General features: G+C 58.7%; 43 protein-coding genes and 2 tRNA genes (1 of these 45 only partly in view). 30 read left to right on the top strand and 15 right to left on the bottom strand.

Features of this window, described 5'->3' with window-relative positions:
* Positions 1 to 3377, top strand: the 3' portion of a protein-coding gene (locus TU74_RS13340) for an RHS repeat domain-containing protein (RefSeq protein ID WP_048376809.1). The gene continues 1306 nt to the left of window position 1, outside the view; 3377 of the gene's 4683 nt are visible here — the last part of the coding sequence; the start codon falls outside the window, past its left edge; the stop codon is at positions 3375 to 3377.
* A 10-nt stretch (positions 3378 to 3387) separates the two neighbouring features.
* Here TU74_RS13340 and queG read toward each other — a convergent pair whose 3' ends face one another.
* A complete protein-coding gene (gene queG / locus TU74_RS13335) occupies positions 3388 to 4452 on the bottom strand; it encodes a tRNA epoxyqueuosine(34) reductase QueG (protein WP_048376808.1) in 1065 nt (354 codons plus the stop codon).
* Positions 4453 to 4514: 62 nt separating this feature from the next.
* On the opposite strand from queG, the gene TU74_RS13330 reads away from it, so the two are divergent.
* The 12 genes from TU74_RS13330 (at position 4515) to TU74_RS13275 (ending at position 18908) form a co-directional block, all read left to right on the top strand.
* Complete coding sequence (locus TU74_RS13330) at positions 4515 to 5375, top strand: NAD(P)H-hydrate dehydratase (RefSeq protein ID WP_048376807.1); 861 nt, start codon at positions 4515 to 4517, stop codon at positions 5373 to 5375.
* Positions 5363 to 5842, top strand: a complete 480-nt coding sequence (tsaE, locus tag TU74_RS13325; RefSeq protein WP_048376806.1) for a tRNA (adenosine(37)-N6)-threonylcarbamoyltransferase complex ATPase subunit type 1 TsaE — start codon at positions 5363 to 5365, stop codon at positions 5840 to 5842. The genes TU74_RS13330 and tsaE overlap by 13 nt, the downstream gene beginning before the upstream one ends.
* Complete coding sequence (locus tag TU74_RS13320; RefSeq protein WP_206540652.1) at positions 5842 to 7266, top strand: N-acetylmuramoyl-L-alanine amidase; 1425 nt, start codon at positions 5842 to 5844, stop codon at positions 7264 to 7266. Before tsaE ends, TU74_RS13320 begins: the two co-directional genes overlap by 1 nt.
* Positions 7263 to 9176 carry a DNA mismatch repair endonuclease MutL gene (mutL, locus tag TU74_RS13315; RefSeq protein WP_048376805.1) on the top strand — a complete coding sequence of 638 codons (1914 nt, stop codon included), beginning with the start codon at positions 7263 to 7265 and terminating at the stop codon, positions 9174 to 9176. The genes TU74_RS13320 and mutL overlap by 4 nt, the downstream gene beginning before the upstream one ends.
* A complete protein-coding gene (miaA, locus tag TU74_RS13310) occupies positions 9176 to 10156 on the top strand; it encodes a tRNA (adenosine(37)-N6)-dimethylallyltransferase MiaA (protein ID WP_048376804.1) in 981 nt (326 codons plus the stop codon). Before mutL ends, miaA begins: the two co-directional genes overlap by 1 nt.
* Positions 10157 to 10245: 89 nt before the next feature.
* Positions 10246 to 10506 (top strand): RNA chaperone Hfq, encoded by a 261-nt coding sequence (hfq, locus tag TU74_RS13305; RefSeq protein ID WP_047273123.1) that lies wholly within the window; start codon positions 10246 to 10248, stop codon positions 10504 to 10506.
* A 12-nt stretch (positions 10507 to 10518) separates the two neighbouring features.
* Positions 10519 to 11820: a ribosome rescue GTPase HflX gene (hflX, locus tag TU74_RS13300; protein WP_047291654.1), complete on the top strand. Its 1302-nt coding sequence runs from the start codon at positions 10519 to 10521 to the stop codon at positions 11818 to 11820.
* A gap of 96 nt (positions 11821 to 11916) precedes the next feature.
* Positions 11917 to 13101 (top strand): FtsH protease activity modulator HflK, encoded by a 1185-nt coding sequence (gene hflK, locus TU74_RS13295; protein ID WP_047275094.1) that lies wholly within the window; start codon positions 11917 to 11919, stop codon positions 13099 to 13101.
* Complete coding sequence (gene hflC / locus TU74_RS13290; protein WP_047273126.1) at positions 13101 to 13979, top strand: protease modulator HflC; 879 nt, start codon at positions 13101 to 13103, stop codon at positions 13977 to 13979. The genes hflK and hflC overlap by 1 nt, the downstream gene beginning before the upstream one ends.
* A gap of 323 nt (positions 13980 to 14302) precedes the next feature.
* Positions 14303 to 15490 carry an ATP phosphoribosyltransferase regulatory subunit gene (locus TU74_RS13285; protein WP_047273127.1) on the top strand — a complete coding sequence of 396 codons (1188 nt, stop codon included), beginning with the start codon at positions 14303 to 14305 and terminating at the stop codon, positions 15488 to 15490.
* Between the two features lie 54 nt (positions 15491 to 15544).
* A complete protein-coding gene (locus tag TU74_RS13280) occupies positions 15545 to 16834 on the top strand; it encodes an adenylosuccinate synthase (RefSeq protein WP_047273128.1) in 1290 nt (429 codons plus the stop codon).
* Positions 16835 to 16973: 139 nt separating this feature from the next.
* A complete protein-coding gene (locus TU74_RS13275) occupies positions 16974 to 18908 on the top strand; it encodes a methyl-accepting chemotaxis protein (protein WP_048376803.1) in 1935 nt (644 codons plus the stop codon).
* Positions 18909 to 18967: 59 nt separating this feature from the next.
* Here TU74_RS13275 and TU74_RS13270 read toward each other — a convergent pair whose 3' ends face one another.
* The 8 genes from TU74_RS13270 to TU74_RS13235 form a co-directional block, all read right to left on the bottom strand.
* Positions 18968 to 20521: an ABC transporter permease gene (locus tag TU74_RS13270; RefSeq protein ID WP_047275100.1), complete on the bottom strand. Its 1554-nt coding sequence runs from the start codon at positions 20519 to 20521 to the stop codon at positions 18968 to 18970.
* Positions 20521 to 21546, bottom strand: coding sequence for an iron ABC transporter substrate-binding protein (locus tag TU74_RS13265; protein WP_047273131.1), 1026 nt, complete (start codon positions 21544 to 21546; stop codon positions 20521 to 20523). Before TU74_RS13265 ends, TU74_RS13270 begins: the two co-directional genes overlap by 1 nt.
* A 122-nt stretch (positions 21547 to 21668) precedes the next feature.
* On the bottom strand, positions 21669 to 22781 hold the full coding sequence (locus TU74_RS13260; RefSeq protein WP_226942022.1) for a cytochrome-c peroxidase: 1113 nt from the start codon (positions 22779 to 22781) through the stop codon (positions 21669 to 21671).
* Complete coding sequence (locus TU74_RS13255) at positions 22778 to 25555, bottom strand: TonB-dependent receptor plug domain-containing protein (protein WP_420912163.1); 2778 nt, start codon at positions 25553 to 25555, stop codon at positions 22778 to 22780. Before TU74_RS13255 ends, TU74_RS13260 begins: the two co-directional genes overlap by 4 nt.
* 183 nt (positions 25556 to 25738) lie before the next feature.
* Positions 25739 to 26716 (bottom strand): FecR family protein, encoded by a 978-nt coding sequence (locus tag TU74_RS13250; RefSeq protein ID WP_048376802.1) that lies wholly within the window; start codon positions 26714 to 26716, stop codon positions 25739 to 25741.
* A gap of 62 nt (positions 26717 to 26778) precedes the next feature.
* A complete protein-coding gene (locus TU74_RS13245; protein WP_047275104.1) occupies positions 26779 to 27285 on the bottom strand; it encodes a sigma-70 family RNA polymerase sigma factor in 507 nt (168 codons plus the stop codon).
* A gap of 195 nt (positions 27286 to 27480) precedes the next feature.
* A tRNA-Leu gene (locus TU74_RS13240) sits at positions 27481 to 27567 on the bottom strand.
* Positions 27568 to 27732: 165 nt separating this feature from the next.
* A tRNA-Leu gene (locus TU74_RS13235) sits at positions 27733 to 27819 on the bottom strand.
* A 224-nt stretch (positions 27820 to 28043) separates the two neighbouring features.
* Here TU74_RS13235 and rnr point away from each other — a divergent pair.
* The 7 genes from rnr (at position 28044) to dnaB (ending at position 35308) form a co-directional block, all read left to right on the top strand.
* A complete protein-coding gene (rnr, locus tag TU74_RS13230; RefSeq protein ID WP_048376801.1) occupies positions 28044 to 30710 on the top strand; it encodes a ribonuclease R in 2667 nt (888 codons plus the stop codon).
* Positions 30707 to 31474: a 23S rRNA (guanosine(2251)-2'-O)-methyltransferase RlmB gene (gene rlmB, locus TU74_RS13225; RefSeq protein WP_047273136.1), complete on the top strand. Its 768-nt coding sequence runs from the start codon at positions 30707 to 30709 to the stop codon at positions 31472 to 31474. Before rnr ends, rlmB begins: the two co-directional genes overlap by 4 nt.
* Before the next feature lie 235 nt (positions 31475 to 31709).
* Positions 31710 to 32135: a 30S ribosomal protein S6 gene (gene rpsF / locus TU74_RS13220; RefSeq protein ID WP_003439045.1), complete on the top strand. Its 426-nt coding sequence runs from the start codon at positions 31710 to 31712 to the stop codon at positions 32133 to 32135.
* A 28-nt stretch (positions 32136 to 32163) separates the two neighbouring features.
* Positions 32164 to 32394 carry a 30S ribosomal protein S18 gene (rpsR, locus tag TU74_RS13215; protein WP_003171373.1) on the top strand — a complete coding sequence of 77 codons (231 nt, stop codon included), beginning with the start codon at positions 32164 to 32166 and terminating at the stop codon, positions 32392 to 32394.
* Between the two features lie 35 nt (positions 32395 to 32429).
* Positions 32430 to 33326, top strand: coding sequence for a YybS family protein (locus TU74_RS13210; protein ID WP_047273137.1), 897 nt, complete (start codon positions 32430 to 32432; stop codon positions 33324 to 33326).
* 19 nt (positions 33327 to 33345) lie between these two features.
* A complete protein-coding gene (rplI, locus tag TU74_RS13205; RefSeq protein ID WP_010563337.1) occupies positions 33346 to 33792 on the top strand; it encodes a 50S ribosomal protein L9 in 447 nt (148 codons plus the stop codon).
* Positions 33793 to 33913: 121 nt separating this feature from the next.
* Positions 33914 to 35308, top strand: coding sequence for a replicative DNA helicase (gene dnaB, locus TU74_RS13200; RefSeq protein ID WP_047273273.1), 1395 nt, complete (start codon positions 33914 to 33916; stop codon positions 35306 to 35308).
* A gap of 16 nt (positions 35309 to 35324) precedes the next feature.
* On the opposite strand, the gene TU74_RS13195 is transcribed toward dnaB, so the two are convergent.
* Positions 35325 to 39275 (bottom strand): dermonecrotic toxin domain-containing protein, encoded by a 3951-nt coding sequence (locus tag TU74_RS13195; RefSeq protein ID WP_157315162.1) that lies wholly within the window; start codon positions 39273 to 39275, stop codon positions 35325 to 35327.
* Positions 39276 to 39683: 408 nt separating this feature from the next.
* On the opposite strand from TU74_RS13195, the gene TU74_RS13190 reads away from it, so the two are divergent.
* Entirely contained in the window at positions 39684 to 41990 is a 2307-nt protein-coding gene (locus TU74_RS13190; RefSeq protein WP_047279951.1) for a YgiQ family radical SAM protein, read from the top strand.
* Positions 41991 to 42347: 357 nt separating this feature from the next.
* Here TU74_RS13190 and TU74_RS13185 read toward each other — a convergent pair whose 3' ends face one another.
* On the bottom strand, positions 42348 to 42551 hold the full coding sequence (locus TU74_RS13185) for a hypothetical protein (protein WP_047273140.1): 204 nt from the start codon (positions 42549 to 42551) through the stop codon (positions 42348 to 42350).
* A gap of 327 nt (positions 42552 to 42878) precedes the next feature.
* Between TU74_RS13185 and azu the strand changes: the two genes are divergently transcribed.
* Positions 42879 to 43325: an azurin gene (azu, locus tag TU74_RS13180; RefSeq protein WP_047273141.1), complete on the top strand. Its 447-nt coding sequence runs from the start codon at positions 42879 to 42881 to the stop codon at positions 43323 to 43325.
* A 64-nt stretch (positions 43326 to 43389) separates the two neighbouring features.
* Here the strand turns inward: azu and TU74_RS13175 are convergent, their stop codons facing one another.
* The 4 genes from TU74_RS13175 to TU74_RS13160 form a co-directional block, all read right to left on the bottom strand.
* On the bottom strand, positions 43390 to 44412 hold the full coding sequence (locus TU74_RS13175; RefSeq protein WP_047282004.1) for a DUF1338 domain-containing protein: 1023 nt from the start codon (positions 44410 to 44412) through the stop codon (positions 43390 to 43392).
* Between the two features lie 180 nt (positions 44413 to 44592).
* Positions 44593 to 45420 (bottom strand): ammonia-dependent NAD(+) synthetase, encoded by an 828-nt coding sequence (gene nadE, locus TU74_RS13170; protein ID WP_047273143.1) that lies wholly within the window; start codon positions 45418 to 45420, stop codon positions 44593 to 44595.
* 3 nt (positions 45421 to 45423) lie between these two features.
* The gene (pncB, locus tag TU74_RS13165; protein WP_048376799.1) at positions 45424 to 46638 is read right to left on the bottom strand and encodes a nicotinate phosphoribosyltransferase; all 1215 of its coding nucleotides are present in this window, start codon (positions 46636 to 46638) and stop codon (positions 45424 to 45426) included.
* 118 nt (positions 46639 to 46756) lie between these two features.
* Entirely contained in the window at positions 46757 to 47662 is a 906-nt protein-coding gene (locus TU74_RS13160) for a LysR family transcriptional regulator (protein ID WP_048376798.1), read from the bottom strand.
* Between the two features lie 164 nt (positions 47663 to 47826).
* On the opposite strand from TU74_RS13160, the gene amaB reads away from it, so the two are divergent.
* The 8 genes from amaB (at position 47827) to TU74_RS13120 (ending at position 57629) form a co-directional block, all read left to right on the top strand.
* Positions 47827 to 49317 carry an L-piperidine-6-carboxylate dehydrogenase gene (gene amaB / locus TU74_RS13155; RefSeq protein WP_048376797.1) on the top strand — a complete coding sequence of 497 codons (1491 nt, stop codon included), beginning with the start codon at positions 47827 to 47829 and terminating at the stop codon, positions 49315 to 49317.
* A 91-nt stretch (positions 49318 to 49408) separates the two neighbouring features.
* Positions 49409 to 50692, top strand: a complete 1284-nt coding sequence (gene amaA / locus TU74_RS13150; protein WP_047275121.1) for an L-pipecolate oxidase — start codon at positions 49409 to 49411, stop codon at positions 50690 to 50692.
* A gap of 343 nt (positions 50693 to 51035) precedes the next feature.
* The gene (locus TU74_RS13145; RefSeq protein WP_047273148.1) at positions 51036 to 52172 is read left to right on the top strand and encodes a branched-chain amino acid ABC transporter substrate-binding protein; all 1137 of its coding nucleotides are present in this window, start codon (positions 51036 to 51038) and stop codon (positions 52170 to 52172) included.
* Positions 52173 to 52338: 166 nt separating this feature from the next.
* Complete coding sequence (locus TU74_RS13140) at positions 52339 to 53253, top strand: ABC transporter permease subunit (RefSeq protein ID WP_047273149.1); 915 nt, start codon at positions 52339 to 52341, stop codon at positions 53251 to 53253.
* Positions 53254 to 53255: 2 nt separating this feature from the next.
* Entirely contained in the window at positions 53256 to 54539 is a 1284-nt protein-coding gene (gene livM, locus TU74_RS13135; protein WP_048376796.1) for a high-affinity branched-chain amino acid ABC transporter permease LivM, read from the top strand.
* 11 nt (positions 54540 to 54550) lie between these two features.
* On the top strand, positions 54551 to 55426 hold the full coding sequence (locus tag TU74_RS13130; RefSeq protein WP_047273274.1) for an ABC transporter ATP-binding protein: 876 nt from the start codon (positions 54551 to 54553) through the stop codon (positions 55424 to 55426).
* The gene (locus TU74_RS13125; RefSeq protein WP_047273151.1) at positions 55423 to 56139 is read left to right on the top strand and encodes an ABC transporter ATP-binding protein; all 717 of its coding nucleotides are present in this window, start codon (positions 55423 to 55425) and stop codon (positions 56137 to 56139) included. Before TU74_RS13130 ends, TU74_RS13125 begins: the two co-directional genes overlap by 4 nt.
* 722 nt (positions 56140 to 56861) lie before the next feature.
* Positions 56862 to 57629, top strand: a complete 768-nt coding sequence (locus TU74_RS13120) for an SDR family oxidoreductase (protein ID WP_047273152.1) — start codon at positions 56862 to 56864, stop codon at positions 57627 to 57629.
* Positions 57630 to 57671 lie beyond the last annotated feature (42 nt).

The raw sequence follows: 57671 nt of genomic DNA, 5'->3' as shown, positions 1-57671 counted from the left end.
GCCCGGCGGACCCCTTGACGTTTGTACGGCTCCCTCGTCAAAAAACGGTTTTCTCTGCCACCCACGCCCAGGACCCTCATCACATCACACGATTTCGGTATACCGCCTTACCGTTGCTGGAGGGCACCACAGTTGCTGCGGTTGTTCCCGTGCGCGAGCAGTTTTTTGTACGTGTGGGTGAAACCGAGGTTTTGCATGAACAAACCGATTATGAATACGCCGTAACACCTCTGGATCCCACTCTGCATGGTCGCCAAGTCGCCAAAACGTCGACCCTCAACGGCTTGGCTACCAAAGAAACGAGTAACTACTCCATCAGCCATCAAGCAGTGACGGTAGAAACTGTACTGACGGGCCATGACGAAAGCCGCGCAACGGACCGCGTTGTTTACTGCGCAGTAACGGGGGCATGTTTATCGCGTAGCGAAGAGGACAAGGCGCCTGTCGAATATGAATATGACGCGTTGGGGCGGGTGATACGCGAAACCGTTTCCAAGGCTTCATCCTACGAAGCCTCAAAAACACGGACTTACCAGCTTCCCCAATCAGAGTCGCAGTACCCCACGCTCCTCACTACTGATGTCAATGGTATGCAGCAGCGAGTCACATACGACGGTATTGGCCGTGTCTGCACGATCGAGGAACAAGACGTAGAAAGTACTTCGACCGAACAGCCACTGCGGCTTATCAAGCGCAACCAGTACAACAGCCTGGGTCAGCTTCAGAGCGAAACAGTGACAGACTGGCTGGGAGGCACGCCGTTGGTGCTTCAGACACGCTATGTTTATGACGATTGGGGGCAGGTCAAAACAACGCTGCACCCTGATGGTGTGCAGGCACATGTCGAGCGATCCCCTGAAAATTTATCGGAGATCTGCTGGAGGCAGGGGCAAGGTAAAACGGTCACGTTCTTTAATACCCAAGGCAAGCCTGTCAGTGTGGAGACCTTCGACTTGCAGGGCGTTAGCCAGTCCAAAACCACCCATGTCTACGATGGCTTTGGCCGATGCACCCGGCAAACAGACCCCGAAGGCAATGAGACAGCATTTGAGTACGACGCCTTTGGGCGCCTCTGTCGAAGCACTTTGCCCGACGCGACGGTTGTAGAAACCCGGTATGCCTTGTTCAGTAGCGAGGAACTGCCGGTGCAAATTCAAGCGGCTAACAAAGTGATCGGCACCCAGACATTCGATGGCTTGGGTCGTTTGGTCGCAAGCAACACCGGGGGGCGGAAAACGACCTATGAATATGCGCCGGGTAGCTCACTGCCACGTGCAGTCAGTCGACCCGATGGTCAGCGCAGCACCCGCGACTATGAGGCGCAGCTTGATGGCGCAGTGGTTGGACGTACGAGCGCGAGTCAAACCGCCGTTTATGGTTATGACCCCCGTTCCGGATTGCTCACTCGCGCCAGCGAACAAGAACGAACCAGCACCTATGAATATTCCCGTGCAGGAAGGCTAAAGCGCGAGCAATGGGCCTTGGCGGGGCAGTTGTACGAGGCTTTCTACACCTACTCTCTGGGGGGGCGCGTGCTGAGCCAGGTTGGTGTAGACGGTTCGCGAAGCGAACACGGCTATGACGTATACGGCCGGCTGAAAACCATGAGTAACGGTGCCTTAAAGGCTGAATGCGAGTACAACGCCCAGGGGCAGATGCACATCATCAAAGCCAGTGATGCAGCGCGCCAACAGCTCATAACGACCTTGAATCATGACGAGCTGGGACGGGAAGTGCAGCGCGTGGTGCAGGCCAATGGCATCGAAAAATTCACCCTGAAAACCCGTTACACCCGTGCCAGTAAAGTTGCTCAGCGCAGCCTGTTGAATAACGGGGTCGTCCTGCGCGATGAGCATTTCGACTATGACCGTCGGGGACGACTTATCCATTACCGGTGTAATGGCTCCCAGCGCCCCTGCAACCCGTTCGGGAAAGAAATTGTGGCCCAGCGCTTCGAATTTGATGCCTGGGACAACATTGTGTTGCTGCAGACAGACTTTGAGGGCGGTCAAAACACTACGACCTACACCATGAGCGAGAGTGATCCGACGCAGTTGATCAAGGTTGAGCACTCTCACGCGGACTATCCACCGGCGGTTACATTGCGCTATGACGCCAATGGGCATCTGATTCTGGATGCTGCCGGTCGGACGTTGAGTTATGACGGCTTGGGTCGTCTCACACAGGTATCGCTGGCGGTTAATGCTGCCGTTCGCAAGTACGGCTACGACGCGGGGGATCGGTTGGTTGAGGTGATCGATAGCGACACGGCGCCCAGGCATTTTTTTTACCGCGATGACTGTTTGGTCAATGAAGTGAAAGGGTCGGATACCAAGACGTTTTTCCGTATGGGAAATACGCTGCTGGGGCAGGAGGAGCAAGGGGCAGCGGTACGAACAGTCTTATTGGCGGGTGATTCACAGAAAACCGTACTGGGTGCCTCTGTGACTGATCATTTTTCTTCGGTTGCATATGACCCTTATGGCAACCGGTCGATGCAGGGTGAGGTGCTGACCGGGCTCGGTTTCAATGGCGAGCGGCTTGACTCGGTGACTGAGTGCTACCTGCTGGGGAATGGCTATCGGGCTTACGATCCCTTACTGATGCGTTTTCAAAGTCCGGACAACCAGAGTCCGTTTGGAGCCGGAGGGTTGAATCCCTATGCCTATTGTTTGGGTGATCCGATCAATCGAAGCGATCCTACAGGGCATTCCGTTTGGGAAGCTCTGCTAGGCGCCGGTATGGCCGCGCTGGGTATCCTGGCAAGCATTGCAACTTTTGGTGTGGCTACACCGCTGGCGATCGCGGGACTGGTGGCGGGCGTGACCAGTGGCATCGCAGGGATTGCCAGTGCTGTATTCCAAGGGGCTTGCCCGGAGTCAGGTGCAGGCGAAATATTGGGTTATGTAAGTCTGGGGCTTGGGCTTCTATCAGTGGGTATAGGCCTTGCTGCCATGGGCAAAGCTCTCAGCCATATTGGTAATCGTTTGCACGATGCTTTTAAGAGTGGGCTCGATGGAAAAGGGGCACTAAAGGCGGGAAAGGCAATGGCAAGAGGTGCCCAGGGGAAAGCGACGGCACCCGCAGTCAAATGGAAAGTTATTGCGCCCAAGCCGAAAAATATACGTTCGGATTTGAGTGAGAGTGCCATGAATGACTATCAGCGTTTTGTTAAAAGTATTGAAGAGCAAAATTTACACCCGGGTATAGCTGCGCAAAAACTGGGTGACGCCAAGTACACAAAAATGAGTGGCACGGCTAAAAACATACATCAATATGAGATTCGAATAGGTGGAAAGGACCGCGTAACGTTTTTATTGCACAAGGACTCAGTAGAAATACTCCAGGTGGGCGGGCACGCCCTGATGAAAAAGTAAGCCAAAACCCCTAACGCGCCGCGTGCTGATCAAGCGCCCACTGCACATGCTCCTGCACCAGCGCTGACGGGTAATCGCGGCGTGCCTTCAATGCTTCCAGCACAGGAATGGTCGACGGCGCATTGCCCAGCCCCACGGCCAGATTGCGCAGAAAACGCTCATAACCGGCGCGGCGAAGCGGCGAGCCTTCTGTGCTGCTGAGGAACGTGGCTTCATCCCACATGAACAGTTGCGCCAGTTCGGCGTTGTCCAGATTGTGCCGTGGCTTGAAGTCACCTTCGGCCGTGGTACGGGCGAAGCGGTTCCACGGGCACACGATCTGGCAGTCATCGCAACCAAACACCCGATTGCCGATCATGGCCCGCAGTTCGACCGGGATGGCGCTCTTGAGCTCAATCGTCAGGTATGAAATACACCGCCGCGCATCCAGCACATACGGCCCGACAAAGGCATTGGTCGGGCAAATGTCCAGACAGGCTGTGCAGCGCCCGCAATGCTCGGTTTTGTGGGGTTCATCTTCGGGCAGCGCAAGGTCGACGAACAGTTCGCTCAAAAAGAAGTAACTGCCTGCCTTGCGATTGAGAACTAAGGTGTTCTTGCCGATCCAGCCTAAACCGGCCTTTTGTGCGATGGCTTTTTCCAGCACCGGGGCGCTGTCGACGAAAGCGCGAAAGCCGAACGGCCCGATCTGGGCTTGAATACGGTCTGCCAGTTGTTGCACGCGCTTGCGGATCAGCTTGTGGTAGTCACGCCCCAGTGCGTAACGCGACACGTAGGCTTTTTCAGGCTGGGCCAGTAAGTGCGCCATGTGCGTGTCGCCGGGCAGGTAGTCCATGCGCAGCGAGACCACGCGCAAGGTGCCGGGTACCAGCTCTTCGGGGTGCGAGCGTTTGCTGCCGTGGGCGCCCATGTAGTCCATTTCGCCGTGGTAGCCCGCCGCGAGCCAGCGTTCGAGGTGTTGCTCGTGCTCCCCCAAGTCGAGGCCGGCAATGGCGACTTGTTGAAAGCCCAGCTCGCGGCCCCATTCCTTAATGGATTGAGCGAGAGCGGGCAGGTCGACAGTATTAGCAGGCATGAGGCAAGAGAAACCGGGGCTGAGATGCGTATAATTCTGCCAGACATCGGAGCCCGACACGTATGCCGCAGACCAAACACCTGTTATCTGAACCCGACCTCCTGCGTGCAGCCACGCTGCCACGCCTGCCTGCACGCGCGCCAGATGCCCATAAAGGCCAGTTCGGGCACGTGCTGCTTATCGGTGGCGACCGAGGTTTTGGCGGCTCGATTACCTTGAGCGCTGAGGCGGCTTTGCGCTGCGGCGCCGGGCTGGTGTCGCTGGCCACACGCCCTGAGCATGTGCCCGCGGCGTTGACCCGCTTGCCTGAAGTGATGACTTCAGGCGTGTCGTCGGCCAATCAGGTGATGGGCCTTTTGGCGCAAGCCTCGGTGTTGGTGGTCGGCCCCGGTTTGGGGCAGGCGGCATGGGGCCGTAGCGTGTTGTCCGCAGCGGCGCAGGCAAAAATCCCGCAGGTGTGGGATGCCGATGCGTTGAATCTGTTGTCCAACGCTGACCTTGCCTTGGCTCCGGGCACGGTGATGACGCCGCACCCTGGTGAGGCGGCGCGGTTGCTGGGCATCAGCACTGAACAGGTGCAGGCCGATCGTCCGGCGGCGGCGCGGGCGTTGGTTAAAAAATACTCAGCTGTGTGCGTGCTGAAAGGCGCAGGCAGCCTGATTGCCGGGCTGGAGGGTCAGTTGGCGCGCTGCGATCTCGGTCACCCTGCCATGGCCACCGCCGGGTTGGGTGATGTGCTGGCAGGGGTGATTGGCGCCTTCATGGCACAAGGCATGGCAGCGTTTGATGCTGCGTGTCTGGCGGTGTGGCTGCATGCCAGCGCCGGAGAGCAACAAGGAACTTTGGGCCGAGGGCTGGCGGCCACTGATTTGATTCCAGCCATTCGTCAGTTGTTGGAGGAACACGCACCGTGCACGAATTAACACTGCAACAACTACTATACGATGAAGCGGCCATGACCGCGTTTGGCGCAAAGCTGGCGGGCATCACGCAAGGCCATGGTCTGATCTTCCTTGAAGGCGACCTTGGAATGGGCAAGACCACCCTGTCACGCGGCCTGATCCGCGGGCTCGGGCATGTGGGCGCGGTTAAAAGTCCGACCTTTACGTTGGTTGAGCCCTACGAGATTGGCGACATCCGCGCCTTCCATTTCGACCTTTACCGTTTGGTTGACCCTGAAGAGCTGGAATTTCTGGGCATTCGCGACTATTTCGAAGATGACGCACTGTGTTTGATCGAGTGGCCCGAAAAGGGTGCAGGCTTTTTGCCAAAGCCCGACCTGACCATTACCATTACCCCGCATAACACCGGGCGTTTGCTGAAGCTGACGCCCCAAGGTTCGCGTGGCGAGTCTTGGTGTGCCGCCTTGGCACCGGAAAACAATCAATGATGGGGTTTGGTATGCGCTTTCGCGCGTTAGTGAGTGTCGTTGGAGTGTTGCTCAGTGTCATGGCCGTCAATGCCTTGGCCGCGACTCAGGTAAAAAGCGTGCGGCTGTGGCGTGCCCCGGACAACACCCGTTTGGTGTTTGACCTGACAGGCCCGGTGCAACACAGCGTATTTACCCTCACATCGCCTGACCGTCTGGTGATCGACATCAACGGCGCCACTCTGGCCGGTGCATTGAATGTGCCGACGGCCAACACGCCGATTACCAGTTTGCGTTCGGCACAGCGCACACCCACCGACCTGCGCGTGGTGATTGACCTGAAAAAGGCCGTCACCCCGAAGAGTTTCGTGCTGGCGCCTAATGCCCAGTACGGCAACCGTCTGGTGGTTGACCTGTATGACCAGGGCGTGGACTTGGCGCCAAGTCTGCCTGCCACCAACGTGGCGAAGGTGCCTGTGGTGCCGGTGACCCCTGCGCAGCCTGATGTCACATTGCCCCCGATCCCGAGTGGCAAGCGCAGTGTTGTGGTGGTGATTGACGCTGGCCACGGCGGTGAAGACCCGGGCGCTTCCGGCTCCCGCGGTCAACGCGAGAAAGACGTGGTGCTGGCCATTGCCAAAGAATTGCAGCGTCAGGTCAACGGCATTAAAGGCTTCCGCGCCGAATTGACCCGCACGGGGGATTACTTCATCCCTCTGCGCGGCCGTACTGAAATTGCCCGTAAAAAGGGCGCCGATCTGTTTGTCTCGATTCACGCTGACGCCGCGCCTTCCAAGGCTGCGTTTGGTGCTTCGGTGTTTGCGTTGTCTGAACGCGGCGCCACCTCTGAAACCGCACGCTGGCTGGCCGACAGTGAAAACCGTTCTGACTTGATCGGCGGTGCCGGTAACGTCAGTCTGGACGACAAAGACCGCATGCTGGCCGGTGTGCTGCTCGACCTGTCGATGACGGCGTCCTTGACCTCCAGCTTGAACGTGGGCCAGAAAGTCCTGACCAACATTGGCCGCGTGACCCCGTTGCACAAGCAACGCGTGGAACAGGCCGGGTTTATGGTGCTCAAATCCCCGGACATCCCGTCGATCCTCGTGGAAACCGGCTTCATCTCCAATGCCAACGAAGCCTCGAAGCTGGCGTCGGCGAATCACCAGCAAGCACTGGCGCGCTCGATCAGCAGCGGTGTTCGCCAGTTCTTCCAGCAAAACCCGCCGCCGGGCACGTACATCGCCTGGTTGCGAGACACGGGCAAAATCGCCCAAAGCGCCCGCGAGCACCGTGTGTTGCCGGGTGAAACGCTGGCCATGATCGCCGTGCGCTATCAGGTTGGCGTGGCCACGTTGCGCTCCAGCAACAGCCTGAAAAGCGATGAACTCAAAGTGGGCCAGACCCTGAGCATTCCGGCTGCTGAACTGGTGTCCAAGCAATGAGTGACGTTGAACTCACGAGCAGTGCGCGGATTGAACTGCTCAGCCCGCGCCTGGCCAACCAGATTGCTGCGGGCGAGGTGGTTGAGCGTCCCGCGTCGGTGATCAAAGAGCTGCTGGAAAACAGCCTGGACTCCGGCGCTAAGCGCATTGATGTGGACGTTGAGCAAGCCGGTATCAAGTTGTTGCGTGTGCGCGACGACGGCAGCGGAATCTCAAGCGACGATTTGCCCTTGGCGCTGGCGCGACACGCCACCAGTAAAATTCGTGACCTTGAAGACCTTGAGCGGGTGATGAGCCTCGGTTTTCGCGGTGAGGCGCTGGCGTCCATCAGTTCCGTCGCGCGGTTGACCCTGACCTCGCGCACCCGTGGTGCCGATCAGGCGTGGCAAGTCGAAACCGAGGGCCGCGACATGGCGCCCCGGGTTCAGCCAGCGGCCCATCCCGTGGGCACGTCGGTTGAAGTGCGCGACCTGTTCTTCAACACCCCTGCGCGCCGCAAGTTTCTCAAGACTGAAAAAACCGAATTCGATCACCTGCAAGAAGTCATCAAGCGTCTGGCGTTGGCGCGCTTCGACGTGGCCTTCAATTTGCGCCACAACGGCAAGTCGATCCTCAACCTGCACGAGGCGCGTGACGACGTAGCGCGTGCCCGGCGCGTGGCCGCGGTGTGCGGTTCGGCGTTCCTGGAGCAGGCGCTGCCGATTGAAGTCGAGCGCAACGGCTTGCATTTATGGGGCTGGGTGGGCTTGCCGACATTCTCGCGCAGCCAGGCCGACTTGCAGTACTTCTACGTGAATGGTCGGGCCGTGCGCGACAAGCTGGTCGCGCATGCGGTGCGTCAGGCGTACCGCGACGTCCTGTTTAACGGGCGTCACCCGACGTTTGTGCTGTTTTTCGAGGTCGATCCTTCGGTGGTCGACGTGAACGTTCACCCGACCAAACACGAAGTGCGTTTTCGCGACGGGCGCATGGTGCATGACTTTTTGTACGGCACCTTGCACCGCGCGCTGGGTGATGTGCGCCCCGAGGACCAACTGGCAGCTCCGGCACCCGTGCCAGGGGCTGAGCGCCCGACCGGTCTGGACGCGGGGGAGTTTGGTCCGCAAGGTGAAATGCGCTTGGCCGCCCATGTGCTCGAACAGCCGCAGTCCGCGCCCACCCCGCACGTTGCCGGATCAGGCGCCGGAGCGGGGTATCAGTACCAGTACCGCCCACAGCCTTCCGCGCCCTCGGTGCCCGCCGAAGAAGCACGCAATGCCTACCGCGAATTTTTCGCGCCGCTGCCCGAAGCCAATGCCTCGCCACTGCCTGAAGGGCAGGGCGACATCCCGCCGCTGGGCTTTGCGCTGGCGCAGCTCAAGGGCATTTATATCCTTGCCGAAAACGCGCTGGGCCTGGTGTTGGTGGACATGCACGCCGCGCATGAGCGGATCATGTACGAGCGGCTGAAAATCGCCATGGCCAGCGAAGGTTTGAGCGGGCAGCCGTTGCTGGTGCCCGAGTCGATCGCCGTCAGTCAGCGCGAAGCCGATTGCGCTGAAGAACACGCCGAATGGTTCCAGCGCCTGGGCTTTGAATTGCAGCGTCTGGGCCCGGAAACATTGGCCATCCGCCAGATTCCGGCTTTGCTCAAACAAGCAGAAGCTCAGCGTCTGGTGCATGACGTGCTGGCCGACTTGATGGAATACGGCACCAGTGACCGGATTCAGGCGCACCTCAACGAACTGCTTGGCACCATGGCGTGCCACGGTGCGATCCGGGCCAATCGCCGCTTGGCGATCCCGGAAATGAACGGCTTGTTGCGTGACATGGAAAACACCGAGCGCAGTGGTCAGTGCAATCATGGTCGTCCCACCTGGACCCAAATGGGTCTGGACGACTTGGACAAACTCTTTTTGCGCGGTCGCTGATGACAGGTTCCAACGCATTACCCCCCGCCATTTTTCTGATGGGGCCGACGGCTGCCGGCAAGACCGACCTCGCCATTGAGCTGAGCAAAGTGCTGCCCTGCGAGCTGATCAGTGTTGACTCGGCGCTGGTGTATCGCGGCATGGACATTGGCACTGCCAAGCCTTCGCACGACATATTGGCCAAACATCCGCACCAATTGATCGACATTCTCGATCCCGCCCAGAGCTATTCAGCGGCCGACTTTCGTGCGGATGCGTTAAAGGCCATGGCCGAGATCACCGCGCGCGGCAATATTCCGCTGCTGGTGGGCGGCACCATGCTGTATTACAAGGCATTGATTGATGGGCTGGCAGACATGCCGGCTGCCGATCCCGAGGTGCGTGCGCAGCTCGAAGAAGAGGCGCAGCGCCTGGGCTGGCAGGCTTTGCACGATCAGTTGGCGGCGATCGATCCCGAGTCCGCGGCGCGCATTCATCCCAACGATCCCCAGCGTTTGACGCGCGCGCTTGAGGTCTATCGCGTCAGCGGTCTGAGTATGACTGCGCATCGCCAGAAACAATCTGAGCAATCTACTAAAGCAGCGGCTTCAGGCGCTAGCCAATTGCCCTATACTGTCGCGCATCTGGCCATCGCTCCGGCGCAACGTCAGGTACTGCATGAACGAATTGCACAAAGATTCGGGCAAATGCTGGAACAGGGGTTCATAGATGAGGTCCTAGCCCTGCGTAATAGAAGTGACCTGCATGCGGGGTTGCCGTCTATACGTGCAGTGGGCTATCGACAAGTCTGGGACTACCTCGACGGCAAGCTGTCGCAGGCCGAGATGAAGGAGCGCGGCATCATTGCCACGCGCCAGTTGGCCAAGCGGCAGTTCACCTGGTTGCGCGGCTGGGATGACCTGCATTGGCTTGATAGCCTGGCCTGCGACAATCTGCCACGAGCCTTGAAATACCTGGGATCGGTCTCCATATTGAGCTGAGTCTCCGGAAATGCCGTCTATCCTATGGGTGTGGCGTCATCGACCCTCTAAATTTTGTTTCTTTTTTTATCCTTACAGGAGTGCGGCATATGTCAAAAGGGCATTCGCTACAAGACCCTTACTTGAATACTTTGCGTAAAGAGAAGGTTGGCGTTTCCATCTACCTGGTCAACGGGATCAAGCTGCAGGGGACCATCGAGTCTTTCGACCAGTTCGTGATTCTGCTGAAAAACACCGTCAGCCAAATGGTTTACAAACACGCTATCTCGACAGTCGTTCCTGTGCGTCCAATTCGTCTGCCAAGCGCAGCAGAATCGGAACAAGCAGACGCTGAGCCAGGTAACGCCTGATAGGAGTCTGCTTTGTTCTTTGAGCGCCACGGTGGTGGTGAGCGAGCAATCCTCGTTCACTTGGAAGGTCAGGACCCTGAGGCGCGCGAAGATCCGCAGGAGTTCCAGGAGTTAGCTGTGTCGGCCGGCGCCGAGACCGTCGCGTTTTTTAACGTGCCGCGTCATCGGCCATCGGCCAAGTACCTGATTGGCAGTGGCAAGGTCGAGGAATTACGCGACCTGGTCAAGGCCGAGAAGGTCGACATTGTGATTTTCAATCACGTCCTCACGCCCAGTCAGGAGCGTAACCTCGAACGGGTTTTCGAGTGTCGCGTGCTTGACCGTACCGGGCTGATTCTCGATATCTTCGCTCAACGTGCCCGTACCCATGAAGGCAAGCTGCAGGTCGAACTGGCCCAGCTTGATCACATGAGCACGCGTCTTGTGCGCGGCTGGACTCACCTTGAACGTCAGGGTGGCGGTATCGGTTTGCGCGGGCCGGGTGAAACCCAGCTTGAAACCGACCGGCGTCTGCTGCGCGTGCGCATCAGCCAGATCAAGGCCCGTCTGAAAAAAGTCCGCAGTCAACGCGAGCAGTCCCGTAGAGGGCGCCAACGCGCCGATATTCCTACAGTGTCGCTGGTGGGCTATACCAACGCGGGCAAGTCCACGCTGTTCAATGCGGTGACCGGTTCTGAGGTGTTCGCCGCCGACCAGTTGTTCGCCACGCTCGATCCGACCCTGCGCCGTCTGGATCTGGACGACCTGGGGCCAATCGTACTGGCTGACACCGTGGGCTTCATTCGTCATCTTCCGCACAAGCTAGTTGAAGCTTTCCGGTCTACGCTCGAAGAGTCGAGCAATTCGGATTTGTTACTGCATGTGATTGATGCGCACGAACCGGAGCGCATGGCGCAGATCGAGCAGGTGATGGTGGTGCTGAACGAGATTGGCGCCCAGGACTTGCCGATCCTTGAGGTCTACAACAAAATCGATTTGCTTGAAGCGGTCGAGCCGCAGATCCAGCGGGATGCCGATGGCAAGCCGCAACGGGTCTGGTTGTCGGCCCGCGACGGCGAGGGGCTAGACCTGCTGCAACAGGCCATTGCCGAGTTGTTGGGCAACGAATTGTTTGTCGGTACCTTGCGCTTGCCGCAGCGTTTTGCTCGACTGCGTGCCCAATTCTTTGAATTGGGCGCGGTGCAAAAAGAAGAACACGACGATGAAGGCGTGTGCCTGCTGGATGTACGCCTGCCGCGAGCCGAGCTTAATCGCCTGGTCAGCCGCGAAGGGATGGAACCAGCGGTGTTCATCGAAGAACACACTTTGCAATAAAAGCCTCGCAAAGCGGTCGTGCCGCTGTGATAGGCATTCTGTAGCATTGGTCGGCGCGCCGTGGGCGCGTCTTTGCTTTATCAGATGGAGAGCGCTATGGCTTGGAATGAGCCGGGTGGCAACTCGAACAATCAGGATCCTTGGGGTAGCAAACGCCCTAAAAATGGCGACCGCAAGGGACCACCAGATCTCGACGAGGCCTTCCGAAAGCTGCAGGAAAGCCTGAATGGGTTGTTCGGTGGTGGGAAAAAACGTACAGGCGGTAGCGATGGCGGTTCAAACGGCGGCAAAAGCGCCGGTTTTGGCGTGCTCGGTATCGTGCTGGTCGTCATGGCAGCCGTCTGGCTGTACAGCGCTGTTTACGTGGTCGATGAACAGGAGCAAGCCGTGGTGCTGCGACTGGGCAAGTACTACGACACAGTAGGACCGGGCCTGAATATCTATTTCCCGCCGTTCGATAAAAAGTACATGGAAAACGTCACGCGTGAGCGTGCGTACACCAAGCAGGGCCAGATGCTGACTGAAGACGAAAACATCGTCGAAGTGCCGCTGACCGTGCAGTACAAGATCAGCAACCTGCGCGACTTCGTGCTGAATGTCGATCAACCGGAAGTCAGTCTGCAACAGGCGACCGACAGCGCCTTGCGTCACGTCGTGGGTTCGACCTCGATGGACAAGGTGCTGACCGAAGGCCGTGAGCAGATGGCGATAGAGATCAAGGAACGCTTGCAGCGCTTCCTCGATACCTACAAAACCGGTATCACCGTGACTCAGGTCAACGTGCAAAACGCCGCCGCACCGCGTGAAGTGCAAGAAGCCTTTGATGACGTGATCCGTGCCCGTGAAGACGAGCAACGTGCCCGTAACCAGGCCGAAAGCTACGCCAACGGTGTGGTGCCGGAAGCACGTGGTCAGGCCCAGCGCATCATTGAAGATGCCAACGGCTACCGTGACGAAGTGGTTTCGCGCGCCAAGGGTGAGGCTGATCGCTTTACCAAGCTGGTTGCCGAGTACCGCAAGGCACCGGAAGTCACGCGTGACCGTCTGTACCTGGACACCATGCAGGACGTCTTCAGCAATACCAGCAAGGTACTCGTGACCGGCAACAAAAACGGCCAGAGCAACCTGCTTTATCTGCCGCTGGACAAAATGATTGAAGGCCGTAATGGCAAGAGCACGCCGGCAACCGGTTCTGCCGCCGCCGCGAGCACCAATAACGATGCTGCTTCACATGTCAGCACCGATCTGCCGCAACAGCCGCGTACTAGGGAGAGCCGCTGATGAGCAATAAATCGCTGATCGCCCTTATTGTCGGCGTAGTCGTGGCAGTGGTGGCCTGGAACAGCTTCTACATCGTCTCGCAAACCGAACGCGCGGTTCTGCTGCGCTTCGGCCGTGTGGTTCAGGCGGATGTCCAGCCCGGCCTGCACGTGAAGATTCCTTACGTTAACCAGGTGCGCAAGTTCGACGCCCGCCTGATGACGCTGGATGCGCCGACTCAGCGTTTTCTGACGCTGGAAAAGAAAGCTGTAATGGTTGATGCCTTCGCCAAGTGGCGCGTGAAAGATGCCGAGCGCTTCTACACCGCCACCTCCGGCATGAAGCAGATTGCTGACGAGCGCTTGTCGCGCCGTCTGGAATCCGGCCTGCGTGACCAGTTCGGCAAGCGCACCCTGCACGAAGTGGTGTCGGGTGAGCGGGATGCCTTGATGGCTGACATCACGGCCTCGCTGAACAAAATGGCTGAAAAAGAGCTGGGCATCGAAGTGGTCGACGTTCGCGTCAAGGCCATCGACTTGCCAAAAGAAGTCAACCGTAGCGTGTTCGAGCGCATGAGCACCGAGCGTGAACGTGAAGCCCGCGAGCACCGGGCCAAGGGTAACGAGCTGGCGGAGGGCATTCGTGCCGACGCCGACCGTCAACGTCGTGTTCTGCTGGCTGAGGCGTATCGTCAGTCTGAAGAACTGCGCGGTGATGGTGATGCCCAGGCTGCCGCGATTTACTCCAAGGCTTACGGCCAGGATCAAGAGTTCTACAAGTTCTATCGCAGCCTGCGCGCTTACCGCGAAAGCTTTGCGAACAAGAGCGACGTACTGGTTCTGGACCCGAGCAGCGACTTCTTCCGTTACCTGGAAAAGTCCAAGCCGCAGCAACAATAAGGCGTCATGCCGTCCGATTGTGGTCTCTGACGTAACAATCGGGCGCATGCTTTCACTCCGCCTGGCGGGCAAATGGCCTGGCGGGGTGATCCTTTAAGAAAACGTGTGTATGATGCGGCAGCCGGGAAATTCCCGGCTTTTTTGCGTCTGCATGTTTGATTGACCGATCGGCTGGTACAGCGTCGGCAGATTTTTCGAGGAATGTGCTGTGTGAGCCTTTCGTTTAAGGCTTTTTTGCTGTGCGCGTTCAAGACGCAGCCACGTTCTGCTTTACTCAAGGCTCGCCTGCTGGCTGGCCGCCCGGATCATAGGGGAATGGCGTAATGGCAACGGTAGACCGCTGGCTCCTGCCAGATGGCATCGAAGAAGTACTTCCACCTGAAGCAGCCCGCATTGAAGTGGCGCGCCGTCAGGTGTTGGATCTGTTCCAGAGCTGGGGCTATGAGTTCGTCGTCACCCCGCATATCGAATACCTGGAGTCCCTGCTGACCGGGGCTGGCCAGGATCTCGACCTGCGGACCTTCAAGGTTATTGACCCGCAGACGGGTCGCCAGATGGGTTTTCGTGCCGACATCACGCCGCAAGTGGCGCGTATCGACGCGCATACCTTGCGCCGGGCCGGTCCTAGCCGTTTGTGCTACGCCGGCAGCGTGCTGCATGCTCAGCCGCGTGCCCTGTCATCCTCGCGCAGCCCGATTCAGCTGGGTGCCGAGTTGTATGGCGATGCGAGCCCGAGCAGCGACGTTGAAGTCATCAGCCTGATGCTGGCAATGCTGCAACTGGCTGACGTCCCGGATGTCCACATGGACCTGGGGCATGTCGGTATTTACCGTGGTCTGGCCCGTGCGGCCCGACTGTCGGTTGAAGTGGAACAACAATTGTTCGACGCCCTGCAACGTAAGGCGATCGACGAAGTAACGGCCTTGACCGAAGGCTTGCCGGCCGATCTGGCGGACATGCTGCGGGCATTGGTTGATTTGTGTGGCGGTCGCGAGGTGTTGGCTGCTGCGCGTGAGCGATTGGCCAGGGCACCGGCGCAGGTCATGGCGGCTCTGGATGATTTGCTGGCGATTGCCGAGCGGTTGTCGGTGCGTTTCCCGCAGTTGCCGTTGTATTTCGACCTGGGTGAGTTGCGTGGGTATCACTACCACACCGGTGTGGTGTTTGCGGTTTTTGTACCGGGCGTTGGGGACTCCATCGCTCAGGGCGGTCGGTATGACGACATCGGTGCCGACTTCGGTCGTGCCCGTCCGGCAACCGGCTTCTCGACCGATTTGAAAACCCTGGTCACCCTGGGGCGTGCTGAAGTCGAGTTACCGTCTGGCGGTATCTGGATGCCTGACAGCACGGATGCGGCACTCTGGCAGCACGTTTGCCAGCTTCGCAGCCAAGGCCAACGCGTGGTTCAGGCATTGCCTGGGCAGGCGCTGACCGCCGCCCGCGAGGCCGATTGTGACCGCCAATTGATTCTGCAGAACGGCGCGTGGCAAGTCATGCCGCTCGCTTCTTGAGTTTTCCTGCCGGCGGCTGCCGGCACCAAGTTTGCGCGAATGAGGACAAGTGTTATGGGTAAGAATGTCGTAGTCCTGGGCACCCAATGGGGTGATGAGGGCAAAGGCAAGATCGTTGATCTGCTGACCGAACATGCTGCCGCTGTAGTGCGTTACCAGGGCGGCCACAACGCGGGCCACACGCTGGTTATCGACGGCGAAAAAACCGTATTGCACCTGATTCCGTCGGGCGTGTTGCGCGAAGGCGTGCAATGCCTGATCGGCAACGGCGTCGTGGTTGCTCCCGATGCCCTGCTGCGTGAAATCATCAAGCTGGAAGAGAAAGGCGTACCGGTGCGTGAGCGCCTGCGTATCAGCCCGTCCTGCCCGTTGATCCTGTCCTTCCACGTGGCGCTGGACCAGGCCCGTGAAAAGGCCCGTGGCGAGCTGAAGATCGGTACAACCGGTCGCGGCATCGGCCCGGCTTACGAAGACAAGGTTGCACGTCGTGGCCTGCGTGTCGGCGACCTGCTGAACATGCCGCGCTTTGAAGCCAAGCTGCGTGAGTTGGTGGAATACCACAACTTCATGCTGGTGGGTTTCTACAAAGAACCGGCCATCGACTTCGACAAGACCCTGGCCGAGTGCAAGGAATACGCCGAGCTGCTCAAGCCGCTGATGCTGGACGTGACAGCCGAGCTGCACGACCTGCGTCGCGCTGGCAAAGACATCATGTTCGAAGGCGCGCAAGGTTCGTTGCTCGACATCGACCACGGCACCTACCCGTACGTGACCAGCTCCAACACCACGGCCGGTGGCGTTGCGACCGGTTCGGGCGTAGGCCCGATGTTCCTGGACTACATCCTGGGCATCACCAAGGCGTACACCACCCGCGTGGGTTCGGGCCCGTTCCCGACTGAGCTGTTCGACGACGTCGGCGCTCACCTGGCCAAGCAAGGTCACGAGTTCGGCGCCACCACTGGCCGTGCCCGTCGTTGCGGCTGGTTCGACGCCGTTATCCTGCGCCGCGCTATCGACGTGAACAGCATCTCGGGCATTTGCCTGACCAAGCTGGACGTACTGGACGGTCTGGAAACCATCAACATCTGCGTAGGCTACAAAGACGCAGACGGTAACGAGATCGCACCGACCGACGCTGACAGCTACGTGGGCCTGCAGCCTGTGTACGAAGAAGTGCCGGGCTGGACTGAATCGACCGTGGGTGCCAAAACCCTGGAAGAACTGCCAGCCAACGCACGTGCTTACATCAAGCGCGTAGAAGCACTGATCGGCGCGCCGATCGACATCATTTCGACCGGCCCGGACCGCAACGAAACCATCGTTCTGCGTCACCCGTTCGCTTAAGTCGCATGCTGTCAACCAAAGGGCCCTTCGGGGCCCTTTGTTGTTTTTGCCGCGCAGGCCATTCACGGCACGACCCTTGCTGTAGAGAACCTTATCAAAGGTGCCATCAATGTAATGGCACGTCGTAGAGGGGTTCGTCATGTCAGCCATTCTTTCTCTGTTACAAAGCCGACTGTTGCGGCCCGTGTTCGTTACCCTTGGTATCGCTCTTTTGGTGCAAGTGCTGGTCGCGGTTGCACTGACACGGAGCACGGTCACGGCGTTGGAGTCGGACCTGGATGCGCGTCTGGGGGCCGACAGCCAAAAACTATCAGTGGAGCTGGAGCAAGCCGGACGTGAAGTCAAAGGCAGTCTGGAAGGACTGTCTGCGAGTACGCGCCAACGCCTGACGGCAGGTTTGTCCCCGCGCTTGAAAGAAGAACAGGCGCAGGTGCGTACAACGCTTGAAAAAAGCCTGATGGATTCTGCGAACGACATGGCGCAACTGCTTGCCGCCGTAGCGCCGCGTGCCATGTGGGACAGCGACGTCCCCACGCTGTCTGAATTCGCCCGTCGCGCTCAGCGCAACCCCAACGTGCTGTTTGTGGTGTACGACGACGCCACCGGCCAGCACCTCACGCGTTACCTCAACCGTGAAAACCCGATCAACAAGGCACTGCTGGAAAAGGGCCAGGGCGACCGCGCGCTGGATAAAGTGCTGGATGCGGCCCGGCATGATCCGGCGGTGTATTACATCGAAGCCCCGATCAGCCCCAATGGCGTGGAGATCGGCAAAGTCCTCATGGGGGTTTCCACCGCGACGATTGAGCAGGACGTGGCGGCGCTCGATCAGCGGTTTAACGGGTTGATTGCCAGCAGTGAGCAGTTGGTCAGCGACAGCCTGCAAGGGGCAGCCGCCGACAGTGCGGGCGCGTTGCGTTCGCGACTGGAATCGGCCCAGGCCGCCGCGGCCCAAATGCAAGCCAATACCGCCAGCACCGTGCGCGATGCGGCGGATACCTTGCGCTGGCGCATCGGGCTGGGGCTGGCGATTGTCGGGTTGGCTGTCTTGCTGCTGGTGGCCGTGGTGCTGGGGCGGCGGGTGGTCAACAAACTCCTGTTGTTGATCGCAGCGCTGGATGACCTGGCCGCCGGGGAAGGGGACCTGACCAAGCGCGTGGGCCTGAACAGCAAAGATGAAATCGGTGACATGGCGGGTGCGGTCAATCGGTTTGTCGACAAGTTACAGCCCATCGTGCGTGAAGCTGGCGATGTGGCGCAGCGCACGGGTGTTGAAATCGGTGCCATGACCCTGCGCAATGCCGGTGCAGACGCCGCCGCGCAACTGCAGCGCGACGAGGTGGCACAAAGTCTGGACGCCTTGTCGACCATGGCCGATGCTGCGCAAACGGAAAGCCATGCGATGCAGGCGGCGCTCCAGCAGGTGATGGACATTCGCCAGGCCACGGATGAAAACACCCGGACCTCGGCGCAGGTCGGCGGTCTGATCGAGGCCTTGGCGGTGCAAGTGGGGGCGGGCGCCAAAGTCATCGAGCGACTGGCCCAGCAAAGCGAGCAGATCGAAGTGGTGCTGACCGTGATTCACGGTATCGCCGAGCAAACCAACCTGCTGGCCCTCAATGCCGCCATTGAAGCGGCGCGAGCCGGAGAAACCGGGCGCGGGTTTGCGGTCGTGGCCGATGAAGTCCGGGCACTGGCGAGCAAGACACAAAGTTCGACCGGCGACATTCAGGCGCACATTGTGGCCTTGCAGCAAGGCGCGAAAGAAGCGGTCGCCGCTATCGGGCTGGCTGGGCGGCAAGCCGATGAAGGGCTGGCGGTGTTGCGCGGCAGCGTGCAATTGCAGAAAACCGTGCAGGCGTCGGTCGAAAAAGTGCATGCCGCCATTGGCGACGCGACCAGGGCCGCAGCCCATCAGGCACAGGGCGCGCATGCGGTGCGCGGACGGGTAGAGGTGATCCATGCGCAGACCGAGCGTGCGGCGCAGGCGGTCAATGAAACCACCGCCAGCGGAAGGGTGCTGGATGGGTTGGCCGCGCAGCTGAAAGCGAGCCTTGGGCAGTTCCGGGCGTGAAATCAAATCACCCTCTCCCCAGTGGGAGAGGGTGGCGTGATGGCGTGATGGCGTGCTGTTTAGCGGCTCAAATACATCCGCGTGGTCAGCAAATACACGGGCAGCCCCGACACCAGGATCAGCAGCGCCGCATACGGCGCTGCGGCGGCAAACTCAATGTTTGAGGTGTGCGACCACACTTGCGTGGCCAGCGTGTTCAGCCCGGTCGGGCTCAGCAGCAGGGTCGCGGTCAGCTCTTTCATGGCATCGAGGAACACCAGCGCAAACGCCGCACCCAGCGCCGGGAAGATAATCGGCAATGTCACTCGGCAAAATGCCGAGAACGATGAGGCTCCCAACGTGCGCGCCGCTTCTTCAAGTTGCGGCGCGGCTTTGTTCAGTGCCGTGCGGATCGGGGCTTGTGCCAGCGGCAAAAACAACAAAGCGTATGCGATCAGCAGCAAGGTCGAGGTTTGGTACAGCGCCGGCACGTAATGCAGCGCGAAGTACACCAAGGCCAAGGCAATCACCAGACCCGGCAAGGCGTGCAGCAGATACGGCAAGCGCTCGGCCCAAATCGCCAACTGACCTTTATAACGCACCACCAGCAACCCCACCGGCACCGCCAGCAGCAGGCACAGCGCTGCACCGCCCAATGCCAGAGACAGCGACGAGAACAACGCTTCACCGATTTCAGCCATTGGGAACGCCGCCGAGCTGCCTTTAACCAGCCAGTACACCAGCATGCCCAACGGAATGCCGCTGCCAATGATCGCCAGCGCCAGGCAATACGCTTGCCCCGCCAGCGCCAGTTTGCCCAGACGCACTTGTCCGGCGTGACGCGCAGCGCCCTGGCCGATGCGTACATGACGCCCCTTGCCGCGCACTTTGAGCTCCAGCCACAACAACGTCAGGCACATCACTAGCAACACGGCTGACAGCATCGCCGCATTGGCGTTACTGAATTCCAGTTCGAATTGCTGATAAATCGCGGTGGTGAAGGTTTGCAGGCCGATGATCGACAGCGCGCCGAATTCCACCAGCATGTGCAGGGCAATCAGCAGCGAACCGGCCAGCAACGACGGCCACAGCAGCGGCAGGGTAATCCTGAAAAACACGCCCCAACGATTCTGGCCCAAGGTCCGGGCCGACTCTTCAAGGGCTGGGTCGAGGTTGCGCAATGTGGCCGCAACCGGCAGGAAAATAAGCGGGTATTTGGACAGGCTCATCACCAGAATGGCGCCGCCCAACCCTTCAAAACTGGAACTGAGCGACACCCAGGTGAAACTGCTGACAAACGCCGGGACCGCGAACGGCAGGCACAAAATCACCCCCCATAGGCGGCGTCCCGGCAAGTTGCTGCGTTCGAGCAACCACGCCAGTGACAGCCCGACCAGCGCGCAGGTCACGGTCACGCCCACCATCAGCAGTAACGTGTTGCGCATCAGGCCGAACACATAAGGCCGCCACAACATATGCGCCGCTTGCGCCCACCCGGCCTGCCAGGCTTTGGTGCCGACATACAGCAACGGCAACAGGCTCAACCCGACCAGCAACAGGACGGGCAGCAGCAGCCAGATGGAAGGCCTTTTACGTTTCAGGGTGAAGCGCGCAGGTTGGGCGGCCGCAAGCATCAGAGCAGGCCAACGTCGCGTTCGAGGTCCAGCGCTTCTTCGGCGTTGCCCAGATCGGCCGGGGTCACTTTGGGCGGTTGCAGCTCATCGAACGGCTTGAGCCCGCGCTCCGAGACCATGCCTTTGCGCATTGGGTATTCAGCGGTGGTGTTGGTAATCACCCGCTGGCCTTCTTCGCTGGCCATGTAGGCCAGCAATTGCTGGGCCTCTTTCGGATGCTTGCTGGCTTTGAGCACGCCTGCGCTGGAGACCGTAATCAAGCCGCCCGCATCACCGTCGGTGAAGTAATGCAGCTTGGAATCCAGTTGGCCTTTTTCGCGCTGCAAGGCAAACCAGTAGTAGTTGTTGACCAACACTGCTGCCACTTCGCCGTTCTCGACCGCTTTGAGCGCCACCATGTTGTTGGTGTAGGTCTTGCCGAACGCGCGCAGGCCCGTCAGCCACTCTTCCGCGGCTTCACGGCCATGCAGCTTGATGATCGCCACGGCTTGTTCCTGAAACGCGCCGCTGGTGGGTACAAAACCGATCTTGCCTTGCCACTCGGGGTCAGCGAAGTCCATCACCGACGCTGGCAGGTCTTTTTCATCGATCTTTTTCGGGTTGAACGCGACCACGCGGGTACGTGCAGTCACGCCGATCCAGGTGCCATTGGCGGCCACGTATTCCTTGGGCAGGGCTTGCAGCGTGGCGTCATCAGCCTTGGCCAGAAAACCCTGTTCGCCCAAGTTGTTCAGGGGCGGGGATTCCTCGGCGTAGAACACGTCGGCGGGCGAGCGATCACCTTCTTCCATGATCTGGCTGGCCAATTGATTGCTGCTGCCTTTGCGCACATTCACGTGAATGCCGGTCTTGGCTTCGAACGCGGCGGCGAGGTTGTCACCGACTTCCTTGTGCTGACCGTTGTAGAGCGTCAGGGAAACTTTGTCGGCGGCGTAGGCGGTAGGTGCGGTGAGTGTGAGACCAAGAGCGGCGATCGACAGGCCGCGCAGTAGGAATGTCGCAAGCTGGGTATTTCGGAGCATCATTCGCTGGGTTCCTCGCTTGGGTACTACAAAACTTGTAACAATAATAAACGATATTGTTTCTCAAGTGCGCTTGACCCAGCGTCCAATTGCGCAAACGCGACCAACTGTGATGCCGCTGGCCTTCATAGTGTGTCGAGAAAACTGCGCAAGGCCCGTAATTCATCCTTATCCATGTTCAGCACTTTCAGGCGTTCGCTGGTGGTGGGGAACAGCGGATCGTTGGCTTGCTGCGCGTTGGGGCGTGGGCGCGGCATGCCCATGTTGTAGAACGCCAGCGTGCCTTCCATATTCACGAACAGGCCGTTGTGCATCCACGGCGCGGTTTTGCTGACCAGCCGCAGAGACGGTGTGCGGAAGGCGCCGACGTCTTCGGGCTTGCCGGTCACTTGGTAGCGCCCCAGGTCTTCGTATTTGCGTCCGTAATAGCTGAGCCCCACGTTGTGGAACTGTTCGTCACTCAAAGCGGGGCCGAAGTGACAGTTCATGCAGCGCGCTTTGGTGCGGAACAGATGCAGGCCGTAAAGCTGCTCTTCGCTCATGCGCTGCGGGCGCCCGCGCAGTAATTGTTCGAACGCGGTCGTGCGGGTGGCCGTCACCAGCGTGCGCTGAAACGTTGCCAAAGCCTGTGCGGTTTTTTCTTGCGTGATCGGCCCTGGACCAAACACTTCGGCAAACTGCGTACCGTAGGACGTGTCTGAATTGAGCCGTTGTAGCAGTTGCGGAATATCGAAGGCCATTTCCACCGGGTCAATGATCGGGTGCATGGCCTGCTGTTCAAGGCTGCCGCCGCGGCCATCCCAGAACAGCGCAGCACTGTAACCGCTCATCACCAGGCTGGGGGCATTGCGGCGGCCGCTTTGGCGGTCATGGCCAAAAGACACGCGTCGGCCATCGGCAAACGCCAGATCGGCTTCATGGCAAGACGCGCAGGCAATCTGCCCTGAACGCGACAGCTTGGGGTCGTTGAACAGTTTTTTGCCGAGCGCCGCTTTGGCATCGCTGAACGGGTTGTCGGGCGGCGCGGGGGCGTGGGCAGGGAGCGCGGCCATCTCTTGCCATTGCACGTCGGCGTCCACAGTGGGCGCAGGCCACTGCGCAACGGGCTGGCGATACAGATTGGCGATGCAGGTTTTGTAGTCGGCGGCAGCTGCGACGCAGGGTTGAGCCGCGTTTGCGGTGCAGGCGAGCGCGCCCAGCCAGAGCCCAAGCACGCTGCGATGAATGAGCGCTTTCAAAATGTGTAACCCACTTCGACCATGAATTGGCGACCCACTTCAAAGGTTGTCAGGCCCGTGGTGTCGGTGGTGCTGACGATTTGTTTGTCCAGCAGGTTGGTGACATCCAGGTTGACGAACACCGATTGGTCCTTGGCGGTGGGCATTTCCCAGGCCAGGCGGGTGTCCCAGGTCAGTGCCCCGGAAAACGGCGTCTCTTCCCAGACGCGCACGGCAGCGCCCTGAAACTCTGTGGTTTTACCCGTGGCCGCGATCCGGCGGTAGCCGTCGCGGTAACGCAGGAAGTTGCTCCACGTCAGGTGCAGCGGTTCAACTTCGGTGACGGTGGTCAGGCGTGCCGTCCAGGGGCGGTTGTAATTGCTCGCGGGCATGTCCGAATACTTCATGAACTTGCCGTCGTACTGGATCGTCGGGTCATCCACATAAATGGCGCCAATGTTGGCGCTGTAGTTGGACAGGCCGGTGTTTTGCACCGTGCTCCAGTCCATGGCGAATTGCCCCGTGGTGCGGGTGCTGCCCACTATGAAGGGGCGCAGCGGGGTGATGGTCAGGGTGTAAATGTCGGCTTCGCTTTGGCCGCCGTTGTAATAGGTGTAGTAATTGGCCGCCAGGGTGGTGGGGTCGTCGGTGGGCGCTCCGATCTGTGAGCCCCAGGCGCGGCTGACTTGTTCGCGCCCTTTGCGGTTGACGTATTTGATAGCGAACTCGGTGTCCCACTGCACGTGGCTCAGGCCGAGGGTGAGTTCGTCGTCATAGGGCACTTTGAGCTGGTTGAACTTGCTGTCGTTTGGGGTGCGCTTGCTCATTACCCAATCGGCGGACGGGTTGGTGCGTGTGTATTCGGTGTTCATGGCGGCCACCCCGTCGCGCAGTTTGTAGGCGTACAGGTTGCGTCCGTAATACCGGTTGGCGCCAGCGGTGAGGCGGGTCTGGCCGTTGCCGAACACATCCAGTTCCACGGCAAATCGCGGCGCCAGGGTGACGTGTTTCATGTAGTCGTCGCCGTCGATGCGCACGCCGGGTCGTACCGTCAGGCGTTTGTAGCGCATTTCGTCCTGGATATAGAGCGCCCATGAGCGGGTGTCGAAGGACGTTTTACCTTGGGTCACGGTTTTTTTGTTGGCGTATTGGCCTTCCCAGCCATTGACGGTCATGCCCATCGAGCACAACGGGTCATTGGCCGGGCAGGACGTGGCCTTGGCCACTGAATAACTGGTGTAGGGCGTGGCGCGTTCGTACATCACCGTGTTTTGCGTCAGCTCCAGACCGGTTTGCACGGCATGATCGACACCCAGCCAGTTGACGCTGTTCCAGTGCGCCTTGAGTTTGTAGGCCAGGGTTTTCTGTGCCTCGTCGATATCTCCGAAACCACCTTCCGTGGCGGTGAGCGCATTGGTCCAGTCTTTGGTTGTGGAGGTGCGCCAGAACACCATGTAATCGCTGTCTGAGGTCCGGGAGGTGTTCATCTGGCTCCAACTGAGGTTTTGCTCAACCCGGGCCAGTGGGGCGTTCCAGACCATGCGCGCGCTGAGGCTGTCACCACCGGCCTTCATCATGCGGCCGGAATAAATTGCGTTCGGGCCGAAGGTTTCAGCGGTTTCAGGCGCATGGGTCACGCTCATGTCCAGCTTCCAGTCCTCGTTGATTTGCCAGGCGGCCTTGAGGAAATAGTTGTCGATGCGTCGGGTCTGAACCTCGTTGGCATTGGCTGTTTGCGTCTGGTTGGAGACTGAAAACACGCGGGTCGGGATAGTGGAGTCCTTGCGCGAGAAGCTGCCGAGCAAGCCGAAGTTGTCGGTCAAGTGCCCTTCGAGCGTGGCGCGGGTGATGATTTTTTTGAATTTCGGCTGGGAGCTGTTACCGAACCCGGCTTCGTAATTCTCCAGATCCGGGTCGTCTTCATTGAGGTGATAACGGGTCCATTCGGAGCGCGTCATCTGCACCGACACTTTGCCGTGCAGGTCCATGCTCGGGTCGCGGGTGTCGGCCTGGACCACGCCGCCGTTGAAGCCGCCGTATTCGACGGGCACGTTGCTGTCGTAGACCTTGATGTCATTGAGCAGGTCGGTGTCGAGGGCCAGACCCTGACTGCGACCCGGTATTTCGTCCATGTCATCGTTAGTGTTGCCAGGGTCGAGGTCGTTGTTCATGTTCATGCCGTCGACGATGAACAGGTTTTGCCAGGGCTGTGCGCCGTTGATGCTGATGTTGGCCGGGGCGATCTCGCCGGGGGATTTGCTGTTGAGCTGATTGTTATCGAACTGCACGTTAGGGTTGGTGCGCAGCAGGCTGGTGATGTCGCCATTACCGGACGGCAGGCTGTCGATCATTTGCCGATCGATCACTTGCTCGCCTTGGTACACCGCGTCCATGGCGGTAATGGGTGTGCTTTTGATCATCAGCACGTCGTGTTCGGCAGGCGGCAGAATCGACACGCTGTCGGCGGAGGTGGCCTCCCATTGCAGGCCGCTGCCACTGAGCAGGCGGGCGAGGGCTTTCTCGGGGCTCATGTGGCCGTTCACGGCCGCGCTGTCGTGGGTGGCCAGCAGTGTACTTTCCGCGCTGACTTGCCAGCCGGACTGGTGTGAGAACGCAATCAGGGCGGTGGCCAGCGACTGGGCCGGAATCTGGAAGCGCAGTTGTTGCTGGCTCATTTGAGCCTTCGCCTCAGGGAGCGCGGCGCAGCTCAGAGAGGGCAGAAGCAGGCACGCAGCAAAGCAAAACGACCTGGAGCGAGGCAGGCTGACGCAACAACGCAAACGCGGAGAAGGCATGAGATGACCTACGAAATGAAACGCCATAGTCACTAATGCGAATCTTTATCAGTGACGTTCGTAGGTAAAGACGCCCGGCGAAACAGGATTTCCAGAAATAAATGAAAATAAATTTGAAAGCTGAAAAGGCTGGCGCAGGCACGCCCCGGGAGTGCGTGTTAGCGCCTCGGACGGGTGTGGCCGCTAATGTTTTGCCGAAACGATCAACGTATACGGCACGCTGTCTTGCAACTGTCCGCCAAGTGGCGCGATGGCGGCCTGCAGGGCGCGTTTGGGGTCGCGCACGTTAAGGGCGGCGGTAATACGGCGTTGGCCGAGGGTTTTGTCTGTCAGCAAAATCAGTCCCGGCTGATAGCGCCGCAATTGTGCGACTACGTCCTCCACCGATTGGTCAATCGCCACCAGTTGCCAGCGCCGCCAGGGCGCAATCTGCTCGTTGGGCAGTTGAGCCAGGCGGGTGCTGTCGTCAGACGCGTTATACCGAAGTTGATCGCCGTGGTGCAGCAGGTGATCGGGAGCGGACGATGATTGCGAGGTCTTGACGGCCACCGTGCCGCTTTCAACGCTGACATCCACGCGGCTGCCCTGCAGGTTCACGGCAAACGCCGTCCCGGTTACCCGCACGCGTACAGGGCCGGCATTGACGTAGAACGCGCGCGCAGCATCGGGCTGTACCGAGAAAAACGCCTGGCCCCGCAACAACGTCACCTCCCTTTGCTGCGGGTCGAACTGCACGTCCACCAGGCTGTCGCTGTCGAGCAGTACGTGGCTGCCGTCGCTCAAGGTGATGTCGCGGTGTTCAGCCGTGGGGCTGTGAAAGTCGGCGCGTAAGGCTTGCCAGTCCGGCAGCCACATGAACACCGCACAGGCCGCGACGGCTGCGCCGATCAGCGAGCGTTTGCGCCGACGGAGGTGTCGCGGTGCAGGCGCGGGCATCAGCACGGGCGAGGGCGAGGGCGCGGGCTCATGCGGCAGGCTCAGTGCCTCGCCGCTCAGGCGCCAGACTTTCAGGGCTTTGCGGTACGCCGCGTCATGTTCGGGTGCGCTGGTGCGCCAGGCGTTCAGCTGTGTGCTCAGTTCGGGGTCGTCAGGGTGTTGCTGAATCAGCAGCAGCCAGTCGAGCGCAGTCTCCCAGACCGGGTTCGGGTTTTCAGACGTCACGGCACACGCCACCCGAAGCAAAAGTGTGGGCGGGTGCGACCGATGGCGGCGTATCGAAAAAGTCAGTCATCGCTCATTTGTTCCGCGCAGTAAGTCAGGGCGTCGCGTACCAATTGATGGGCCAGGCTGACAGAAATCCCTAGGTGTGTGCCGATTTGCTGGAACGTCATGCCTTGCAAGCGGTGCAGGATGAACGCTTGGCGGGTGCGTTCCGGCAGGCGGGTCAGAGCATGTTGCAATTTGCGCAGCTCGTCCAGATGCAGGGCTTGCTGCTCGGGCGAAGGTGCGCTGGACATGTGCTCATCGGGCGCATCATCGCGGGTGGTGTGACGATTCTCAAGGCTGACGCGGCGATTGAGGTCAAACGCCAGGTTGCGCACGATTCGATAGAGGTAGCCAACGGGTTGGGTCAAGAGGCTGGTGCTGTCTGCCCCTTGGCTGAATCGTAACCAGGCGTCTTGGACGACATCCTCGGCCTTGGCGCGGCAGCCCACGATGGGGGCGGCATAGTCCACCAGGGCATGGCGATGCGCGAGGTAGAGTTGAAGCCTTTCGTTGGTGTCGGACACGGGGTTCCAAGCGTACGCATGAGCGATCTGAAGATGGCCGGATATTAGTGCGATTGAGATGGATTATCAAATGCAGCGTTAGGTAGCGGATAGAAGGTCTTGGCGGGAGAGGGGAGGTTTCAAAAGACAGAAACTAAAAAGCCCGCTTTCGCGGGCTTTTTGAGTGATTTGCAGCGTAGAGCTGTAAACCTGAATTGGTGCCCAGAAGAAGACTCGAACTTCCACGACCTTGCGGTCACCAGCACCTGAAGCTGGCGTGTCTACCAATTTCACCATCTGGGCAGTATCAGCAACGTTGCCGCTGTTGATGTGGCGCACTATACGGAGCACTTTTAATTCTGTAAACCCCTGTTTTAGTTTTATTAAATCAGTGGCTTAGAACGCAAAAACCCGCTTTCGCGGGTTTTTGTGTGAGGCTGAAGATTGTACTAATCTCCATCTCTAAATTGGTGCCCAGAAGAAGACTCGAACTTCCACGACCTTGCGGTCACCAGCACCTGAAGCTGGCGTGTCTACCAATTTCACCATCTGGGCAGCATCTTCAACGTTGCCGTTGTCGATGGCGCGCACTATACGGATGGCCCTTTGACCTGTAAAGCGTTGTGAATAAAAATATCGAAAATTTTTCGCGAACGGTTACAAGGCAGCCGCAAAGCGCGTCAGAAAGGACTAATAAGGCTCTGAGTGAGTCCGACATTTCCCGTTTCAATACGCGTATGCCAAACTAACCCGCATATAGACAAGGTGAAAACTATCTAATGGCCGATTGGCAGACCCTCGATCCCGAGGCCGCACGTGAAGCGGAAAAATACGAAAACCCTATCCCTAGCCGCGAGCTGATCCTTCAGCATCTGGCCGAGCGCGGCTCGCCAGCTGCTCGCGAGCAGTTGGTAGAGGAGTTTGGTCTTACCACGGAAGACCAGATCGAAGCCCTGCGTCGTCGCCTGCGAGCGATGGAACGCGATGCGCAACTTATTTACACCCGTCGTGGCACGTATGCCCCGGTGGACAAACTTGACCTGATTCTCGGCCGCATCAGTGGTCACCGCGATGGTTTCGGTTTCCTGATCCCGGATGACGGCAGTGATGACCTGTTCATGAGCCCGGCGCAAATGCGCCTGGTCTTTGATGGCGACCGTGCGCTGGCCCGTGTTTCAGGGCTGGATCGCCGTGGCCGTCGTGAAGGCGTCATTGTTGAAGTGGTATCGCGCGCTCACGAAACCATCGTGGGTCGTTACTTCGAAGAAGGCGGCATCGGATTTGTCGTCGCCGACAACCCGAAGATCCAGCAAGAAGTATTGGTCACGCCAGGTCGCAACGCCGGTGCAAAAGTCGGTCAGTTTGTGGAAGTGAAGATCACCCACTGGCCGACGCCGCGTTTCCAGCCGCAAGGTGATGTGCTTGAGGTCGTGGGTAACTACATGGCGCCGGGCATGGAAATCGACATTGCCCTGCGCACGTATGACATCCCGCATGTCTGGCCTGAAGGTGTTGTAAAAGAAGCGCGTCGCCTCAAGCCGGAAGTGGAAGAAAAAGACAAAGAGAAGCGCATCGACCTGCGTCATCTACCGTTCGTCACCATTGACGGCGAAGATGCACGTGACTTCGATGACGCGGTCTTCTGTGAGGCCAAACCGGGCAAATTGCGCCTGTTCTCCGGTGGCTGGAAGCTGTACGTGGCCATCGCCGACGTTTCCAGTTACGTGAAAATCGGCTCGGCGCTGGATGCTGAAGCGCAAGTGCGTGGCAACTCGGTGTATTTCCCTGAGCGCGTGATTCCGATGCTGCCCGAGGAACTGTCCAACGGCCTGTGCTCCCTGAACCCGAAAGTCGATCGTTTGGCGATGGTGTGCGAGATGACCATCTCGAAAACCGGCGAAATGACCGATTACCAGTTCTATGAAGCGGTGATCCATTCCCAGGCGCGTCTGACCTATAACAAAGTCAGCACCATGCTTGAGCACGCTAAAACCAGCGAAGCCAAGCAACTGCGCAGCGAATACGCCGACGTGGTGCCGCACCTCAAGCAGCTTTACTCGCTGTACAAGGTCTTGCTGGCGGCCCGTCACACCCGTGGCGCGATTGATTTTGAAACGCAGGAAACCCGCATTATTTTCGGGGCTGATCGCAAAATCGCTGAAATTCGCCCAACCACCCGCAATGACGCGCACAAACTGATTGAAGAGTGCATGCTGGCGGCCAACGTGGCCACGGCTGAATTCCTCAAGAAGCACGAAATCCCTGCGTTGTACCGCGTGCATGATGGCCCGCCGCCAGAGCGTCTGGAAAAACTGCGTGCCTTCCTGGGTGAATTGGGACTGACCTTGCATAAAGGCAAGGACGGCCCTACGCCGAAGGACTATCAGGCCTTGTTGGCCAGCATCAAAGACCGTCCGGATTTCCACCTGATCCAGACCGTTATGCTGCGTTCGCTGAGCCAGGCGGTATACAGTGCTGATAATCAGGGCCACTTCGGCCTGAATTACGAAGCCTACACGCACTTCACATCGCCTATCCGTCGCTACCCGGACTTGCTCACGCACCGTGCGATTCGCAGCGTGATCCACTCCAAAATGGACACCCCGCACGTTCGCCGTGCAGGTGCGATGACCATTCCCAAAGCACGTATTTACCCGTACGACGAAGCCGCCCTCGAACAGCTCGGTGAGCAATGCTCCATGAGCGAGCGCCGTGCCGACGAAGCCACGCGTGACGTGACCAACTGGCTCAAGTGCGAGTTCATGAAAGACCGCGTAGGCGAGTCGTTCCCGGGCGTTGTCACGGCCGTGACCGGGTTTGGCCTGTTCGTGGAACTGACCGATATCTACGTCGAAGGCTTGGTGCATGTCACGGCCTTGCCGGGTGACTACTACCACTTCGACCCTGTGCACCACCGCCTGGCGGGCGAGCGCACTGGCCGTAGCTTCCGTTTGGGCGACACCGTTGAAGTGCGGGTCATGCGCGTCGATCTCGACGAGCGCAAGATCGACTTCGAGATGGCTGAGAAAACCCTCAGCGCGCCAATCGGTCGTAAAAATCGTGGGGCTGAGAAACCGGCCGTCAAATCGACCAAGCCAGCCGGAAAGCCAAGCGGGTACGACACTGAGAAAGTGGCTGAGCCCGCCAAGGCGCCACGTCGCGCACCTGCCAAATCCAGCAAAAACTCGGACGACGCCTATCGCCCAAGCGACGCAGCGGCCAAAAATGCCGAGCTGCGCAAAAGCCGTGAATTGAAGCAGGCGCTGCTGAGCGAATCGAAAAACGGCGGTCGGACATCGGCGCCGGGAAAGTCGGGGAGGGCAGCCCCCGCTAAAGATGCGGGCAAGCCTTCCAAGCCAAGCAAACACCGTAAAGGCCCGCCAAAATCGGGCGCCGCGCCTGCCGCCAAAAGCGGCGGGTCGCGCAAACCTAAGGCCAAGTCATGAGTCAGTTGGAAAAAATCTACGGTATTCACGCCGTAGAAGCGTTGCTTCGTCATCACCCAAAACGCGTCAAGCAAGTGTGGCTGGCCGAGGGTCGCAGCGATCCTCGCGTGCAGACGCTGATCACGCTGGCTGATGAAAATCGCGTGCCGGTCGGCAATGCCGAGCGTCGCGAAATGGACGTGTGGGTCGAAGGCGTACACCAAGGTGTCGTGGCTGATGTCAGCCCGAGCCAGGTGTGGGGCGAGGCAATGCTCAACGAGCTGCTCGACCGTACCGAAGGTGCGCCGCTGATTCTGGTACTGGACGGCGTAACAGACCCGCATAACCTGGGGGCTTGCTTGCGTACTGCCGATGCGGCAGGTGCTTTGGCTGTCATCGTGCCTAAAGACAAGTCGGCAACGCTGACACCGACGGTGCGAAAAGTTGCCTGTGGTGCTGCGGAAGTCATCCCGTTGGTGGCGGTGACCAACCTTGCAGCGACCCTGAAAAAGCTTCAGCAGCGCGGCCTCTGGATTGTCGGCACTGCCGGTGAAGCCGAGCAGGAGCTGTACGAGCAAGACCTGACCGGGCCGACCATCCTGATTATGGGTGCCGAAGGCAAAGGCATGCGTCGCCTGACGCGTGAGCATTGCGACTACCTGGTGCGCTTGCCGATGGCAGGCAGCGTCAGCAGCTTGAACGTTTCGGTGGCCACAGGTGTTTGCCTGTTCGAAGCCCTGCGTCAGCGCAGCGTTAAAGCCAAGTCGCCCGCTAAAAAGAAATAAGCCCGCTGTGTAGCCGCTGCCGCGCTCTGCGGTAGCGACTCCAGGCAAGGCATGGCCTGATTGTTCAAATAATCACCAATTGCCTTGCGCCTCTGTTGTGCCTTCTCTACAATTGCGCCCCTTGCCGTCATGGCGGGCGCATATGTGCCTCTCTAGGCAAGACACACAAGTGTCATTCACTCCTTGTCTGACCGCTTTTCAGTTAGCGGCAGGCTACAACCCGTAAGGAGCATTCATGCGTCATTACGAAATCATCTTTTTGGTCCACCCGGATCAAAGCGAACAAGTCGGCGGCATGGTAGAGCGTTACACCAAGCTGATCGAAGAAGACGGCGGCAAAATCCACCGTCTGGAAGATTGGGGCCGTCGTCAACTGGCCTACGCAATCAACAATGTTCACAAGGCTCACTACGTGATGCTGAACGTTGAGTGCACTGGCAAAGCCCTGGCTGAGCTGGAAGACAACTTCCGTTACAACGATGCTGTGATCCGTAACCTGGTCATCCGTCGCGACGAAGCCGTAACTGGCCAGTCCGAGATGCTCAAGGCTGAAGAGAACCGCAGTGAGCGCCGTGAGCGTCGTGACCGTCCTGAGCATTCTGACAGCGCCGATGGCGATGACAGCGATAACAGCGACGCCAGCGATAACGCTGACGAGTAATCCACGGACCTTTTGAGGAGCCAATTACATGGCACGTTTCTTCCGTCGTCGTAAATTCTGCCGCTTCACAGCAGAAGAAGTGAAAGAGATCGATTACAAGGATCTCAACACTCTGAAAGCTTACGTATCCGAGACCGGCAAAATTGTTCCAAGCCGCATCACCGGTACTAAAGCTCGTTATCAGCGTCAGCTGGCCACCGCTATCAAGCGCGCCCGCTTCCTGGCCCTGCTGGCCTACACCGACAGCCACGGCCGCTGAGACCGGGCAGTCGACAAGCAGTAAAGGATTGAAGCATGCGCGCCTTAGCTGAGTTCATCATGCGAGGCCGTGTGCAGGCCACGTTAGTCGTGGCCGGATGTGCGGCATTGCCGTTCTTGTTCTGGTTGAGTGCTGCTGCAGGTAGCCTTGTGCTCCTGCGGCGCGGTCCGAGAGATGCGTTGAGCATCCTCTCATGGGCGTTACTGCCGGCCTTGGTCTGGTGGTTTATCGGAGAACCCCGCACCTTGATGGTGCTGCTGGGAACTCTGGGTCTGGCGTTGTTTTTGCGCGCCGGGCAGCCCTGGCACCGCGTGCTGCTGGTCAGCGTGGCGTTGGGTGGTGTGTATGGCGTTATCCTGGGCACGGTTTTCCGCGAACCCATTGGTGCGATGGCGCAAGAGTTGGAAAAACTCTTGCCGCAGGTCCTCAATGGACTCTACGACAAGTTATCTGACGTAGAGCGAGCGCGCCTTGGAGCACTGATTGCACCTGTCCTGACCGGTTTGATTGCAGCTTTGATGCAGGTCGTCAGCGTGCTGAGCCTGATGCTTGGGCGTTATTGGCAAGCGTTGTTGTACAACCCGGGCGGTTTTGCCAGCGAATTTCGCAGCATCCGCCTACCGCTGGGTCCAGCGCTACTGTTGCTGGCGTGCATGCTGGTCGGTCCGAACTTCGGACCACAAATGGCCATGCTCACGCCGTTGTGCAGCGTAGTGTTGTTCTTCGCCGGGCTGGCCCTGATTCATGGGCTGGTGGCGCAAAAGCGACTGGCCAAGTTTTGGCTGGTGGGGTTGTACGTCACGCTGTTGCTGTTTATGCAGCTGATCTATCCGTTGCTCGTGGTTTTGGCCATTGTCGACAGCCTGATTGATTTTCGCGGACGTTTGGCGCCGAAAGACGTCGATAAAGACTCTGCGAACGGTGAAGGTTAAAAGTTAAGAGGATTTTCACATGCAACTGATCCTTCTGGAAAAAGTCGCAAACCTGGGCAACCTGGGCGACAAAGTAAATGTTAAGGCCGGTTACGGTCGTAACTACCTACTGCCATACGGCAAAGCCACCGCTGCAACCGCTGCCAACCTGGCTGCGTTTGAAGAGCGTCGCGCTGAGCTGGAAAAAGCAGCAGCTGACAAGAAAGCTTCGGCTGAAACTCGCGCTGCCCAACTGGCTGAGCTGGAAGTGACTATCACTGCCACCGCTGGTGACGAAGGCAAGCTGTTCGGTTCGATCGGCACTCACGACATCGCTGATGCACTGACCGCCTCTGGCGTTGAAGTTGCAAAAAGCGAAGTTCGTCTGCCGAACGGCACTATCCGTAACGTTGGCGAATTCGACGTGGCCGTGCACCTGCACGCCGAAGTTGAAGCAACCGTACGCGTTGTTGTGGTAGCTGCTTAAGCAGTCTGACTGACTGGCACCTTGTGTGTCGGACGGTTAACATCGGGCACGATCCTGTTCACAGGTCGTGCCCTTTGTCTTTCTGCAGACCCTGATTTTCACCCCAAAATTACACGTGGCCATGAACGATATCTCCGCTCCTGAGCAATATGACCTGCAAACCGCATCCCTGAAGGTGCCACCGCATTCCATCGAGGCCGAACAGGCCGTGCTCGGTGGTTTGATGCTGGACAACAACGCCTGGGAACGCGTGCTGGATCAAGTATCGGACGGCGATTTCTATCGACATGACCACCGCCTGATCTTCCGGGCGATCGCCAAGCTGGCGGACCAGAACTCCCCGATTGACGTCGTGACCCTTGCCGAGCAATTGGACAAGGAAGGTCAGACGTCGCAAGTGGGCGGTCTGGGCTACCTGGGCGAACTGGCCAAGAACACCCCGTCGGTGGCGAACATCAAGGCGTACGCGCAGATCGTTCGTCAGCGGGCGACATTGCGCCAACTGATCGGCATCAGTACTGAAATCGCAGACAGTGCGTTCAACCCTGAAGGCCGCACTGCCGAAGAAATTCTCGATGAAGCCGAGCGCCAGATCTTCGCGATTGCCGAGGCCCGGCCTAAAACCGGCGGCCCGGTCAGCGTCAATGACTTGCTGACCAAGGCCATTGACCGGATCGATACGCTGTTCAACACCGACAACGCCATCACCGGGTTGTCCACTGGCTACACCGACCTCGACAACATGACCAGCGGCTTGCAGCCGGCCGACCTGATCATTGTGGCCGGTCGTCCCTCGATGGGTAAAACCACGTTTGCGATGAACCTGGTTGAAAACGCCGTGTTGCGCAGTGAAAAAGCGGTATTGGTCTACTCCCTGGAGATGCCAGGTGAATCGCTGATCATGCGTATGCTCTCGTCCCTGGGCCGCATCGACCAGAGCAAAGTGCGGGCGGGCCGGCTCGAAGACGATGACTGGCCGCGGTTGACCTCGGCCGTCAATCTGCTTAACGACCGCAAACTGTTCATCGATGACACGGCCGGTATCAGCCCGTCTGAGATGCGGGCGCGGACACGGCGCCTGGTGCGCGAACATGGCGACATCGGCCTGATCATGATCGACTACCTGCAATTGATGCAGATCCCGGGTTCGGGCGGCGATAACCGGACCAACGAAATTTCCGAGATTTCGCGTTCCTTGAAAGCACTGGCCAAGGAATTCAACTGCCCGGTGGTGGCACTGTCACAGCTCAACCGCTCCCTTGAGCAGCGTCCCAACAAGCGCCCGATCAACTCCGACTTGCGTGAATCCGGAGCGATCGAGCAGGACGCCGACGTCATCATGTTCGTGTACCGGGACGAGGTGTATCACCCCGAAACCGAGCACAAGGGCGTGGCTGAAATCATCATCGGTAAACAGCGTAACGGGCCGATCGGTACGGCCCGTCTGGCGTTTATCGGCAAATACACCCGCTTTGAAAACCTGGCGCCCGGCAGTTACAACTTCGACGACGAGTAATCCGCTTCAGTCCGTTTCAGGAGGGGGGCGGGCCGAACAACTTTCTGATGACCGGCTCGCTGTACTGGTAGTTCCAGCGCAACTCTGTACCTGCAGGAATCACGTCATTGGCCACCAGAGCCGTCAATTGCAAGCGCTGCATGGGCTGGGTGCCTTTTTGCACGTCCATATCAAACGGGACGGCCTCGACGTTGTAACCGGACGCGGCCTGCCGGACGGGATAGTCCTCTTCGTACTCAAAAATAGTATTGATGCGTGACGTGATGTTGTCGCCAGAGAACAATACATCATTGGTTATCGCGGCGGGTGCACGCTCGCCAGGTTTAGGTAGGTGGTGAGGTTCGACGGATAACAGATAAGGGTCCTGACGATAAGTAGCCACGGTCCTGGGCAGTAATTCCCCGCCGTAAAGTCCCAGCACTTCATGCTTTTGAAGCGTTCGCCGGGCAATCACCGTCTTTTCTCCTATCAGTGCGGCTTCCTGCAGGAATTTCTGATGCGCTGCCGTGAACGTGGTCACCTCCATTTTTTCTTCATAGAGACGAGCGACCTTTTCGTACCCTTGCCACTGGATGTAGGGCGTGATCTTGCTTTTGGGGATTCTGATGTCAGAAGTCAGGGACTTCCCAATCGCCTGCATGAAACGTATGCGTAAGGGCTGGCCATCAATGTCCCGGATCGGATACCTGCCATTGTTGTATCGGTTATAGACGCGGCGGTAGTTCTGACTGTGTTGATAGTTTTCTTGTGAACGCATTTTCCGGAGTTCCGTAAAGCTGAAGGGCTCAGATGAAACGCTTTCATCGGCTGAGGTGTACTCATCGGAGGAGAGCGCCGATTCAAACTCATCGTCTGTCGAAACCATCGACTCAAGCTCGTCATCCGTAGACTCCAGGCCGCCAGTCGGGCTGGCAGGCGGCTGGCTTTCCCCGGCCGTGGCTGCACGACGTCTTAAAGGCGAGTCCGGCATGCCACCCAGCAGCTTTCCCTTCTGTGGGTCGATCTCCCACGTGCCTTGAGCACTTTTACGTACATACGGTTTGTAGGCTCTGGACGGGCTACGGGCATCAATCAATTGCCATCCCCATTTGTCAGACCTGATGCGGTAAAACCGTTCACCTTCGAACAGGTAATACCGGGAGAACCCATCTGCCTGGGCAGGACCCTCATAGATGCCGTCGGTTCTTAACGTGAGCCCCTTCGCAGGGGCGGGGTCGGCAAACAATGGATCGATCGGATGCCCGGTTGATGAGGCCGGGATGACCTTGGGGCGTAGCAGCCTGGTTGGCAGCCGGTTACTGTCCCTGTCCCTGAGGCTGAGTTCACGAACGGCCTGTTTTAGCGAACGACTATGGGTTGCTTCGAACAAGGTCGAACGCTGTGTTGGGGTCAGCGTGAGTTCGATTGCCTTATACAGGTCCGTGGCGTCACCCATCGGCTCACCTGTTGAGTAATGGGGCACGAACAGTTCGCCCTTGGGGGCGAGAATGTAACGACCAGCTTCGGGCATTTGGCCTGCACCGCCTTGCAGTGTTCCACTGGAGAAACCCTGGCGTATCTCCAGGCGATGTGGCGCGGGCCAGCCCGGTAATCGTTCAAGCAGGGACAGAATGCTGGTCACGCTTTCGGGCGTGGAGGCTGAGTCCAGGTGTATCCCTTCCTTGATACGGCTCGCACTGAGCTGTTGCGCGTAGCGGTCAGCTTCCCAGCGCTGCAGGTCATCGAGTGGCTTGTTGTGCGTGAGTTGCGCCTCCACCTGCTCGTCGCTGAGCACTGCAATTAGCTCTTCGCGATGGCTCTGCGACAATTCCGGCCGCAGGTTGCGCAGGTGCAAATCCATGCTCGACGTGGGGGCTTCGCTGTGCTTGTACAGCGACGTCAACAACTGATGCTTGTTCGCATCCAATTCATCGGTCAGACGAATGGCCAGCTTATCGATGTCGCTGAAATAAGGTAGGGCATCTGCAGGCACTTCAATGGGGGTGACGAGGCTGTCCAGGGTATCGGAAGGCAGTTGTTCTGCCAGCGTGTGCAAGAGCTGGCCTTTTGCAAAACGCGCTAATGGAACCTTGAGTGCTGGGCCAGAACTGCCATGCGCCAAGACTGTTTTGTTCTGTGAATCCATGACCTGTAAAACCCGGTCTTTTGGCCATTCCGGCAGCGAGGCCGTCAGGTAAAACTGAATGAGGGGTGAGTGAGCGGTTTGTTGCGTTCCATCCGCATGGTTGAGTTCGAATGTGTTTATTTCGGCATCCAGATTGAAGCGTTTGATCACATCGCGCAGTAAAGGGGGTGGCCGCAAGACCTCTTGATGAAGTTGCACCAGTGTGGCGCCGTCTTCGTCCGCGATATGCAGAATCGACGCCACGTTGGGGCGGGTGATATTTGAGGTTTCAGGGACCAGCCGCTTCAGGAGCTTCAACAGATCCCAACCTTGTGGATTCTCATGCTCCAAGCGCCAGCTGCCTTTGCCATTCGTGAGTAACGTCGGCCTGTAAGCGTCTTCAGTGTAGGGATGTACCAGTTGCCAGAGCCCGGTCTTCGTGTCGCGATTAATGGCGTGCAGGTGGTCGTCCAGTTTCACGTAATGTTGCTGATCGTGCAGGTACAACCCCTGACCATCTGCAATGACCTCTTCGGGTAGTTGATTGAGATGGCGATAAGGTGTGAGGTCGGGATTCCACAACCGGGTGCTTTGGTTGCCCATTTTTACCCTGACCAAACCGGCCGTGAATCCAGCCGTTTTGACCGCGCCTGCGGTAACCACTGCCAGCGCGACGTTATCGACCACATCCATCAGGCAGTTCAGGGCTTCGTCGCTGTCGCCCCGGCTCCAGGCCTCGATGCCGTGATAGACAGCGCTTATCAACTGCGCGCCCGTGACCGCCAGTAACACTTCGCCAACCACGGGAATAAATGAAGCCGCGAAAAACAACAAGGTTTTGCCGATCTCGCGGTAGTGCTCAAGTCGCTGTTCACGAGCGCGTCTGTCGGTCTCGCCTGTGGAGACGACCAAAGCCTTCGCATAGCTTTTAATTTGATTGATCTGTTGTTGAGCGATGGCTTCGAATACATCGCACTGGATATCTGTTCGGGTCACCAACTGATCAATATGAGGTGCAATAACGCCGCGAGAGTACTTCCCCGGCAGGATGTCCATGGTGGTGCCTGAAACAGTAAACAGCGTGCCTTGATGTCGGTGTGGCACGAGTCGGTTGAACAGTGCGAGGTAGCGCGGGTTTCTCAGGCGTTTGGCAAGCTCGGATTCAAGTTGCGCCATCGACGCATGCTGACGAAACAGGGCGAAGGGATCGTTCGGGGTATACAGCAATACATGATGAGCGACATGTCGGTCGTTGATGACCAGCACGCTGGGTAACGCCACGCCATTGATGGTTAAGTGGCTGCACAACAGGCTTGAATGCCGGCCTTCACGGTGCAGATCCAGCAAGGACTGATAAATGGAACTGCTCAGTTTGTCCCGAAGCAAAGCAATGTGCGCGGCGCACTCAAACGCATCTTTTTCCTTCTGGGCGAACAGCTTTCTTACTTGATCCTGTGTGCGCCTGGCCTGGGAGCCGAGCAGCGGATCGAAGCGTTCATTGAGGTGGCGCTGATACTGACTGCCCAGATCCAGAGAGCGGCACATGCGTGCAAATCGGGTCGCTGACAGGTTCAAGGGCGCCTTGAGCGGTGTTGTTTTCGGATACAGGCCCGTGCCCGTCTCAAACCCGCCTTCTTCGGCCTCGTCAGGCTGGAAATTCTGCATGGCCGCTTCCAGCAGTGAATGCATGGAAAACCCCACATGGGTTTTGATGAGCCCGAGCAAATGACTGTTTTTCAAGTCCCGCACAAACATGTGCTTCTTGTCATCGAGCGCGCCAAGAAATGTCTGACGCAGGGCTTGATCCAATAAGGGCTGGCAGAAAGCCTGCGGGCTCTGGACTTCGTCCAGCAGCGCTTTCAACTCGTGGCGCGATTGATTGCTGTTGATCAGGCTGCTACGCAATGCCTGGCGGACAGCGTGCGGAGCCTGGGTCACCCATTCAGGTAACTGGGACGAAATGAAGTCGGCATGCGCCAGCGGGATGGGCTCGGGGGCAGGCTCACTTGTGGTTGTTTGATCGGGCTCGCTCATTGACTGATCCATGGAAGGCGTTGGGTCGCCTCAGGCTATCCATGGATTTTTCGTAAAGGGGTTAGGTATATAGCCCCAAATGCCCGGCCCGAACCTCTACAGGCAAGCGCCGCGAAAGGGTTAGGGGGAAAGCCGACCATTGCCGTCGGAATTGGTTATTTTTTGTGCTATATTCCGCGCCCGCGAATTTCTCCGTAAATGTCGCGTCCTTTTTTGCACTCAACACCGGTCATCGACATGCAAGCAGCGAAGCCAATTTTTGACTATCCCAAGTACTGGGCCGAATGTTTCGGGCCAGCGCCATTCCTGCCAATGAGCAGGGAGGAGATGGATCAGCTTGGCTGGGATTCATGCGACATCATCATCGTGACCGGTGATGCGTATGTCGATCACCCGTCGTTCGGCATGGCCATCATTGGTCGTTTGCTGGAGTCCCAGGGCTTTCGCGTGGGCATCATCGCCCAGCCGAACTGGCAGTCCAAAGACGACTTCATGAAGCTGGGTGAGCCGAACCTGTTCTTCGGCGTCGCCGCCGGCAACATGGATTCGATGATCAACCGCTACACCGCGGACAAAAAAATCCGTTCCGATGATGCCTACACCCCTGGCGGCATGGCGGGCAAACGTCCGGACCGCGCGAGCCTGGTTTATAGCCAGCGCTGTAAAGAAGCCTACAAACATGTGCCGATTGTCCTGGGCGGTATCGAGGCTTCCCTGCGTCGTATCGCGCATTACGATTACTGGCAAGACCGCGTGCGCAACTCGATCCTGATCGACGCATGTGCCGACATCCTGCTGTACGGCAACGCCGAACGCGCGATCGTCGAAGTGGCTCAACGCCTGTCGTACGGTCACAAGATCGAAGACATCACCGATGTGCGCGGCACCGCGTTCATTCGCCGTGACACGCCCAAAGACTGGTACGAAGTCGACTCCACGCGCATCGACCGTCCGGGCAAGATCGACAAGATCATCAACCCGTACGTGAACACGCAGGACACCCAGGCCTGCGCCATCGAGCAGGAAAAAGGCCCGGTTGAAGACCCGAGTGAGGCCAAGGTCGTGCAGATCCTGGCCAGCCCGCGCATGACCCGTGACAAAACGGTGATCCGCCTGCCGTCCGTCGAAAAGGTCCGTGCCGATGCGGTGCTGTATGCTCACGCCAACCGTGTGCTTCACCTCGAAACCAACCCGGGCAACGCCCGTGCGCTGGTGCAGAAGCATGGCGAAGTGGACGTCTGGTTCAACCCGCCTCCGATTCCGATGACCACTGAAGAGATGGACTACGTGTTTGGCATGCCTTACGCACGTGTTCCGCACCCTGCGTACGGCAAGGAAAAAATTCCTGCCTACGACATGATTCGCTTCTCGGTGAACATCATGCGCGGCTGCTTTGGCGGCTGTACCTTCTGCTCGATCACCGAGCACGAAGGCCGGATCATCCAGAACCGCTCCGAAGAATCGATCATTCGCGAAATCGAAGAGATCCGCGACAAAGTGCCTGGTTTCACCGGCGTCATTTCCGACCTCGGCGGCCCGACCGCGAACATGTACCGCATTGCCTGCAAAAGCCCGGAAATCGAATCCGCGTGCCGCAAGCCGTCGTGCGTGTTCCCCGGCATCTGCCCGAACCTGAACACCGACCACTCGTCGCTGATCCAGCTGTACCGCAGCGCCCGTGCCTTGCCGGGTGTGAAGAAGATCCTGATTGCCTCCGGCCTGCGTTACGACCTTGCGGTCGAGTCGCCGGAATACGTCAAAGAGCTGGTGACCCACCACGTCGGCGGTTACCTGAAGATCGCCCCGGAACACACCGAGGAAGGTCCGCTCAACCAGATGATGAAGCCGGGCATTGGCAGCTATGACAAGTTCAAGCGCATGTTCGAGAAGTACACCAAGGAGGCAGGCAAAGAGCAGTACCTGATTCCGTACTTCATCGCCGCTCACCCCGGTACCAAAGACGAAGACATGATGAACCTGGCGCTGTGGCTCAAGGGCAATGGCTTCCGGGCGGATCAGGTGCAGGCGTTCTACCCTTCGCCAATGGCCACGGCCACGGCGATGTACCACTCGGGCAAGAACCCGCTGCGCAAGGTCACGTACAAGAGTGACTCGGTGACCATCGTCAAGAGCGAAGAGCAGCGTCGTCTGCACAAGGCGTTCTTGCGTTACCACGACCCCAAAGGCTGGCCGATGCTGCGTGAAGCATTGACCCGCATGGGCCGCGCTGACCTGATCGGTTCGGGCAAGGACCAACTGATCCCGTTGCATCAGCCCGCCACTGACAGCTATCAGAGTGCCCGTCGTAAAAACTCGACACCGGCCGGTAGCCACAAAGTGGCCAAGGACTCCACCACCAAGATCCTCACCCAGCACACCGGCCTGCCGCCACGCGCCAGCGACGGTGGCAACCCGTGGGACAAGCGTGAGCAAGCCAAGGCTGCGGCATTTGCCCGTAACAAGCAGGCTGCCAAAGAGCGCCATGAAGCGGCCAAAGGCGGCAAAGGCAAAAAGCCTGCGCGCAAGCCCGTCGTCCCGCGCTAACCGTCCGGTAGCGGCTACCGCTTTCTGCCCGTAGCCGCTGCCCGGGCACGCCGGTGTGATCGAACGCACAGCGTTCGGTCAGGCTGATCTCGCGTGCCAACCCAACCCTGATCATCACTCAAAGACGCCTGTGCCGTGTTGCTGGGCGCGTCGGCGGCTGCCGGGTTTTCAGGTGGTGCGCTGGGAGGCCTGCCACGCACGCGCAGGTCGAAGGCAATACGTCTTGCAGGAATGGAGCGTGAAGGGCGTCAGACGATGTTACAAGGCGGTCAGGGTGACTGCGAGGATCAACAGCCGGGCTGCTGATCCTGATCACAGATCCTGTGGGCCGGGTTGTGGATAACCGGGCCGAGGGTGTTACGCGTTAGGGGCTTTGTCTTCTTGAGCTGCGCCAGTCTCTTGCGCTTCAACGTCAACGTCACCTTCAGTGTCGACGTCCTGCTCCAGTTCTGCGGCGCCACCTTCAGCGGCAGCCTTCTTGCGTTGCAGCTTCTCTTCTTTCTTCTGCTCTTTAGCCAGGTCTCTTTGACGCTTTGCGAAGTTGTAGTTTGGTTTGGCCATGGGCGATCCTCTTGCGCTCGAAGGTGAGGTGAGCGGTGGGTATTCTGCCCTGTATTAGTGCTTAGCCGTTAGCCGGGTTTTTGCAAGGCTGTTTTTTGCGTCTGAAACAAAACCCTGGCGGGCATGAAAAGTCGGGTTTTACGCGGGATCACTTATTCTCCAAAAAACCAGAACATGACCTAAGGTTATAAGCCCGCCGTTCGTCTAGCAGGCTATTACACCGGATTAAAACGTTGCGCCATGATCCAGGTCATTGGAATCGAGACGATTTTCGGGCAACCTGTATACAAATTGTGGATTTTTAATACCCTGCCTTGGAGATACACCATGTTTGCCAAAGTTGTTGCGGTATCCCTTTTGACTCTGGCCAGCGGCCAACTGTTGGCTGCTGAATGCAAAGTGACTGTCGATTCGACTGACCAGATGTCGTACAACACCAAAGAAATCACCATCGACAAGTCCTGCAAAACCTTCACGGTAGAACTGACCCACTCTGGCAGCCTGCCGAAGAACGTGATGGGGCATAACTGGGTGCTGAGCACGAAGGCGGACATGATGGGTGTCTCGACCGATGGCATGGCCGCCGGTATCGACAAAAACTACCTCAAAGACGGTGACACCCGCGTGATCGCCCATACCAAAATTATCGGTGCTGGCGAGAAAGACTCGGTCACGTTTGACGTTTCCAAACTCAAAGCCGGTGAAGAATATGAATTCTTCTGCACCTTCCCAGGCCACAACTCGATGATGAAAGGCGCCGTGGTACTTAAATAACCCCGCGCAGCGTTTAAAAACAGCCCTGACAGGTTTACGCCGTCAGGGCTGTTTTCGTTTTGCCTCAGGCGTTTGACGCCGTCATTTTGAAGATTCCCTGGGCATTGCTGCTGTCGAAGTTCAGGTCCAGGCGTTGCGTCGCCGGGTCTGTCTCGCGCTGAATGAACTCTACAAACGAGCCCGGCACCTGATGCTCGCGGTACACCCCGTGTTCATCCACCAGCCCGCGTGTCACGGTGCAGGCCCGATAGGCCGTCTGCATGACCCGTCCTGATGCCGACACTTCAATGCTGTCTTTCATTGGGCGCTGGAGGTCGCGTTGTTGCGCGACCGTGGCGTGCAGATCGCTGACGCGGTCGGTCAGGTGGTTGAAGCTGTTGCCTTCGGTCGCGATCCAGGCCATTTCGGCGCTTTCCTGGAGCAGACACTGATAATCGGCCTCTTGCACGGCACCGTGCTGGCGATCAAACGCGTGATACAGACCTTGTAACACCTGTTGCGCGTCACGCAGGCTGCAATGGCGGGTCAATTGCAGGCGGTGAAGGATGGCCTTGTGCTCAGCGTTGAGCGGGTCGCGGCTGCTGCTGACCACCCGGCTGACCGCCTGTTGAAACCCCTCGCTGAAGCGCCCCGGGTGCAATTCCGACACAAAAAACTGTGCAATGTCCTCAGGCAAGTCCATGTGTCGGTAGCCCCAGCCGGTCATGTTCAGCGGGGTCAGGGGATAGGTGCGCACATCGGTAAAGCCCAACGGCTCCAGTAACCGAGAGAACGCCAGACGGCCCCGGGGCAGCTCGCCATTTACCGGCCAGTCCACCGTGCGAATGGCGCCATGATCGAACACCACTTTGCGCCCTAGCTGTGCTTGCTCTTGCACATAACGTCGGCCATCCGGCACCGCGTCCACCAGCTTGTGCAGCAGGCACAGGTTCAGCGCTTCAGCGAGCCATGCCCGATGCAGCGCCTGCGGGTGCCAACTGAAATCCAGCAGGCCCTGTGGGACTTCAACATGCTCGCGCAACCAGTGAGCGGCGGGTTGGCCGATTGCAGACTCGACCAGCGAAAACAAACCATCGAAAGCAGACATGGCGGACAAGGCTCTGGCGACAAAACGAGCGTCTATCAAAGCCCTTGGGACGGCGTGCCACAAGCGAAAAAAAATGCGGGGTTCATTCCGTTTTTTCTGGCTGGGGAATCAGCCACGTCTCACCCCCCGTTCCCCTCCTTTCGAGAGAGGGGCGGGCGATTTCAACAGGTGTCCTACGGCTCACGGCGCAAACGGCATTTCACGTTTGTGATGGGTTTTTTCATACGTTTTGCAAATGATGTCGAACGCTTGCTCGCTCACTGGCTCGCCGTGCAGGAAGGCATCAATCTCGGCATAGGTGACGCCGTGGGACGCTTCGTCGGGCTTGCCCGGTTCCAGGTCTTCGAGATCGGCCGTCGGGACTTTTTCGACCAGCGATTCCGGGGCCCCGAAGAAGCGCGCAATGGCCCGTACCTGGTTTTTGACCAGCCCGCTGAGCGGGGCCAGGTCGCACGAGCCATCCCCGAACTTGGTGAAGAAGCCCATCACCGCTTCTGCCGCGTGGTCGGTGCCGATGACCAGCCCGCCTGTTGCGCCCGCGATGGTGTATTGCGCCACCATGCGCATCCGCGCCTTGGTATTGCCCAGTACAAAATCCACCGTGGCCGGGGGTTTGCCTTCGAACGAGGCAACTTCAGCGGCCAGCGCCTTGACGGCAGGGCCGATATTGACGGTCTGGCGCTCGTCCGGGTTGATGAAGTCCACGGCGGCGGTGGCATCAATTTCGTCGTGCTGCACACCGTAGGGCAGGCGCACGGCGATAAAACGGTAGCGCTCATCGCCGGTCTGCTCGCGCAGTTGCTTGACCGCGCGTTGCGCCATCAGGCCAGCGGTCAGTGAATCGACGCCTCCGCTGATGCCCAGTACCAGGGTTTTGAGCCCGGCATTGTTCAGGCAGCACTGGATAAAGGTAATCCGGCGCGCAACTTCAGCTTCAAGGGCATCGTCGTCTTTAAACGGTGGCTGGACATTGAGGTCTTTGGCGATCTGACGCTGTACGGCCTGCATGATTCACTCCTTGGGAGAATGTTCAGGAACTTGGAAAACGTGGCGCAAATAGGCGGCGAAATTAGGATCGGAACAGTGCGTCTTGCCCGGTTCATCTGAAATTTTCGCCACGGGGGAGCCGTTGCAGCCGGTCATTTTAAGCACGATGCTCATGGGCTCAACCCCCGGGATGTCGCAGGTCAGGTTGGTCCCGATGCCGAAGCTGACGTTGATGCGGCCACGCAACGCGCGAAAGATGTCCAGCGAACGGGGCAGGGTCAGGCTGTCGGAGAACACCAGCGTCTTGCTCATTGGGTCAATGCCCAACTGGTGGTAATGCGCGATGCACTTTTCAGCCCACACCACAGGGTCGCCCGAATCGTGGCGCAAACCGTCAAACAGCTTGGCGAAGTACAGGTCGAAATCCTTCAGGAACGCATCGGTGGTGATGCAATCGGTGAGCGCAATCCCCAGCAGGCCACGGTATTCGCGCACCCAGCAGTCCAGCGCGGCGCTTTGGCTGTCGATCAGGCGCGGGCCGAGTTGCTGATGCGCCATGATCCATTCGTGGGCCATGGTGCCCAATGGCTTCATGTCCAGCTCGCGGGACAGGTTGACGTTACTGGTGCCCACGAATTTGCCGGGGAAGTCGTGCTTGAGCACGTTGACCACTTCCTCTTGTACCCGGTACGAAAACCGACGACGTGTTCCGAAATCGGCCACCTGCAACCCTGCCAGTTCATCGGCGCTGGCATTGGCCTGCAACCAGTCAAACTTGCGGTACAACTGCTCGCGGGCCTGGGACAGCACCGTGTTGGCATACCGCGATCGGTTGCGCACTTCACTGACAATCGCCAGCAACGGCACCTCAAACAGAATCACATGCAGCCACGGGCCGCGCAGGCGAATGAAAAGCTCGCCGTTTTCGATCCCGGTATGGACATAGCGCAGGTTGAACCGAAACAGGCCCAGGAAGCGTATGAAATCGGGCTTCATAAACGTAATCCGCTCCAGAAAACCGAGTTGGTCCTGACTCATGTTGACGTCGGCCAAACGCTCGATCTGATGCCGGATTTCGCTCAAATACGGGCGTAAATCTTCGTGATTACGGCAACGAAACTCCCATTCAACTTCCACGTTGGGATAGTTGTGCAGCACCGCCTGCATCATGGTCAATTTGTAGAAGTCGGTGTCGAGCAAGTTCTGCACGATGCGATCGGCAAACACACTCTCGCTCATAACGCGAATCTCCCTGCTGGCCGTGCCTGATTGCCACGGCTTTCAGCGCTTTCAATGAATGACGCTAGTGGCGCATATCCGCGTGCGGTTGTGCCAGTGGTTTTTGCTTTGAGAACGGCTACAACGGGTGTTCTTCTTTAATTTGCTCCATCATCCAGCTCACAAACGCCTTGACCTTGGGAACTGCGGCCGCGTGTTCCGGGTAGGCGAGGTAATACGCATCGTGACTGGGTAACGCGTATGGCCAGGCAATGACCAGTGTGCCGTCAGCCAATTCTTCTTCGACCAGAAAGCGCGGCAGCAGTGCAACCCCGCAGCCCACTTGAGCCGCCCGGATGCACATATAGAACGTGTCAAAACGCGGGCCGTGATAACTGTGATCCGTGTGCAGGCCCTGGCTTTCGAACCATTCATGCCACGCTTGCGGGCGCGAAGCGTTTTGCAACAGGACCAGATCGGTCAACTGCGTCGCGTCGACGAACGCGGTAGCGGGCAGGCTCGATGGCGCGCACACCGCCACCAGCGATTCGCCGAACAGCTTCAGGGATTCGGTGCCGGGGCGGGCGCCTTGGCCGAAGTAGAACGCCAGGTCACTGCGCCCTTGCAGCAACTCATCGGCTTCCTGCTCATTGCATACATCCAGATGAATCTGTGGATGTCGCAGACGCCAGCCTTTAAGGCGTGGGACAAGCCAGCGAGCGCCGAAGGTCGAGGGTGTAGATACACGCAGGACCTCTGTTTCCCCGCCGTAGGAACGCAGCGTGTGCGTGGACATTTCCACTTGGGTCAGGATTTTTCGGACTTCTACAAGGTACAAATCCCCGGCTGGCGTCAGCTGTAGACGGCGCCGCACCCGGCGAAACAGCAAGTGCTGTAGCAACTCTTCCAGTTGCGCGACCTGTTTACTGACGGCGCTTTGAGTCAGGTTCAGCTCTTCAGCCGCACGGGTGAAGCTCAGGTGGCGAGTCACCGCTTCAAAACACTGCAAGGCAGTGATCGAGGGCAGGTAGCGTTTATTGAGCATGGCAGCCTCTGCTTTTTGTTGTTCGCTGACGTTACCAGCGCTGCATGAATTTTCGGAATGATATCTCGCTTAAAGGTCGTTTGTTGGCGCGAGATGTGCCAGCTACAACTAAAGACCTGAGCCGCAACCGGCGGCGAACGTTTTCATGTTGAAGGAGTGCCTGCATGGTCGCTGCATTGCTGGATCGTTTAGGGGTTGACCCTGCGCTGTACCAACAGGGTAAACAGCCCGTTCACACACCGATTGATGGCAGCCAGATTGGCGCCGTGCACTGGGAAGGTGCGGCGCAAACCGAGCAGCACGTGACCCGTGCCGAGCACGCATTTGAAGCCTGGCGCACTGTGCCGGCGCCACGTCGCGGTGAGCTGGTGCGGCAATTCGGTGACCTGCTGCGCCAATACAAGACCGATCTTGGCGAGCTGGTGTCCTGGGAAGCCGGCAAAATCACCCAGGAAGGCTTGGGTGAAGTGCAAGAAATGATCGACATTTGCGACTTCGCGGTCGGCCTGTCGCGTCAGCTGTATGGCCTGACCATTGCCTCGGAACGCCCCGGTCACCACATGCGCGAAACCTGGCACCCGCTGGGCGTGGTCGGTGTCATCAGCGCGTTCAACTTCCCGGTGGCAGTGTGGGCGTGGAACACCACGCTGGCGCTGGTGTGCGGCAACGCAGTGATCTGGAAACCGTCCGAGAAAACCCCGCTCACCGCCCTGGCGTGTCAGGCGCTGTTTGACCGGGTACTGAGCACCTTCAGCGACGCCCCTGAGCATTTAAGCCAAGTGATTATCGGTGGCCGCGAGGCAGGCGAAGCGTTGGTCGACGACCCGCGTGTGGCGTTGATCAGTGCCACCGGCAGCACCCGTATGGGCCGTGAAGTGGCGCCCAAAATTGCCGCGCGCTTTGCCCGCAGCATCCTCGAACTGGGTGGCAATAACGCCATGATCCTCGGCCCGAGCGCCGATCTGGACATGGCCGTGCGCGCCATCCTGTTCAGTGCCGTGGGCACGGCCGGGCAGCGTTGCACCAGCTTGCGCCGCCTGATTGCGCACGAATCGGTCAAAGAAGAAATCCTCACCCGCCTCAAGACCGCGTACGCCAACGTGCGCATCGGCCATCCGCTGGAAGGCAATCTGGTTGGCCCACTGATCGACAAACACAGTTTTGACAACATGCAGGATGCGCTCGAACAGGCCTTGAGCGAAGGCGGGCAAGTCTTCGGCGGACAACGCCAACTGGCCGACCAGTACCCACATGCGTACTACGTCAGCCCGGCCATTGTTGAAATGCCCGAGCAGAGTGAGGTGATGTGCAACGAAACCTTTGCGCCGATCTTGTACGTGGTTGGCTACAGCGAGTTTGACGAAGCCCTGCGCCTGAACAACGCGGTGCCGCAAGGCTTGTCGTCGTGCATTTTCACCACCGATGTGCGCGAGGCGGAGCGCTTTATGTCGGCCACCGGCAGTGATTGCGGGATTGCCAACGTCAACATCGGGCCCAGCGGTGCCGAGATTGGTGGCGCCTTTGGTGGCGAAAAAGAAACCGGCGGCGGGCGTGAGTCGGGTTCGGATGCCTGGCGCGGCTACATGCGGCGTCAGACCAATACCGTCAACTACTCGCAAGAACTGCCGCTGGCGCAGGGTATTACGTTTGATTGAGGTAGGACGCTTGCCCTCACCCCAACCCTCTTCCTTCGGGAGAGGGCCGGGGTGAGGGCTTCTGGTTAAGTTTCAGGTGTGGAGCTTGGCAATGCCTTTACGCGAAGAATGTCTGTGGGAAAGCCTCACGCCGCAACGTCCTCAAGCGCCTGCCTTCAAGGGCGAATTGAGCGTTGACGTTTGCGTGATCGGTGCAGGTATTACGGGGTTGTCAGCCGCCATTCATTTGCTCGAACAGGGCAAAAGCGTGTGTGTGCTGGAGGCGCATCGCACCGGGCATGGTGGTTCGGGGCGCAATGTGGGGCTGGTCAACGCGGGGCTGTGGATCCCGCCCGACGAAATCGAAGCCGGATTTGGCAAAGCCGTGGGCAGTCAGCTCAATCGCATGCTTGGGGCTGCGCCAGCGCTGGTGTTCGACCTCGTCGACAAATACCGCATTGATTGCCAGTTGCGCCGCGAAGGCACCTTGCACATGGCCCACAACGCCAAGGGTGAAGCCGATCTGCGCAGCCGCGAGCAGCAATGGCGACTGCGCGGTGCTCCCGTGCAACTGCTCACCGGCGCGGCGTGCGAAGCGGCCACCGGCACCTCGAAAATCGCCGCGGCCTTGCTGGATCGCCGCGCGGGCACACTCAACCCCATGGCCTACACCTCGGGGCTGGCCAAGGCCGCGGGTGATCTGGGCGGGCGGCTGTTCGATCATTCCCCGGTCACCGGGCTGGAGCGCCAGGGGCAACGCTGGTCCGTGCAAACCGAGCGCGGCGCCGTGAATGCCGAACAGGTGGTTCTGGCCTCGAATGCCTACACTGAGGGTGAATGGACTGACCTGCGACGTAACTTTTTCCCAGGGTATTACTACCAGGTTGCCTCCAAGCCTCTGACAGACGAAACCGCGCAGCGCATCCTGCCCGGTGGGCAAGGCTCGTGGGATACACGCCAGGTACTCAGCAGTATTCGGCGGGATGCCGATGGCCGTTTATTGCTGGGCAGCCTCGGCAATGGCAATCAGAAGCCCGGCTGGTTCCTCAAAGCGTGGGCCGACCGTGTGCAGCAGCACTACTTCCCGTATTTGAAAGGCGTGGAGTGGGAATGCACCTGGACGGGATGTATTGCGTTCACCCCCGATCACTTGATGCGTTTATTTGAACCGGCGCCCGGTCTTGTGGCAGTCACCGGTTACAACGGACGCGGGGTCACCACGGGCAGCGTGGTGGGCAAGGCGTTTGCCGACTATTTGTGTCACGGCGACGCCACGGCGCTGCCCATTCCGTTTTCGTCCATGCAGCCCCTCTATGGCACCGGTTTGCGCAGTTGTTTATACGAGGCAGGTTTTTCCCTGTACCACGCCGGGCAATGTTTACGGATCGTGATTTAGTCCGCCGTTTATGTGTGTAACGGCTAGCCTCTAATGGTGCGCCCTGTAGCAGCGATGCACCGCGAGTGTGCAGTTCGGTGACGTCGCGGGTTACAGGTCGATTGGGCGCTGCAGGGCAACCCGGTTGCAAGGTTGAAGACTCAAGGTGGCGCCTGCTGAAAACAAACAGTTACACCTTCCTCGGTTTAGACGGTTGCACGCCCAATAAAAATGGGCTCGAAACAGTCGACAGAACAATAAGACAGCGGCTTTTTCAAGAATAAAAAACCAATGGCACGCGCCTTGCTCAGCGCTTTAAGTGAAGTCGAAGTGCCAACTAAAAAAACCTCAGGAGCACCACCTCATGTCGCAGACGTTCTACAAGAAAGGTTTTCTGGCCCTCGCCGTTTCGGCTGCGATGGGCATGTCTTCGTTTGTTCTGGCGGATGTAAAAATCGGGGTTGCCGGTCCAATGACTGGCGCCAACGCGGCATTTGGTGAGCAGTACATGAAGGGGGCACAAGCGGCAGCGGATGCAATCAACGCATCGGGTGGCGTCAACGGCGAAAAAATCGTGCTGGTCAAAGGCGACGATGCCTGCGAGCCCAAGCAAGCGGTTGCGGTGGCCAACCGTCTGGTCGATCAGGACAAGGTAGCGGCAGTGGTGGGGCACTTCTGTTCTTCGTCCACGATTCCGGCGTCCGAGGTGTATGACGAGGCGGGTGTCATCGCGATCACGCCGGGTTCCACCAACCCGCAGGTGACCGAACGCGGCCTGAGCGCCATGTTCCGCATGTGCGGTCGGGATGACCAGCAAGGCATCGTAGCGGCCGACTACATCGTCGATGTGCTCAAGGGTAAAAAAGTGGTGGTCCTGCATGACAAGGACACCTACGGCCAAGGCCTGGCCGACGCGACCAAGGCCCAGCTTGAAAAACGCGGTGTGACACCCGTGTTGTATGAAGGCCTGACCCGGGGTGAAAAAGACTTCAGCGCCGTGGTGACCAAGATCCGTGCCGCGGGCGCGGACGTCGTGTACTTCGGCGGTCTGCACCCGGAAGCGGGCCCGCTTGTGCGTCAGATGCGTGAGAACGGTCTTAAAGACGTGAAGTTCATGTCTGACGATGGCGTGGTCACCGATGAATTGGTCACCACCGCCGGTGGTCCGCAATACGTTGATGGCGTGTTCATGACCTTCGGCGCCGACCCGCGCCTGTTGCCTGACAGCAAGGCCGTGGTAGAGCAATTCCGCAAAGGCGGCACCGAGCCTGAAGGCTACACCCTGTACGCCTATGCCTCGATCCAGGCCCTGGCAGATGCATTCAACGGCGCCAAATCCAACAAAGGCGAAGACGCGGCCAAATGGCTCAAGGCCAACCCGGTAAAAACCGTCATGGGTGAAAAGGCCTGGGACAGCAAGGGCGACCTCAAAGTCTCTGACTACGTGATGTACCAGTGGGACAAAGACGGCAAATATCACCAGCTGGAAAAACAGAAGTGAGTTGAATCCCTCGCCCGACCGTTGCCTGAGTGGCGGTCGGGCGGGTGAGGCTTTGCATCACCTGTCTTCTTTTCCAGGAGCCACGTAAATCCAGTCATTCAAACTGTCTTCGGACGGTGTGGGGGGCGTGTGTCTGCGGATTGGCTCCAGTGCGTGAGATTGCGTTATGGACGGTATTTTCCTACAGCAACTGCTGAACGGCCTGACCCTCGGGTCTGTCTACGGCCTGATCGCCATCGGCTACACAATGGTCTACGGCATCATCGGCATGATCAACTTCGCCCACGGCGAGGTGTACATGATCTCTGCTTACCTCGCGGCGATCAGTCTGGCTCTGTTGGCATACTTCGGTATTGAATCCTTCCCGCTGCTGATGCTGGGCACCCTGATTTTCACCGTGGTGGTTACCGGGGTGTATGGCTGGGTGATTGAGCGAGTGGCCTACAAACCCCTGCGAAATTCCACACGACTGGCACCGCTGATCAGTGCGATCGGCATTTCCCTTATCCTGCAAAACTACGTCCAAATCGCACAAGGTTCGCGCCAGCAAGGCGTGCCCACGCTGCTCAGCGGGGCGTGGCGGGTCGATATCGGGACCGGTTTCGTCCAGCTCACCTACACCAAGGTCTTCATTCTGGTCGCCGCCTTCGTGGGCATGGGCCTGCTGACCTACATCATCAAGTACACCAAGCTGGGTCGCATGTGCCGCGCCACGCAACAGGACCGCAAGATGGCGTCGATCCTGGGCATCAATACGGATCGGGTGATTTCCTACGTGTTCGTGATCGGTGCAGCCATGGCGGCACTGGCCGGTGTGCTGATCACCATGAACTACGGCACGTTCGACTTTTATGCCGGGTTCATCATCGGTATCAAGGCGTTCACGGCCGCCGTGCTCGGCGGGATTGGATCGCTGCCCGGCGCCATGCTCGGCGGCATCATCCTCGGCATCTCCGAGTCGCTGTTCGCCGGTCTGGTCAACTCTGACTACAAAGACGTGTTCAGTTTCTCGCTGCTGGTGCTGATCCTGATTTTCCGTCCTCAAGGCCTGCTGGGTCGTCCACTTGTGGCGAAGGTGTAAGTATGTCTGCAGCCATTAATAAACCGATTGATGTGAAAAAAAGTGTCGTGGATTCGATCCTGGCCGGGTTGATCTCACTGATTGTGTTCGGCCCGATTGTGGGGGTGGTGCTCGACGGCTATAGCTTCAATTTGCAACCCGCCCGGGTCGGCTGGCTGGTGGCGATCGTGATGGTCGGGCGCTTTGCCCTGAGCCTGTTTTTGCAAACACCCCGTGGTCTCAAAGTGCTCCAGGGTTTTGAATCCACGGGCTCGGGCGTGCACGTGTTGCCGCCGGACTACAAGACGCGGCTGCGCTGGATCGTGCCACTGCTGATCGTCATTGCGATTGTGTTTCCCTTCTTTGCCAACAAGTACCTGCTGACCGTGGTGATTCTGGGCCTGATCTATGTGTTGCTCGGCCTTGGGCTGAACATCGTCGTGGGGCTGGCGGGGTTGCTCGATCTTGGCTATGTGGCGTTCTACGCCATCGGCGCATACGGTCTGGCCCTTGGCTATCAGTATCTGGGGCTGGGGTTCTGGTCGGTGCTGCCATTGGCGGCGATTGCGGCAGCCATGGCCGGGTGCATTCTCGGGTTCCCGGTGTTGCGAATGCACGGCGATTACCTGGCCATCGTGACGCTGGGGTTTGGCGAAATCATTCGTCTGGTGCTCAACAACTGGTTGTCTTTCACGGGCGGGCCTAATGGCATGCCGGTGCCATCGCCAACCTTTCTGGGCCTTGAATTCGGGCGCCGAGCCAAAGACGGCGGGGTGCCGTTTCACGAGTTTTTCGGGCTGGCCTACAACCCCAACATCAAGTTCCTGTTCATTTACATCGTGCTGTTTCTGGTCGTGCTGTTGGTGCTGTACATCAAGCATCGCTTGACCCGCATGCCCATCGGCCGCGCGTGGGAAGCCCTGCGCGAAGATGAAATTGCCTGTCGCGCCATGGGGCTCAATCACGTCTTGGTCAAACTGTCGGCGTTCACCCTGGGGGCGTCCACGGCGGGCCTGGCGGGTGTGTTCTTTGCCAGTTATCAGGGTTTTGTAAACCCGTCGTCGTTCACCTTCTTTGAATCGGCGCTGATCCTCGCGATTGTGGTACTCGGGGGCATGGGGTCGACTGTCGGCGTGGTGATTGCCGCGTTTGTACTGACGGTCGCGCCCGAGCTGTTGCGCAGCTTTGCCGAATACCGCGTGCTGCTGTTCGGCGTGCTGATGGTCTTGATGATGATCTGGCGGCCACGGGGCCTGATTCGCATCAGCCGTGTCGGGGTCACACCACGCAAGGGAGTCGCGCCATGAGCGAGCGTTCCATGGATAAAGACGTCGTGCTCTCGGTGGACAAGCTGATGATGCACTTTGGCGGGATCAAGGCCCTGAGCGATGTTAGCCTCAAGGTCAAACGCAATTCGATCTTCGCCCTGATCGGCCCTAACGGGGCCGGGAAAACCACCGTGTTCAACTGCCTGACCGGCTTTTATAAAGCCACCGGCGGCAGGATCGAACTCAACGCGCGGGGCACCCGCACCAATGTGATCAAACTGCTCGGCGAGCCGTTTCGGGTGACGGATTTTGTCTCGCCCAAAGCGTTCGGCAGCCGGCTGTATTACAAAATGTTCGGCGGCACTCACCTGGTCAACCGCGCCGGTCTGGCACGAACCTTCCAGAACATTCGCCTGTTCAAGGAAATGTCCGTGCTGGAGAACCTGCTGGTGGCCCAGCACATGTGGGTCAATCGCAGCCTGCTGGCGGGGATTCTCAATACCAAGGGCTACCGCAAGGCTGAAAGCGACGCGCTGGACCACGCTTTCTACTGGCTGGAGGTGGTGGATCTGGTGGACTGCGCCAACCGTCTGGCGGGCGAGTTGTCTTACGGCCAGCAACGGCGACTGGAGATTGCGCGGGCCATGTGTACGCGGCCGCAAATTATCTGTCTTGACGAGCCGGCGGCGGGCCTCAACCCGCAGGAAACCGAAGCCCTGAGCGGCATGATTCGATTGTTGCGAGACGAGCACGACCTGACCGTGGTGCTGATCGAGCACGACATGGGCATGGTCATGAGCATTTCCGACCACATCGTGGTCCTCGACCACGGCAACGTGATCGCTGAGGGCGGGCCTGACGCCATTCGCAACGACCCGAAAGTCATCGCCGCGTATCTGGGTGCAGACGAAGAGGAGCTGATATGACGAGCACGATCCTCGAACTCAAGGAACTGGATGTTCATTACGGGCCGATTCAGGCGTTGAAAAAGGTCTCGATGCACATCGAAGAGGGCGAAACCGTCAGCTTGATTGGCTCTAACGGTGCCGGAAAATCCACCTTGTTGATGTCGATTTTTGGGCAGCCCCGCGCCAGTGGCGGTCAGATTCTTTATCAGGGTGTGGATATCACGCAAAAGTCTTCGCACTACATCGCTTCCAACGGGATTGCCCAATCGCCGGAGGGGCGTCGTGTGTTTCCGGACATGACGGTGGAGGAAAACCTGCTGATGGGCACCATCCCCATCGGTGACCAACACGCCAAAGAAGACATGCAGCGCATGTTTGACCTGTTTCCGCGGCTCAAGGAGCGCCGTAATCAGCGGGCCATGACCATGTCCGGTGGTGAACAGCAGATGCTCGCCATTGCCCGTGCGTTGATGAGCCGTCCGAAGTTGCTGCTGCTGGACGAACCGAGCCTGGGGCTGGCGCCCATTGTGGTGAAACAGATCTTTGCCACTCTGCGGGAGCTGGCGCAAACCGGCATGACCATCTTTTTGGTCGAGCAAAACGCCAACCATGCGCTACGGTTGTCGGACCGCGCCTACGTGATGGTGAACGGAGAAATCCGCCTGACCGGCACGGGCAAAGAGTTGTTGAGCAACGAAGACGTGCGTAACGCCTATCTGGGCGGCCATTAAACCCCGCCGTCAGCATCACCCTGCTCGCCCCCTTGGGGCGAGCCGTTCTTACCCCGCCTGAAATTGTGGAAAACAAAATTGCAACCCTGCGAAAGCGCGACATAAAGACGCTGTAATTCGTTGTTTTGTCATCGTTTTGACTTGTCCCCGTTTGCTGTGGAGGTGGCTGTGGGTAACGTGGGAGTAGTTGGCTGTAGCCCTTTATTCATAAGGGCTGTAGCGGTGTGGTTGTTTTTTGATCGCTGTCTTTTCCGCGACCTCTCGGGTGATTTGTCAACAGCTTTGTTGATAAAAATACGGCCTTGAAAAAACCGCTGCGCCCTGTGGATAAGTCTGTGGTTAAACTCTGGAAAGAATGCCCTGAGCGGCGTAATTACTGGCCTCTGGCTATCCCTGCACTTTCAACTTCACGCACCTTTTTAGGGCGTGTGCATGGAGTGCGTATTCAGGTCAAGCAAAAAACCTTGGATAAACGCCTGCAACCCTTGCATGGCGGGGCTTTGCGCGTTTCGAGTTGCCCCCAAAGACTGTGGACGGGCCTGTGGATAAGGTGAGCGCACATGGCGCTATCCCTTGTGCGATGTGGTCTGGAGACGGTTGGTTGTTTTTTGCACAGTACACGGTTGTCCACGCAACCTGCTTGCCGCTCAAACGCACTCGGGGCATTCTGCTGGCCGTCCCATTACCCCGGCGGACCCTGCCCGCCAGCCAAGGAGAACACGATGACTTCCACCCTGTTTATTACCGGCGCGACTTCTGGATTTGGTGAGGCGTGTGCACGCAAGTTTGCGCAAGCAGGCTGGAAACTGGTGCTGACCGGCCGCCGTAAAGAGCGTCTGGACGCCCTGTGTGAAGAGTTGTCCAAGCACACAGAAGTGCACGGCCTGGTGGTCGATGTGCGTGACCGTGGGGCGATGGAAACGGCGATTGCCAACTTGCCGCCCTCGTTCAGCACGCTGCGCGGACTGATCAACAACGCCGGGCTAGCGGTCGGCACTGACCCGGCCCCGCAGTGCAAGCTCGACGACTGGGAAACCATGGTCGACACCAATATCAAAGGGCTGCTGTACACCACCAACCTGTTGCTGCCGCGCCTGATTGCCTACGGGCGCGGTGCCGGGATCGTCAACCTGGGTTCTATCGCGGGCAATTACCCGTACCCCGGCAGCCACGTGTATGGCGGCACCAAAGCCTTTGTGAAGCAATTCTCTCTGAACCTGCGCTGCGATCTGCAAGGCACAGGCGTACGCGTCAGCAACATTGAGCCGGGTTTGTGCGAAAGCGAATTCTCCATGGTGCGCTTCGGGGGCGATCAGGCGCGCTACGACGCGACCTATCAGGGCGCTGATCCGATTCAGCCCGAAGACATCGCGGAGACCATTTTCTGGGTGCTCAACACCCCGGCACACATCAACATCAATCGCCTTGAACTGATGCCCGTGACGCAGTCCTGGAGCGGTTTTGCCATCGAAAGGCACGCCAAGGAGTAAACTCGCCCCTGGCAGCCCACCCGCGACCTCCTGAGGGGGTCG

Source organism: Pseudomonas lundensis, from assembly GCF_001042985.1.
In the GTDB taxonomy this organism is placed as follows: domain Bacteria; phylum Pseudomonadota; class Gammaproteobacteria; order Pseudomonadales; family Pseudomonadaceae; genus Aquipseudomonas; species Aquipseudomonas lundensis.
The sequence above is the reverse complement of the archived record's forward strand: the minus strand, read 5'-3'. Positions and strand labels throughout refer to the sequence as shown.

What these genes read in the sequence shown, in the direction of transcription:
- rnr (WP_048376801.1), top strand. Translation starts at nt 28,044, where the DNA reads ATGGCCGATTGGCAGACCCTCGATCCCGAGGCCGCACGTGAAGCGGAA.
- hfq (WP_047273123.1), top strand. Translation starts at nt 10,246, where the DNA reads ATGTCAAAAGGGCATTCGCTACAAGACCCTTACTTGAATACTTTGCGT.
- miaA (WP_048376804.1), top strand. Translation starts at nt 9,176, where the DNA reads ATGACAGGTTCCAACGCATTACCCCCCGCCATTTTTCTGATGGGGCCG.
- pncB (WP_048376799.1), bottom strand. Translation starts at nt 46,638, where the DNA reads ATGAGCGAGAGTGTGTTTGCCGATCGCATCGTGCAGAACTTGCTCGAC.
- rlmB (WP_047273136.1), top strand. Translation starts at nt 30,707, where the DNA reads ATGAGTCAGTTGGAAAAAATCTACGGTATTCACGCCGTAGAAGCGTTG.
- TU74_RS13175 (WP_047282004.1), bottom strand. Translation starts at nt 44,412, where the DNA reads ATGTCTGCTTTCGATGGTTTGTTTTCGCTGGTCGAGTCTGCAATCGGC.
- nadE (WP_047273143.1), bottom strand. Translation starts at nt 45,420, where the DNA reads ATGCAGGCCGTACAGCGTCAGATCGCCAAAGACCTCAATGTCCAGCCA.
- TU74_RS13255 (WP_420912163.1), bottom strand. Translation starts at nt 25,555, where the DNA reads ATGCCTTCTCCGCGTTTGCGTTGTTGCGTCAGCCTGCCTCGCTCCAGG.
- hflK (WP_047275094.1), top strand. Translation starts at nt 11,917, where the DNA reads ATGGCTTGGAATGAGCCGGGTGGCAACTCGAACAATCAGGATCCTTGG.
- TU74_RS13210 (WP_047273137.1), top strand. Translation starts at nt 32,430, where the DNA reads ATGCGCGCCTTAGCTGAGTTCATCATGCGAGGCCGTGTGCAGGCCACG.
- dnaB (WP_047273273.1), top strand. Translation starts at nt 33,914, where the DNA reads ATGAACGATATCTCCGCTCCTGAGCAATATGACCTGCAAACCGCATCC.
- TU74_RS13190 (WP_047279951.1), top strand. Translation starts at nt 39,684, where the DNA reads ATGCAAGCAGCGAAGCCAATTTTTGACTATCCCAAGTACTGGGCCGAA.
- livM (WP_048376796.1), top strand. Translation starts at nt 53,256, where the DNA reads ATGTCTGCAGCCATTAATAAACCGATTGATGTGAAAAAAAGTGTCGTG.
- TU74_RS13145 (WP_047273148.1), top strand. Translation starts at nt 51,036, where the DNA reads ATGTCGCAGACGTTCTACAAGAAAGGTTTTCTGGCCCTCGCCGTTTCG.
- amaA (WP_047275121.1), top strand. Translation starts at nt 49,409, where the DNA reads ATGCCTTTACGCGAAGAATGTCTGTGGGAAAGCCTCACGCCGCAACGT.
- rpsF (WP_003439045.1), top strand. Translation starts at nt 31,710, where the DNA reads ATGCGTCATTACGAAATCATCTTTTTGGTCCACCCGGATCAAAGCGAA.
- hflC (WP_047273126.1), top strand. Translation starts at nt 13,101, where the DNA reads ATGAGCAATAAATCGCTGATCGCCCTTATTGTCGGCGTAGTCGTGGCA.
- TU74_RS13275 (WP_048376803.1), top strand. Translation starts at nt 16,974, where the DNA reads ATGTCAGCCATTCTTTCTCTGTTACAAAGCCGACTGTTGCGGCCCGTG.
- TU74_RS13285 (WP_047273127.1), top strand. Translation starts at nt 14,303, where the DNA reads ATGGCAACGGTAGACCGCTGGCTCCTGCCAGATGGCATCGAAGAAGTA.
- TU74_RS13320 (WP_206540652.1), top strand. Translation starts at nt 5,842, where the DNA reads ATGGGGTTTGGTATGCGCTTTCGCGCGTTAGTGAGTGTCGTTGGAGTG.
- TU74_RS13270 (WP_047275100.1), bottom strand. Translation starts at nt 20,521, where the DNA reads ATGCTTGCGGCCGCCCAACCTGCGCGCTTCACCCTGAAACGTAAAAGG.
- TU74_RS13265 (WP_047273131.1), bottom strand. Translation starts at nt 21,546, where the DNA reads ATGATGCTCCGAAATACCCAGCTTGCGACATTCCTACTGCGCGGCCTG.
- rplI (WP_010563337.1), top strand. Translation starts at nt 33,346, where the DNA reads ATGCAACTGATCCTTCTGGAAAAAGTCGCAAACCTGGGCAACCTGGGC.
- amaB (WP_048376797.1), top strand. Translation starts at nt 47,827, where the DNA reads ATGGTCGCTGCATTGCTGGATCGTTTAGGGGTTGACCCTGCGCTGTAC.
- azu (WP_047273141.1), top strand. Translation starts at nt 42,879, where the DNA reads ATGTTTGCCAAAGTTGTTGCGGTATCCCTTTTGACTCTGGCCAGCGGC.
- TU74_RS13140 (WP_047273149.1), top strand. Translation starts at nt 52,339, where the DNA reads ATGGACGGTATTTTCCTACAGCAACTGCTGAACGGCCTGACCCTCGGG.
- rpsR (WP_003171373.1), top strand. Translation starts at nt 32,164, where the DNA reads ATGGCACGTTTCTTCCGTCGTCGTAAATTCTGCCGCTTCACAGCAGAA.
- TU74_RS13160 (WP_048376798.1), bottom strand. Translation starts at nt 47,662, where the DNA reads ATGCTCAATAAACGCTACCTGCCCTCGATCACTGCCTTGCAGTGTTTT.
- TU74_RS13125 (WP_047273151.1), top strand. Translation starts at nt 55,423, where the DNA reads ATGACGAGCACGATCCTCGAACTCAAGGAACTGGATGTTCATTACGGG.
- queG (WP_048376808.1), bottom strand. Translation starts at nt 4,452, where the DNA reads ATGCCTGCTAATACTGTCGACCTGCCCGCTCTCGCTCAATCCATTAAG.
- TU74_RS13120 (WP_047273152.1), top strand. Translation starts at nt 56,862, where the DNA reads ATGACTTCCACCCTGTTTATTACCGGCGCGACTTCTGGATTTGGTGAG.
- mutL (WP_048376805.1), top strand. Translation starts at nt 7,263, where the DNA reads ATGAGTGACGTTGAACTCACGAGCAGTGCGCGGATTGAACTGCTCAGC.
- TU74_RS13330 (WP_048376807.1), top strand. Translation starts at nt 4,515, where the DNA reads ATGCCGCAGACCAAACACCTGTTATCTGAACCCGACCTCCTGCGTGCA.
- TU74_RS13280 (WP_047273128.1), top strand. Translation starts at nt 15,545, where the DNA reads ATGGGTAAGAATGTCGTAGTCCTGGGCACCCAATGGGGTGATGAGGGC.
- TU74_RS13185 (WP_047273140.1), bottom strand. Translation starts at nt 42,551, where the DNA reads ATGGCCAAACCAAACTACAACTTCGCAAAGCGTCAAAGAGACCTGGCT.
- TU74_RS13130 (WP_047273274.1), top strand. Translation starts at nt 54,551, where the DNA reads ATGGATAAAGACGTCGTGCTCTCGGTGGACAAGCTGATGATGCACTTT.